Consider the following 56,102-nt stretch of genomic DNA (forward strand, 5'->3'; position numbering starts at 1 on the left):
GATGAACGCGCTGGCGACGCTGTTCATCACGGCGGTGACGATCGGTGTGATCGTCGTGAACCGGATGATGATCGCGCGCGAGCGGCGCCGCATCGCCGACATGAAGGCGGCGTTCGCGGTGGCGTGACGCCCCGCTTCCGGCTTCAAAGATAACAAGCACTGCAGACAAGCAACACACGCCGCCCCAGGGGGGGCGCGCGATTCGATTCCGATTTGACAGGCGCACGACAAGGAGAATCCGCAATGAAGAAGAAACTGATCTGCCTGCTGGTGGCCGGCGCGTTACCGGGCATCGCGCTGGCCGACTCGACATCCGCCGAGATCAAGGCGCTGCAGGCGCAGGTCGCGGCGCTGCAGAAACAGATGAAGGCGATGCAGGCGCAACTGTCGGCGAAGGGCGGCCCCGCGACCGCACAGGCCGGCACGAAGGCAGGGGCTGGCGCCGCGCCGGCCGCCGTGGCCATCGACCCGGGCTCGCCGGACTACGGCAAGGCGCAGGCGACGCTGACCAACGACGAGGTCGGCGAAATGAAGCAGCAGATCGCGAACCAGCAGCTGAAGGTCGACTCGCTGACGGACGCGGCCAACACGGGCCCGCTCGCAGGCCTGTCGGTCACCGGCTACATCGATCCGACCTACATCTACAACCGCGCGGCCGGCACGTCGTCGTTCCTGTTCGCGAACCACGAGAACGCGTACAACTACTTCAACAGCACGTTCGGCGATCTCTACCTCGACATCAAGAAGACGTTCGGCGTCGGCCCGATGGCGCCGTCGGCGGAAATCACGCTGATGCCGAACCGCGGCAACGGCATCACGCTGCTGCAGAATTCGCGCGGCTCGATCACCGACAACCTGCTGAACACCGCGGTCATCAACGTGCCGATCACCGCCGAAACGACGCTGGTCGCCGGCCTGATCCCGAGCTTCGGCGGCTACGAGGTGCAGCAGTCGAACCAGATGCTCACGCTCACGCACAACCTGCTGTACGATTTCTCGGATCCGGGCAGCTACGTCGGGATCGGCGCGAACTACACGAAGGGCAACTGGGCGTGGAAGTTCTTCCTCGGCAACGAGCAGTACCGCACGTACGGTTCGGTCACGACGACGGGCACCAACGCGCTCGGCGATCCGATCACCACCAGCAACAAGGTGCCGACCTTCACCGCACGCGCGGACTACACGTGGTCGAGCGCGCTCGATCTCGGCGGTTCGTTCAACATCGGCCGCCAGACGCTCGCGAGCGCGATCGACCCAACCACCGGCGCGGTCCACTACGGCCCGGGCGGAGCGGCACCGAGCGGCTACGGTTCGTTCTTCTTCGGTGAACTCGACGCGACCTACACGCTCGCCGATATTCAATACAACGCGGAAGTCGACTACGGCCGTCAGCAGCATGCGGCGTTCAACGGCGGCCTCGCGCAGTGGTACGGCCTGTCGCTGCTCGCGCATCGCAAGTTCAACGCGCCGGTGGTCGGCCGGATGGGCGTGACGCTGCGCTACGACCTGCTCGCGAACTCGAAGAACGGCGGTGGCGGCGGCGGTATCGCGCTGAACGGCAACGGGATGGATCCGAGCAACGGCTTCGGTGTCGACGCGGACTGCCTCGCGCAGTCGAAGGCCGGCGGCGGCCTGGGCTTCGAATGCAAGGGCGCGGTGCGCCAGGATGTCGCGCTCGACCTGCTGTTCTATCCGACCCAGCAGATCACCGTGAAGGTCGAATACCGCCACGACTGGGCGAACAACAAGGTGTTCCTGCGCAACGACGGATCGTACGGCAAGTCCAACGATCTGCTCGCGACGCAGTTCATCTATTCGTTCTGACGCAGCCCGCGCGGGACGCCGTGCCGCACGCACGGCGTCCCGCGCCGTTTTTACCGGCCGGATGACGGTGCGCGATGCACCGCCGCCGGCTGCAACGAGGGAGCCGGATTCATGACGCAGTCTTTCACCCGCCGCGCCGATGCGCTCGCGCGCGACTCGTACTACGAAGCGACGGCCGTGCGCCCCGCCGTGGACGACCCCGTGCTCGACGGGACGATCGACGTCGACGTCTGTGTGATCGGCGCCGGCTTCGCGGGCCTGTCGACGGCGCTCGACTGCCGCGCGCGCGGGCTGTCCGTCGCGGTGATCGACGCGCACCGGCCCGGCTGGGGTGCGTCGGGCCGCAACGGCGGCCAGGCGATCACCGGCTTCGCGAAGGACGAGGAGATCGAGCGGCAGCTCGGCGCCGACGGCGCGCGCGCCGCGTGGTCGCTGTCGCTCGACGGCGTCGCGCTGATCGCCGAGCGGATCGCGCGCTACGGGATCGACTGCGACTTCACGCGCGGCTATCTGACGGTCGCGACGAAACCGCGCCGCATCGACGACCTGCACGGGTGGATGGACGCCGCAACGCAGCGCTGGGGCCATCCGTCGCTGTCGTGGCTCGACACCGGCGAGATCCGCGCGCGCATCGCATCGACGCGCTATCTCGCAGGCGTCTACGATCCGCTGTCGGGCCACCTGCATCCGCTCAAGTACTGCCTCGGCCTGGCCGATGCCGCGCGCCGCGAAGGCGTCGCGCTGTACGCGCATACGCCCGCGCTCGACGTCGTGCGCGGCGAGCGGCCCGTCGTGCGCACGCCGTCGGGCGACGTGCGCTGCCGCTTCGTCGTGTCGTGCTGCAACGCGGGCCCCGGCGGCGTGCTGCCGGCCGCGACGGCCGCCCGCATCGCACCGATCGCGTCATACATCATCGCGACCGAGCCGCTCGGCCAGGCGCGCGCCGATGCGCTGATCGCCCAGCGCGAAGCCGTGTGCGACAACAACTTCTTCCTCGACTATTTCCGGCTGTCGGCCGACCACCGGATGCTGTTCGGCGGCCGCGCGAATTCGGCCGGCGCGTCGCCCGCCACGCTCGCCGAAACGATCCGGCGCCGCATGGCCGGCGTGTTCCCGCAGCTCGGCGACGTGCGCGTCGACCATGCGTGGGGCGGCTTCGTCGACGTCACGCGCAACCGCGCGCCGGATTTCGGCGCGCTCGATCCGAACTTCTTCTACGTCCAGGGCTTCAGCGGCCACGGCGTCGCGCTCACCGGCATCGCCGGGCGCGCGGTCGCCGGCGCGATCGCGGGCGACACGCGTGCGTTCGACCTGTTCGCGCGCATGCGTCACCGGCGCTTCCCCGGTGGCGACGCGTGGCGGCAACCCGCGCTCGAACTCGGGATGCTGTACCACCGCGTGCGCGAGCTATTCTGAGCCAAACTCCTCCGTTATCCTGACCATGCAGACATTCGCCAACCAGCCGCACGTCGCGTCCTACTACGCGGCGACCGCCAACGATACGACCCGCCACGCGCCGCTCGCCGGCACGATCGATGCCGACGTGTGCGTGATCGGCGCGGGCCTCACGGGCCTGTCCGCCGCGCTCAACCTCGCCGAGCGCGGCCATTCGGTAGCCGTGCTCGAAGCGTCGCGGGTCGGATGGGCGGCGAGCGGCCGCAACGGCGGCCAACTGATCGGCGGGTTCGCGTGCGACATCGACACGTTCGGGCAATTCATGCCGGAAGGCGACGTGAAGCGCATCTGGGACATGGGGCTCGAAACACTGTCGCTCGTGAAGTCGCGCATCGCGCAGCACGACATCGACTGCGCGCTGGTGCCCGGCTACCTGACCGCCGCGAACACCGAGCGCGACGCCGACGGCCTGAAGCGCTGGCGCGACGAAGCCGCGAAGCGCTTCGGCTACGACCGCTTCCACTTCGTCGAAGCCGACGAACTCGGCGACTACGTGCAGTCCGAGCGCTATTGCGGCGGCCTGTACGACCCGGACAGCGGCCACCTGCATCCGCTCAACTACACGCTCGGCCTCGCCCGCGCGGCGACCGACGCGGGCGTGCGCATCCACGAGGACAGCTGCGTGACCCGCGTGCGCGACGTCGCGGGCGGGCATGTCGTCGAGACGAGCGGCGGCAACGTGCGCGCGCGCTTCGTCGTGCTCGCGTGCAACACCTTCGTCGGCACGCTCGCGCCCGCGCTGTCGAAGAAGATCATGCCGGTCGGCACCTACGTGATCGCAACCGAGCCGCTCGGCGACGCGCGCGCCGCCGCGCTGATGCCCGCGCGCGCGGCGATCTGCGACAGCCGCTTCGTGCTCGACTATTTCCGGCCGGCGCCCGACACGCGGCTCGTGTGGGGCGGCAAGGTCAGCTATTCGACGCGGGAGCCGCGCGATCTCGCGGCGGCGATGCGCGCGGACATGCTGAAGACGTTCCCGCAGTTGGCGGACGTGAAGGTCGACTACGCGTGGGGCGGCTTCGTCGACATCACGATGAACCGCGCGCCGCACTTCGGCCGCATCGCGCCGACGATGTATTTCGCGCAGGGGTTCTCGGGGCACGGCGTGAACACGACCGCGCTCGCGGGCAAGCTGATCGCCGAGGCGATCAACGGGCAGGCGAGCCGCTTCGACCTGTTCGACAAGATCCGCCATCGCGACTTCCCCGGCGGCGAGGCATTGCGCACGCCGGCGCTGGTGCTCGCGATGAGCTGGTACCGGCTGCTCGACGCGTTCGGCGTGCATTGACCGGGTCACATCAACGAGAAACGGCCGCGTCGAAGCGCAGCCGTTCCGTTGCCGCCGTGCGCCGACGCGCCCCCGCTAATCCGCCACCTTCTGCCGCATCGTCACGAACTCCTCGGCCGCGGTCGGGTGAATGCCGATCGTGTCGTCGAACTGCGCCTTCGTCGCACCCGCGCGAATCGCGATCGCGATGCCCTGGATGATCTCGCCCGCATCGCGGCCGACCATGTGCGCGCCGACCACACGCTGGCTGTCGCGCGCGACGACCAGCTTCATCAGCGTGCGCTCGTCTCGGCCCGACAGCGTGTGACGCAGCGCCTTGAACGACGTGCGGTAGATATCGACGTCGCCGTCGTACAGGTCGCGCGCGGTCGCCTCGGTGAGCCCGACCGTCGCGACCTCGGGCTGGCTGAACACCGCCGACGGCACCCATTCGTGATCGGCCGCGACGCGCGCCCCGCCGAACAGCGTGCGGGCGAGCAACCCGCCGTCGCGCGTCGCGACCGGCGTGAGCTGCGGTCGCGACGTGACGTCGCCGATCGCGTGGATCGACGGCACCGACGTCGCCGAATACGCATCGACGGCGATCGCGCCACGCGCGTCGAGCATTACGCCCGCTTCCTCGAGCCCGAGGCCGTCGACGTTCGGCACGCGGCCGGTCGCATACAGCACCTGGTCGTACGGCCCGTGCCGCGCAGCGCCGACGCGCACGCTCAACGTGCCGTCGTCCGCGCGCTCGATCGACTCGATCACCGAGCGTGCATGGATCGTGACGCCCTGTTTCGTCATCTCGTCGGTCAGGAACTGGCGCACGTCGTCGTCGAAGCCGCGCAGGATCTTCTCGCCGCGATAGAACAGGTCGACGTGGCTGCCGAAGCCGTTGAAGATGCCCGCGAACTCGACCGCGATATAGCCGCCGCCGACCACCGCGATGCGCCTGGGGCACGCGGCAAGCGACAGCGCCTCGCGCGACGTGATCGCATGCTCGATGCCGGGCCGCGCCGGCATCGACGGGCGCGAGCCGGTCGCGATCGCGATGTGGCGCGCGCGGATCGTGCGTTCGCCGATCGCGACCGTATGCGCATCGACGAGCGTCGCGCGCCCCACGTGCATCTCGACGCCCGATTGCCGCAGCAGGTTGATGTAGATGTCGCTGAGCCGGTTGATCTCGCGATCCTTCGCGGCGATCAGCGCGGGCCAGTCGAGCGTGCCGGCGCCGAAGCGCCAGCCGAAGCCCTTCGCGTCCTCGACTTCATGCGGGTAGTGCGATGCGTAGACGAGCAGCTTCTTCGGAATGCAGCCGCGCAGCACGCAGGTGCCGCCGATCTGCTCTTCTTCCGCTATGCCGACACGCGCGCCGTATGACGCGGACATGCGTGCGAGCCGCACGCCGCCCGAGCCGGCGCCGATGACGAACAGGTCGTAGTCGAAATCCATCGCATTCCCTCATCGCAGTTCGGATGACGGCACGATAGCAAGAATCCGGGATGCTTGCGGCGCACGGTGCAGCCCGGCGCGCGCCCCATAAAAAACGGCGAGAGACGTTGCCTCTCGCCGGTCAAACCAGCTGCCGGGTGTGTCATGCGTCACCGATCGACCGCATGCCCGACCTGCCGGCTGCGCGGCACCGGTCCGCCCGGGCGCGCGAAGGGCGCGCCCACGGACGGACCAGCCGCCATGCTCATGCCTGCGACGTGTCGCTGCCGTCCGTCGCCTGCGTGTCGTCTGCAGCCTGTTCGGGCTGGTCTTCCTTTTTCTTCTCGAGCATGCCTTCGATCGCTTCCGCACCCTTGAAGCCGGCGACGGCGGCGGCCGCCTTGGTCAGCAGGCCCGCATCCGGATCCAGCTTTTCCGCGCCTTCGACAGCCGCGACCGCGCCAGCGATTTCACCCACGGTGTTCAGGATACCCATCGTCATCCCCTTTCAAGAAAATCGTGAGCGCATCGTCCCACGAAAAAAACCGGCGGACCGCGATTGTCATCACCGGATACACAAGTTACGCACCAGGCCGGCCGCACTCGCCGAGCGCAACCGGAACGACGCACGCGCGCGCCAGGCGGCACGCAACGGGCGATGCACGCAGCGTAGCGGAAAGCCTGCGCGCGCACTGTAAAAGTATGTTCTGGATTGCCGACGAAACCCTTACGGCGCGGGGGTCTCGTGATGAAGCATTCGCCGAATAGTCGTGCGCGCGTATGAAGCTCGCATGACGAAAAAAAAGAGGCGCCTCGCGGCGCCCCTTCGATGCAGGCCGGACGACTGCCGGCCGATGCGTTCCGACGTTCGTCAGAAGATATTGCGCAGGCCGATCGCGATGCCGGTCTGGTTGCTGCGACCCGGCAGCTCGACGTTCGCCGCGCCGTTCGTCTTGTTGAAGTCGACGGTGCCGTAGACTTCCGTGCGCTTGCTGAGCGCGTACTCGGCGATGCCGACGATCGCGTAGCGGTTGCCGCTCGCGAGCGTGCCATTGGTGGTCATCGCGTTGCGCATGTGGTCGTAGTAGAACGCGCCCGTCAGCGTCAGCGGCGCGCTGACCTGCCAGCTCACGCCCGCGAACGGGCCGTCGTCGATCCGGCCGGTGCCCTTCGCGACCGGAATCGTCTGCTGTGCGAGCAGGCTGTCGACGAAGCCCGTGTCGTCCTTCGAGCGCAGGTAGCCCGCGTAGATCTTCGCCTTGCTGAACGCATACACGACGTTCGCGTGGTAGATCGTCTGCTTGCGCGCCGAGTTGTCGCTGTTCTGCTGCGCGCCGGCCGCGATGCTGAGCGGGCCCATCACGTACGACAGCGACACGCCCCACGCATTGCCCTTGCCGAGCGAACCCGGGATCTGGCCCGAGAAGCCGCCCGCGCCGGTCGATTCGTAGTTGGTGCCGGTCGAGTACATCGCCTTCGCGGTCAGGCCGTCGAACTTGCCCGTGTACTTGATCTGGTTGTCCGCATACAGGCCGCCGCCGAGTGCGACCGGCAGCCATGCGTTTTCGAGGTAGTTGCCGACCGTCAGCGGATCGTAGGTATCCGACAGCAGGTCGAACAGCGGCGTCTTCTGGCGGCCGAGGGTCACCGTGCCGTACGGGCTCTGCAGGCCGACGTACGCTGCGCGGTTGAACAGGCGGCCGCTGTCGGCGAACGCGCCGTTCTGCAGGTTCACGCCGCTCTCGAGGTTGAACACGGCCTTCAGGCCGCCGCCGAGGTCTTCCGTGCCGTAGATGCCGAAGCGGCTGTTCGTGATCGCGCCGTTGGTCATCGACAGCAGGCCGTCGTTCTTGGCGTTGGCGTTGGTCAGGTAACGGATGCTGGCGTCGGCGACGCCCCAGAGCGTGACCGAGCTTTGTGCGGCCGCGTACTGGCTGGCAAATGCGAGCGCGGCGCCCCCTGCGATGGCTGCGAGTCGGGTGGTCTGCTTCATGAGCTTTCCCTTTTGTAGGTGTCTCCATTCATGGCCGGCCGCGTGCGCAACCGGGTGGCGATCGCTCACGTTCTTGGCGCGCGCGATGTGGGCTGAATCATATGACGAGTGCAATCGCTGAAAGAAATTGAAATGCGCGGCAATCGCGCGATTGTCGTCCGGGAACAACGGTTCGCGCGGCGGGCCCGCCCGCGCGGCGCGGCGCGGCGCGGCGCGGCGCGGCGCGGCAAGGTTCGGCAAGGTTCGGCGATGGTGCGGTGGTCACGCCGATAGTGGCGAAATGGTCGGCGCGATCGGTGCAGCGGGTTGCGGGTTGCGGGTTGCGGGTTGCGGGTTGCGGGTTACCGCCCGCCGTCAGGCCGTTTGCGTCGCCCCGTCGCTGCTGTCGCCCGCGTCGTCGTTACCGCCCTCGCCGCCCGCACCGCCGTTCCCCGCGCGGCGCCACGCGCGCCGCACGATCTCCGCGAACGCGCCGACGAGCAGCAGCACGGCGCCCCACAGCGCGACCTCCGGCGCGAGCCGCGTGACGAGGCCGCCGACCACCGCGCCGGCCAGGAAGCAGAAGCTGATCGTCGCGAGCAGCGCCGAGTCGTGCAGCGCCCCCGCGTCGTAGCGCGGGATCAGCCCGACGAACAGCTTCTGCGCGGCGCGCCGCAGGTTGCCGGTGGTCATCACCGACGTGTACGACAGTTCCTCGAGATGGGTGAACGACAGCGTCTGCAGCGTCGCGACGAACGAAATGCCCGGAATCAGCCACGCGCTCGACGCGCCGACGAGGCCGCTCGCGGCGACGCCGAGAAAAGCGATCTCGACGAGCAGGCTCGCGAACGCCGTGTGCTTCATCCAGCCGCGCTGCGCGGCAAGCCCGAGCAGGTGCGCGACGAACACCGCGAGCGTGAAGCCGACGAGCGGCGGCACGTGATGCAGCGCGGCGGCCCAATCGCCGGCCGACAGGTTGATGCCGAGCAGCGCGACGTTGCCGGTCATCGTGTTCGCGAACACGTGGCCGTGGCCGACATACGTGTACGCGTCGAGGTAGCCGCCGGACAGCGTCAGCAACGCGGCGACAGTGAGATTGCGGCTGGCGCCGTCGAGATCCATCGAGCCTCCCGTGAAGATTCGCGCCAGTATGGCGCACGGGCGGTCAAAGTGCGCCGGTCATTGCCCGATGCCCGTGAGCCCGATCAGCGCGCCGCCCGCGAGCAGCCACAGCGGATGAATGCGCGTGCGCCACGCGAGCACCGCGCACGCGGCCGTGATGCCCCACTGGATCGCGGTGCGGTTCGACGCCTCGGAGATCAGCACCGCGCTCGCCGCGACGAGCCCGGCGGTGACCGGCATCATCCCCTGCTGCACGTAGCGGCGCCACGGCCGGTCGCGAAAGCGCTCCCACGCGTGCAGCGCGAGCACGGTGACGATCGACGACGGCCCGAACTTCGCGAGCGACGCGACCAGCAGCCCGCTCCAGCCGGCCACGTGCCAGCCCACCAGCGACACGATCATCATGTTCGGCCCGGGCGCCGCCTGGGCCAGCGCGAACAGCGCGGTGAACTCGTGCGCGCTCATCCAGTGATGGACGTCGACGACCTGCCGCTGCATCTCCGGCAGGATCGTGTTGCCGCCGCCGAACGCAAGCAGCGACAACTGGCTGAAGATCGTCGCGATGGCGATCAGCGTGTCGGTCATGGCCGGCCTCCTCGCCGCGCGTCGCGCGCCGCGGCCGGCGCCGGCTGCGGCGTGCCCGCGTCGCGGCGGCGAGACGCGAACCACACGCTGACGGGCGTCAGCACGAGCATCGTGGTCAACAGCGGAATGCGCAGCACCGCGATCGCGACGAACGCGAGCACCGCGATGCCGGCTGCCGCACGTGCATGCCGCAGCGGCTTCAAGACCTTCACGGCCATCGCGACGAGCAGCCCGGCCGCCGCCGCGGCCAGCCCCGCGAACAGGTGCTGCACGCGCGGATCGTTCTGCGTCTTCGCGTACAGCACGCCGAGCGCGACGACGACGAGCGTCGGGCCCGCGATCAGCCCGAGAATGCCGGCGAACGCGCCGGCGACGCCGCGAAAGCGCATGCCGACGGCCACCGACAGGTTGATCACGTTGCCGCCCGGCAGGAACTGGCACAGCCCGAGCAGATCGGTGAATTCGTCGGCGGAGAGCCACTTGCGCTCTTCGACGATGGTGCGCCGCGCGAACGGCAGCGCGCCGCCGAACGACATGAGGCCCAGCGACAGGAAACCGGTGAACAGCTCGGCGAGGCCGACGCCGCGGGGCGAGGCGGCCGGCGGCGGCGCGGCCGGCGGAGAAGCGGATTGCATGGGGTTCCTTATCAAACGGTGAACCGAGGTTACCGCCGTTCGGCATGCCGGCAAAACGATTTTATCGGCGCGCCCTTGTGATCTAGAATCACAAGCATGGCACGCGATCTCCCGCCCTTTTCCGCGCTTCGGGCCTTTGAAGCCGCGGCACGACATGAAAGCTTCAGCGCCGCCGGCGACGAGCTGCATGTGACTCACGGTGCCATCAGCCGGCAGATCGCCGGGTTCGAGGCCTGGCTCGGCAAGCCGGTGTTCCACCGCTACGGCAAGCGCGTGAAGCTCACCGACGAAGGCCGCCGCTACCTCGACACCGTGCGCGCGGCGTTCGACAGCATCGCGCTCGCGACCGAGCAGTTGCGCAACACGGGCGCGGCACGCGTGCTGCGCATCAATGCGCTACCCACCTTCGCGATGAAATGGCTGCTGCCGCGCCTGTCGCGATTCCAGCGCGACGTGCCGAACGTCGAGCTGAAGCTGTCGACGTCGAATGCGCCGCTCGATACGCTCGACGGTTTCGACGTCGCGATCCGCCGCGGCCCCGGCCACTGGCCGAACTGCACGAGCGGCCACTTCCTCGACGAAAGCGTGATTCCCGTCTGCAGCCCCGCGCTGCTCAAGCGCGTGCCGATCGCGCGCGCGGACGATCTCGCGCGCCATGTGCTGCTGCATTCGGATACGCGGCCGGAAGGCTGGCGCGACTGGTTCGCGGCGGCCGGCGTGGCGATGAAGGGGCGCAAGCGGCAGTCGTTCGACCACTTCTACCTGGCGCTGCAGGCGGCCGTCGACGGCCTGGGCGTCGCGCTCGGCCCGTTGCCGCTGATCGACGATGAGCTCGCGAGCGGCCGGCTGGTGATGCCGCTGGAGGGGCCGCGCATCGCGACGCGCAGCTACTGGTGGATCGCGCCGCGCGCACCGGCGGACGATCCGCTCGTCGCGCAGTTCTGCGCGTGGCTGCAGACGCAGTCGAACGTCGGCGCGTAGCGCGTCGACGGTCGACGCACAAGATGACGCGGGCGGCGGCACACCGCCCGCCGAACGCTCAGACCACCGGGCCCGGTTCCTTTTCCTTGCGCAGGATCGCGTACAGGATGATCGCGCCGAACGTCGCGGTGCCGATCCCGCCGAGCCCGAAGCCGCCGATCTTCAGCGAGAAATCGCCGGCACCGAGCACCAGCGTGACGGCCGCGACGATCAGGTTGCGGTTGTCGGAGAAGTCGACCTTGTTGACGACCCAGATCCGCGCGCCCGTCACCGCGATCAGCCCGAACACGACGATCGACACGCCGCCGAGCACCGGGCCCGGAATCGTCTGGATCACCGCGCCGAACTTCGGCGAGAAGCCGAGCACGATCGCGATCACTGCGGCGACCGCGAACACGAGCGTCGAGTAGATCCGCGTGACGGCCATCACGCCGATGTTCTCCGCGTAGGTCGTCACGCCCGTGCCGCCGACGCTGCCCGACACGATCGTCGCGAGCCCGTCGCCGATGAATGCACGGCCCACGTAGCGATCGAGGCTCGCGCCCGTCATCGCGCTGACGGCCTTGATGTGGCCGAGGTTTTCCGCGACCAGGATCACCGCGATCGGCGCGAGCATCAGCATCGCGTGCGGATCGAACACCGGCGCGCGAAAGCTCGGCACCCCGAACCAGGCCGCCTGCCCGACGATCGAGAAATCGATCGGCTTGCCGAGCCCCATCCCGTTGGTCGCGACCGCGTAGATCGCGTAGGCGATCACCAGCCCGACGAGGATCAGCAGGCGCTGCACCATGCCGCGCGAGAACACCGCGACGCCGCCGACGCACAGCACGGTGACGAGCGCCATCACCGATTCGAAGGTCGATGCGGACACGCCCTTGACCGCGATCGGCGCGAGGTTCAGCCCGATCACCGCGACCACCGCGCCGGTCACGACGGGCGGCATCAGCGTCTCGATCCAGCGCGTGCCGATCGCCTGCACCAGCAGGCCGAGCGCGACGTACACGACGCCGCACGCGACGATCCCGCCGAGCGCGACCGGGATGCTCGGGTTCGGGCCGCTGCCGCCGTAGCCGGTCACCGCGATCACCAGGCCGATGAACGCGAAGCTCGAGCCGAGGTAGCTCGGCACGCGGCCGCCGACCAGCACGAAGAACAGCAGCGTGCCGACGCCCGACATGAAGATGCACAGGTTCGGGTCGAAGCCCATCAGCAGCGGCGCGAGCACGGTCGAGCCGAACATCGCGACGACGTGCTGCACGCCCATCGCGACCATCTGCGGCCACGCGAGGCGCTCGTCGGGGCCGACCACGCGCGAGGCCGCGCCGGTCGATTGCACCCGCCAGCGCGGGAAGTAGGAATCGGACATGGGGAAAAGGGCTCCTGTCGATCGCCGGCTGCGGAGGATGCGCCGGTCTGGAATCTGGCGCGAGTTTACGGAGCGGAAATGGGGCTGGCAAGCGGCGGACGCGCACGCGGCAGCCGAACGGCAGCCCTGCAGATTCGAACTCGTCCAATTCACGGCAGGGGTCGCCCGCCCTAGAGTATCTGGACTGCCTCGCTGTGAGCGTGGCGGCACGGATCCATCGAGTTCAAACAGTAGCTCAACACGAGAAAGCCTGCATCACAGCGTGCGGCCCGCTTGTTCCGGAACAGCGGAGAGCGGACGCGTCCGAATGCCAATAAAAACTGGAGAGACGGGAATTGATAATCGAGGAAATATCGCGATGGGACGAAATCGAACAATCGATTTCCGCGCTGAGAAAGCGCGTCGTAATCGACTGCGGCCACGTTTCAGTGCGCCGCGACCACCAGGGTTTCTCGTTCGGCGGTCGCGGAGGGCCCAGCGCGTCGACCTTGCAGACATTTGAACTCGGCGTAGCACTGCGCCGCCGACTGGCGGCCGAGGGCCGCGAGGCGACACTCAGCCTGTGCCTGTCCGATACCTCGCGTCTACTCGGCGACAGCATGGGACGTGCGGATCTGGTGTCGGCCATTGCAGAACGGCGCTGGTCCGCGATTTTGCCCTCCGAATATCTGCATCGGCTTTCGCAGGACGAATTCGATCAGACAACCGTGTCCCTGCAGACGAGAAACAGCAATCGTTTTTCCGGAGCATTGAAGAAATTCAAGACCGCGGCATCACGCAGCGGGTCGTCCGAAGTCTTTTACCGGGAATCCGGAAGCCTGCTGCTGTCGAGTTTCGACGGCGACCGCCTGGCCGTCAGCACACCGTTTCTGACCGAATGCGCGAACGAAGACGCCTATTACGAAAATTCCGACTGGAGAAACCCGGGCTATTTCGATCGCGAAGAAGACATCATCGCGAGACCCATGACCCGTCTCCTGAGAAGCGGCTTTATCAGCCTGTACGAAAAGAGCTCCGGCATTCTCTGCCCGGCCACCTATGGTGGATTGCTGCTCAATTTCGATGAATCCAGCGACCACATCTGCATCTATTCGCGCCGTGATGATCCGCATATCGGCGAAAAAATCCTGCGCGGCGTCATCGCGGCCAATGCGGTCAGCCGCGACATGTCGCGGACCTTCCTGCAGATCGTATTTCCTGAAATCTCGCGGATGCCGGAAACCTCGCTGCTCGACTCGTCCCGCTTGAAACGATCGGACATGTCATGGGCCCGGTTTGCGAGCGCACTGGAGTTACGGGACGTCTTCAGCCGCATGGAGCCGTATGTGGAACGGAAAAACTCGGAGGACACGCCAGCATGAACAAATACTTCGATCATGCTGCATCAATGGAGGTCTCCGCCAAGGCCTGGCTCGATACGCTGTCCAGCTATGGGCCCGGCAATCCGTCCAGCGCGCACGGCGCGGGTGAGCAGGCGCGCCGCATCATCAGCGACACCCGTCACCGGATCGCCGCCTGCCTCGGATGTCGCGCCGAACGCATCTATTTCACGTCAGGCGCCACTGAATCCGCCAACCTTCTGATCCAGGGATATCTGTCGACGCTGCGCCGCAAGGAAAGCACCCGTTCGGAGATCGTCGTGTCGGCGGTCGAGCATCCTGCCGTGTATCAGACGGTCATGTCCATGAAGAAGCAGGGGTACACCATCCGCGAACTGCCGGTGAACCGTCACGGCGTCGTCACGAGCGCGCATGTCGATGCGGCGGTCAACGAGCACACGGCGATGCTCTGCCTGATGGCCGTCAACAACGAAACGGGCGCCATCCAGCCCATCAATGAAGTCGCGCGCGCCGTCAAACTCGCCGATCCCGACATCCTGGTCGTGTGCGACGCAGTGCAGCATTTCGCCAAGTTGAACTGGCAGATCGACCTGGACGTCGTCGACGCCCTGTTCATGTCCGGCCACAAAATCGGCGCCGACAAGGGAGTCGGCTGCTTCTACCTGAATGGTCAATTCAAGCTCACGCCGCTCATGTACGGGGGCGCCCAGGAACAAACTTACCGCCCCGGCACCGAGAATGTATTCGGCATCGGCCTGCTCGGCGCCGCACTCCGGGAGGCAACGCGCGCGTCCGCAGACAAGCTCGCGCACGTCGGCGCGCTTGGCGAACGCCTGACTAACGGATTGACCCAGGCCCGCATCGCCTTCAAGCGGTTGGTCCCCGCGGCAGACGCATCGGCCTACATCCTGGCGCTGGCCTTTCCTGGCGTGCCGTCACGGCAAATGGTCGCGGATCTGGCTGCGTCGGGATATTGCGTTTCGCAAGGGTCCGCATGCAGCAGCCATTCACTGGAGCCGTCCCGGGTGCTGTCGGCGATGCGCGTGCCGCCCGAGCACCTCAACTCACTGATTCGCATTTCCTTTTCGCCGAACCACACCATGCAGGACATCGACGAGCTCGCGAGGCACATCGTCGAAATCTGCTACGCGCGCAGCGACGCCTGACCGCCGGTAATCCACAGCGTGCGTGAACGGCAACGGGCGCGCGCGCCACGAGAGGAGCAAACCCATGAAGGTTCTCATCATCGAGCCGTGCTTCTTCGGCCTCGGTTACATTCAGGCGGCCCGTGCGTTAGGCCTGGAATGCTGGGCGGTAACCAGCGACGCCACGTATCCCGATCAGTACGACTATCGCGATCAGGTGCGTGGTGTGCTGGTGTGCCCGGTAAACGACGCGCACGCCGTCAAGCACGCGCTGGACGAAGCGGACCTGCTGTCCACCATCGCGGCCGTGGTCGCCGGCAATCAGTTCGTCACCGTGACAGCCGCGAAACTGGTCGCCTTGCTGGGACTGCGCGGCGTCCCCGCGCTCGCGGCCGAATGCGGCGTCCACAAGGATCTCGCACGGCACGCGTATCGGGAGGCGGGGGCGCCGTCGCTCGACTATGCACTGGTCGCGACCCTGGACGACGCGCAAGCCGCGGCAGCCCGAATCGGCTACCCGCTCGTGATCAAGCCGACCAGCAGCGCGTCGAGCAAGGGGGTCACGCTGCTGCAAGACGAGACCGCGCTCGAACCGGCGTATCGGCAGTTGCAGCAAACGGACTTCGGCATGTTCGGCCTGGCACGCCGTACCGAGTACCTGCTCGAAGCGTTCGCGGACGGTCGTGAGTTCAGCGTCGAGCTGGCGCTGGTCGACGGAACCGTTCGGTTTGCCGGCGTAACGGAGAAATGGGTGACGTCACCGCCGTCCTTTGTCGAGATCGGTCACGTATTCCCCGCGCGCCTCCCCGCGCGGCAACGCCAGGCACTGCTCGACGCAGCCCGCTCCGCGACGCAGGCGCTCGGCCTGGATACCGGCGTATTTCACATCGAGTTGCGCTGGACTTCGACTGGCCCCCGCATTATCGAGACCAACCCGCGCCCCGGTGGCGATCACATCACAACCCACCTGGTCCCGCTCGCAACCGGCATCGATCTGTTCAAGCTCCACCTGCGAGCGCTGCTGGGTGATGCCGAAACAACGCCCACCGCTCGAAACGCGGCGGCGGCCGTGGGGTTCGTCGTTGCCCCGCGCGAAGGCGTGCTGGAAGCGCTCGACGGTTGGGACGACGTCACTCGGCGCGACTACGTCGTCCATTGCGGGCTGGAAAAGAAACCGGGGGACCGCATTCGTCCACCCGAAAGCTCCGCTGACCGGATCGCATTCGTTATCGTGACCGGTGACACGGCCGATATCGCGGCCGACCGGGTACAGGCGGTGCTGGGCGATGTCGTCGTCAGGATCGCGCGATGAATCGACCGCTGCTTACGCTGCTCGCCTTTCACGCGCTCGACAAGCTCCTGTTCTTCTCGATTGCGCCGAACAAACCCATTTCCGCCTGGCAGGCAGGCTGGCTGGATGATTCGGGGCTCGCGCTGTTCTTCGTGATCCAGATCTTCTGCTACCGGCTCTTCCCTTTACTGGGTGGATTCCTCGCGGACCGGTATTCGAAACGCTCGACGCTCGCCTTCGGCTCGCTGCTACAGGCGCTCGGACTGGCGGCACTGTGTCAGGCCACCTCGTCGCAAGCGCTGTTCTTCGCGGGCGGACTGGTCGGAATCGGTGGAGGGCTCCTGAATCCGGTCATTTATTCGATGCTGAGCCAGGTATCAGGCCCGGCCGGCAGCCGCGCTTTTTCCACGCACTATTTGTTGATCAACGTCGGGGCGCTGGCCGGCCCGCTTGTCCTGTGGCCTGCTTTCGGCAACGCATGCCTGTGGCTCCTGCTCCCGGCTGGCGTCGCACTGGTGACCGTACTCGCGTCCTCGGCAGAATCGCGCGCGATACCGGCACCGCATCGATCCGCGTCCTGGTTCGCACCGCTGCACGACCCGATCTTCCTGAGGGTGTTCATCCTGTTCAGCGCGATCTGGGCGTGCTACACGATGATCTTTTCCAGCGCCCCCCTGATTGCAGCCGAACTCGGGTTACGCACGCAAGGCAACGTCTGGCTGGGCGTGAATTCGGCCACGGTCCTGCTCGCGTACCTGTGGACGCTGCGCCGCCCGGCAAGGGCCGGTATCTCCTGGTCCAGTGTGACGGCCGGACTCGCGCTGACCACCGTCGGCGTCACGCTGGTGGGAACAGCACCCGCCGGCTGGATCGTCGGCGTGGGCATTGTCGTGTTGAGCATCGGCGAACTCCTGTCGATCCCGGTGCTCTACCACCTGGTTTCCGAACACGCACCCGCGCATGCACGCAGCCGCTACTTTGGCTTTATCTGGGTCGCGGGCGCGTTCGGGGAGGCCGGCGCGCAAGCGCTGCTTTGGGCGTTTCCGCAGCCGCGCGCCGTCTGTATCGTGGCGGCCGCGATGCTGGCGATCGCCACCCTGACGACGACGCGCAAGGTCAAGGTTCGTGCGGCCGAAATCAATGCCACTGATAGTCGCGAGCTGTCGACGTCCCAGCGCGCGACCTGATGCAGCCGCCGCCCGGGCAGACACTCGACCGGCCGGCACGCCGGCCGCGACGCAAGCGGGCGCTCACATCGCAGCCGGCGCGGCGGACATCAGGGGTTGATGTACTGGAACAGCGACAGGTTCTGCAACTGCGCATACGCCTTCTGCGAGCCCGTCAGCGCGTTCTGCACCTGCAGGAACTGGCTGATCGTCGTCACCATGTTGGTGCTCGTCAGGTCGGACAGGTTGCTGGTGACCTGCAGCGACGCGGTCTGGTTGACGGCCTGCATCGCCTTGACTTCCTGCTCGCGGCCACCGACCGATGCCTGGATCGTCGTGACGTTGCGCATCGTGTTGCCCAGCTTGGTCGAGCCGGTCATCAGCGCGTTCTTCAGCGCCGCGCCCGCCACCGCGTTGCCCGTCACGGGCGTCTTCAGCGCCGCGATCATCGCGTCGAGCGTCGAGAACACGTCCGAGCCGCCGCTCGCCTGAGGCGCCGGCGCAACGGCAAACGTGTCGCCGGCGGCCGGCGTGCCCGACACCGCCACCGTCATTCCGCCGCCGAGCGAGATCGCCGAGCCCGACGAATAGGCCTGCGCCGGCGTGGTGGTGGGCGGGGTGACCGAGTTGTCGGTCACGGTGTAGGTCGGCGCGGCGGCCGTGCCGCCAAATTTGATCGAGAACTGATGGCCGTTCGTCGCGATCGACGGGTTCGTCACCGTGACCGCGCCGATCGTGCCGGTGCCCGTGTTGCCCGCGCCGGCCGACGGCACCGGCGAGCTGCCGATCGCCGGCACCGACATGAAGACGGCCGCGCCCGTGTCGCCCTGCGACACGGTGCTCGAATCGGCGATCTGCACCTGGCGCGTACCGGTGTCGCCGACATAGACGACGCTGCCGCTCGCCGTCGTCGAAAACGGCGCCGCCGAATTTTTCGTGCCGGCGAACAGGTAGTTGCCCGCGCCGTCGTTGGTGTTCGCGAGCGTCATCAACTGGTCGCGGTAACCCTGCAGCTGCGTGGCGAGCGCCGAGCGGTCGCTGTCGGACATCGAACCGTCGCCGGCGCGCACGAGCAGCGACTGCGTGTTCGTCAGCACGGTGCTCACGTTCTGCAGCGTCTGGTCCTCGGCCTGCAGCGACGCGAGCGCCGCGCTCTGGTTGGTCGCGTACTGCGACAGCGTCGCCGACGTCATCGACAGCTGCACGGCCTGCGCCGCGCCGGCAGGATTGTCCGCCGCGGTCTGCAGGCTCACACCGCTCGAGATCTGCTGATACAGCTGCGCAAGCTGGGCCTGCTGATCGTTCATTTGTGAAACGTTCAGCTGGAAGAACTGGGCGCTGGAAATCCGCATCGCTTCTATCCCTCGAATCCGGTCAATTGAACAGGCCGAGCACGGTCTGGAACAGCGTCGCCGCCGTCTGGATCACCTTCGCGTTCGCCTGGTAGAACTGTTGGTACTGCATCAGGTTGGCCGCTTCCTCGTTCGTGCTCACGCCCGACACCGACTGCTGCGCCTGGGTGATCTGGCCGATCAGCCCGGTCTGCGCGGCGCTCGACGATTTCAGCTGGGTCGTCGTGTTGCCGATGCCGTTCACGTAGCTCGCATACGCGCCCGTGAGCGTCGTCGTGCCGTTGCCGAACGCCTTCGCGTTGACCAGCTTCGACAGCGCGAGCGCGTTGGAGCCGTCGCTGGTGCCGCCCGCATACGGCCCGATCGTGAACGAGTCGCCGGTCGCCGGGGCGCCGGACAGCGTGACGCTCACGCCGTTGAGCGCGCCCGCGGCCGTTCCCGACATCGTCATCGTCGCGCCGGCCGCCGGGTCGTACGGGACGGTGTCCGTCGGGTTGTTGATCGTGACCGACGTCGGCGGCGTGGTGCCGATCGTCACCGTGGTGCCGACCGGGAAACCCGTCAGCGTCTTCGCCGTCGCGTCATAGGTCAGCTTGGTCGTCGGCACTTGATAGCCCGCGGTGACGCCGCCCAGCGTGATCTTGCCCGTGCCGGTGTTGGTGCTCGCCGCCGACGTGACGGCCGGCGAGGCTGCCGCGATCGCCAACGCGCTCGTCGTGGCGAGGCCGAAGCCGTTCAGCGCGCCGCGCGTCGGCAGCACGGTGAACTTGTCACCGGCACTCATCGAGCCCGACGGGATCGAGAAATTCAGGCCGCCGAGCGAAACCGGCATCGGCCCCGCCTTCTGGTCGACCACCGCGCCGCTCGCGCGGTCGGTCAGCGTGTAGTTCGCGCCGTCGAAGGACAACATGTAGTCGCTCGTCGTCGGCTGCGACGCGTTCGCGAACGACACGGACAGCGACGCGTTGCCGGTATTGCCCTGGTTCGCGTACACGGTCGGCGACGGCGTCGTGAACAGGTTGCCGCCCTTGTTGCCCGACAGGTCGATGCCGAGCGCGTTCTGCGCGTTGACCTGCGCGGCGAAGCTGGTCGCGATCGCGCCGAGCTGGGCCTGCGCGGGGTCGAGCGTCTGGCTGCGGAACGCAAGCAGGCCGCCGAGCGTGCCGCCCGACAGCGACGAATCGGGCAACGGCTGGTTCGGCCCCTGCGGCTTCGCGCCGGCGATCCCCTGCGACACGACGGTCAGTTCGCTCGGATCCGACGGCGACGTGACGGCCGCCAGCTGGTAGCTCTTGTCGGCGACGACGAGCGGTTGGCCACCCGACATGAACACGCTGTAACCGCTGTCGTTGCGCACGACCTGGATACCGGCGAGGCCCGACAGGTTCGACACCGCGAGGTCGCGCTGGTCCAGCAGCTGGTTCGGCGGCTGCCCCTGGCTGCTCGCCGCCGCGATCTGCTGGTTCAGCTGCGCGATCTGCGCGGTGTACGTGTTGATCTGCGACACGGTGCTGGTGAGCTGCGTGTTCACGCTCTGGCGCAGCGCGTCGTACTGCTGGCCGGCCGCGTTGAGCTGGTTGGCCAGCGTCTGCGCGTTGCTGATCGCGGTCTGCCGCACCGACGGGTCGGACGCGTTGTTCGCGACGTTCTGCAGCCCGGTGAAGTAGTTCGTGATCCCGGTCGAGACCCCCGCCGTCGGGCTGCCGATGTAGTTGTTCAGCTGCGCGACGAGCGTGTACCACGTCGACAGCGCGCCGCCCTGCGTCTGCGCGGTGTTCAGCTGGTCGCTCAGGTACTGGCTGTACTGCCGCTGCACGGTGACGGTGTTCACGCCTTGCGGCATGTAACCGCTGCCCGAGTATTGGCTGCTCGCTTCCGCATACACGGGCCGCTGGACCGAATAGCCGGGCGTCGCCGCGTTGCTGATGTTGTTGCTGGTCGTCGTGAGGCCCCAGAGCGCGGCATTCAGGCCGCTGACGCCGAGGTTCATGAGTGTGTTGGACATGCGCGATCCTGATGAGCCGGCCGCGCGTCGCGGCCGCCGGGTTGCGTGACTCCCGGTATAACGGCCGCCGATCGAAAAAATTGAGGAAAAAATGCACGCGCGACGCGCACGTGCGCGTCGCCGGTCCAGGCGTGCGGCCGAGGGTGCCGCAAACGCCGTGCGGGCCGCCCCGGGCGGGGCCGGCCGCCGCTAGCGCGTCAGGCCCGCGCGAGCGAGCGGCGCTTCATCTCGAGCTGCGTGATCAGCCGCTGCAGCGTGTTCTCCGCGCTGCCCGGCAGCGACATGTAGCGGAAGCCGAGCTGGTAGCGCCGCGACCCGTTCGGCATCTGCGTCGAACGCTGCGACACGAGCTGCAGGTCGAGCGACAGCTTGCCGTGCCCGGTCAGCTCGAGCTCGACGTCGGGCAGCAGCGTGCCGACCTCGAGCGCCTCGACGCGTTCGTCGGCCGTGCGCAGCCCCACGCCGCCGAGCGACAGGTTATGCACCTCGAACAGGAAGCTTTCGCCGTCCGGCAGCTTGCCGCGGCACAGGAACGGATCGACGATCGGCGCATCGACGCGGAAATATTCGCGGCGCTGGATGCACATCAGCACGTCGGGGAAATCGGCGACGAACGCGGGCAGCCCCTCGTAGCGCGTCTCGCGCGGCGTGCCCGTGGAGAATTCGACGCGCACGCCTTCCGGCGCGGCCGCGAACGTGCAGTGCGACGCGCCGAGGATGCTGGCGTTCTGCTCCGCCAGCGCACCCCAGTCGAACGTAAACGTCCGCGCGCCGACATCCACCTCGAGCAGGCGCGTGACGAGCTGGCCGCCCGGGTACTGGACGGTCAGGAAATCGCCGCGATTGACGAGGTTGCGCAGCTGCACGCCGATTTCCAGCGGATTGCGGCGGGCATAGTCGGGCCCGGAGTGGCCTGCATCCAGGCTGGGGTCCGTCGACGTTTCGATATTCATGGCTAGCCGGTCATTCTTGTCATGGGCGCCCGGGCAACCGGTGCGCAATAAAACCGGGCCAGAACGGGGGCCCGGTCGCAGGTCTCTCACACTTAGCGGCAGTGCTGACCGAAAGTTTAGATCGAATTGGGGATTTTTTTCGCGCAAACGTTGAAACCGCGCGCGGCGGGCTGCCGGGCGCGGTCCAGAGGGTGCAACAGGCGGGCGCCGACGGGGGCCGTCAGCCGATCTGCTGCATGATCGAGATCAGCTTTTTCGCGTAGTTCGGGTCGGTCGCGTAGCCGGCCTTCTGCATCCCGTGCGCGAAGCCTTCGACGCTGCGGCTCGCGCTCAGCACGCCCGAGTAGCGCGGGTTGTTCTTCAGCAGGTTCGCGTAATCGGTCATCGCGTGCTCGTACGAATCGTACGCGCGGAATTTCGCGACCACGCGGCGCGGCGTGCCGTTCACGTATTCCGTGGTCAGCGCCGACACCGTGCGCCCTGTCCAGCCCTTGGTCGCCTTGATGCCGAACACGTTGTAGCTCGTCGAGCCGTCGGTCGCGCGGATCTCGCGCTTGCCCCAGCCCGATTCGAGCGCGGCCTGGCCGACGATGAAGCGCGCCGGGATGCCGGTCGACGCGCTGGCCGCCTGCGCGGGGCCCGCGAGCCGGTCGACGAACGCGTCGGCGTCCTGCACGCCGCTCGCGCCCTTCAGCGGCGGCGTCAGCGCGCTGCCGGCCGAATAGCCGCGCGTGCCGGCGAGCCCGCCGTTGTTGGCCGAGTTCGCGTAGGCCTTCGCCATCGCGTTCATCGCGGCGAGGCCACCTTCGTTGCCGGACGCGCCGAAGCCGGCCGCGCCCAGCCCGGCCGCGCCGACGTCGGCCGCCGAATCGCTGCCCGCGCCCTGCCCCGCATTGCGCAGCAGCTGCTTCATCAGCGCGTCGGCCACGCCGATCCCGCGCGTCGACATCTGCTGCGCGAGCTGCTGGTCGAGCATCGACGTGTACATCTTCGACGTATGCGAATCGAACAGCCCGCCGTCGGGCGATGCGTCGCGCATGCTCTTGAGCATCATCTGCGTGAACATCGCGTCGAACTGGCCGGCGACCGCCTTCGCGCCGGCCCGCGGCGATTGCTTCGCCTGCTCGCGCAGGGCGTCGAAACCCTGCACGTCGAGCGCAAAGCGCTGCGTGAGGTCGTTCGCGTTCGGGAGACTGGCTGCCATTTAGATAATCTCCAGGTCGGCGCGCAGCGCGCCGGCGGCCTTCATCGCCTGCAGGATCGACATCAGGTCCGCGGGCGTCGCGCCGAGCGTGTTCAGCGCCTTCACGACGTCGGCGAGATTCGCGCCGGCCGTCACCATTTTCAGCGCGCCGTTGTCCTGCTTCAGCTGGATCTGCGACTGCTGCGCCACCACCGTCTGACCGTTCGAGAACGGCCCCGGCTGCGACACGACCGGCTGCGTGTTGACGACGACCGACAGGTTGCCGTGCGCAACCGCGCAGCTCTGCAGCGTGACCATCTGGTTCATCACGATCGAGCCGGTGCGCGCGTTCAGGATCACCTTCGCCGCGGCCTTGTCCGGGCTGACGTCGAGGTTCTGCAGCCGCGCCATGAACGCGACCTGCTGCGCCGAATCGGCCGGCGCGGCGAGCTGGATCGTGCGGCCGTCGAGCGCCGTCGCGGTGCCCGGGCCGAAGCTCGAGTTGACCGCGGACACGATCCGCTGCGCGGTGCCGTAGTCCATGTCGTTCAGTTGCAGCTGCAGCACGCCGTTCATCTGCGCAATCGCGTTCGGCACCGAACGCTCGACGATCGCGCCGCCGACGATCCGGCCGGCCGCGAGCTGGTTCACCTGCACGCGGCTGCCGTTCGCGCTGGCGCCGGCGCCGCCGACCGCCATGTTGCCCTGCGCGAGCGCGTAGACCTGGCCGTCCGCGCCTTTCAGCGGCGTCAGCAGCAGCGTGCCGCCGCGCAGGCTCTTCGCGTTGCCGAGCGACGACACGGTGACGTCGAGCGCCTCGCCCGGCCGCGCGAACGGCGGCAGCGTGGCGGTCACCATCACGGCCGCGACGTTCTTCAGCTGCATGTTGCTCAGCTGCGACGCGCCGCCGTTGGCCGACCCGTTGTTGATCGAGATGCCGAGGTTCGCGAGCATGTTCGCGAGCGTCTGCGTGGTGAACGGCGTCTGCATCGTCTGGTCGCCCGTGCCGTCGAGGCCGACGACGAGGCCATAGCCGATCAGCGGGTTGTCGCGCACGCCCTGGATCTGCGCGAGATCCTTCAGGCGTTCCGCGTGCGCGGGCGCCGCGCCGAAACCACACGCCGCGGCCACGGCCACGAACGCGACGGCGAGCCGCGCGGCGGCGTGCACGCGGGCAGACAGGCGGTCGAGAAGCGTCTTCTGCATCGTCATCACCACGGCGCGATGTTGAGGAAGAAGCGCTGCAGCCAGCCCATCGTCTCGGCTTCGTTGATGTAGCCCTTCGCCGAGTATTCGATCTTCGCGTCGGCGACCTGCGTCGAGTAGACCGAGTTCGCGCCCGATATCGTGTTCGGGTTGACGACCCCCGAGAAGCGCACGAATTCGTTGCCCTGGTTGATCAGCATCTGCTTCTCGCCGCTGACCACGAGGTTGCCGTTCGGCAGCACGTTGGTGACGGTCACCGTGATCGTGCCGTTGAACGTGTTCGCCGCGCTGGCGCCGCCGGTCGCCGCGAACTTGTTGTTGCCGGCCGCCGACAGGTTCGCCTTCGCGAACAGCCCGCCGAGGAAGCCGGCCGTCGGCACGTTGAAGTCGGTGTTGCCCTGCCGGTTCGTGTTCGCGCCCGACGACTTGGTCGCGTTGATGTTCTCCGCGATCATGATCGTCAGGATGTCGCCGACGTTGCGCGGACGCTGATCCTCGAAGAGCGGCCGCCCCGCGTAGCCGGGGTTGTAGATCGAGCCGGGCGCCTGCATCGACATCGGCGTCGGCGGCTGCGCCGTCATCGGCTGCTGGATGATCGGATCGCGCGGAATTTGCGCGCAACCGGCGGCGAACGCCGCCACCGCGACCGCGCATGCGGCGCGGACGGTGGCTGACGGGAGGAGGCGAACCTGCTTCATGGCGACGGCGGGTGTTCCGGTTAGCTCTTCATCTGCGTGACGGTCTGCAGCATCTGGTCGGACGTCGTCACGGCCTTGCTGTTGATCTCGTAGGCACGCTGCGTCTGGATCATGTTGACGAGCTCCTGTACGACGTTCACGTTCGACGCTTCGACGTAGTTCTGGTTGAGCGTGCCCGCGCCGTTCAGCCCCGGTTGCGACACGTTCGGCGCGCCCGACGACGTCGTCTCGGAGAACAGGTTCTCGCCGCGCGCCTCGAGGCCGGCCGGGTTGATGAAGGTCGCGACCTGCAGCGAGCCGATCTGCACCGAATTGGTCGAGCCCGCCTGCGTGACCGTCACGACGCCGTCCTTGCCGATGGTCAGCGACGTCGCGTTCTGCGGGATCGTGATCGCCGGCAGGACCTGGTAGCCGCTCGACGTGACGAGCTGGCCCTGCGCGTTGGTCTGGAACGCGCCGTCGCGCGTGTACGCGTTCGTGCCGTCCGGCATCAGCACCTGGAAGAAGCCCGCGCCGTTGATCGCGACGTCCTTCGCGTTGCCGGTCTGCGTGAGGCCGCCCTGCGTGTACCGGCGCTCGGTCGCGACCTGCTGCACGCCGGTGCCGAGCTGCAGGCCCGACGGCAGCTCCGTCTGCTGCGTCGAGTTCGCGCCCGGCTGGCGGATGGTCTGGTACAGCAGATCCTCGAACACCGCGCGCGACGCCTTGAAGCCGTTCGTGCTGGTGTTCGCGAGGTTGTTCGAAATCACGTCCATCTGCGCTTGCTGCGCATTCATGCCGGTGGCGGCGATGTAGAGCGAACGGTTCATTTATCAGGTCTCCTGCGTAGGCTGGCGCGGGCGCTCAGCTGAAATTGAGCAGCTGGTTCGCCGTCTGCTCGTTCTGGTCGGCCGTCTGGATCAGCTTCGACTGCAGCTGGAACGCGCGCGCGTTGTCGATCATCGCGACCATCGCGGTCACCGGGTTCACATTGCTGCCTTCGAGCGAATTCGGCGTGACGACCACGTTCGGGTCGGCGTCGGCCGGATTGCCGTCGGCGGTGCGGAACAGCCCGTCGTTGCCGCGCGTGAGCGTGGCCGGGTCGGGATTCACGAGCTTCATCTGGTCGACGATCGCGACCGCCGTCGGCGGGTCGCCCGGCATCAGCGCGGAAATCGTGCCGTCCTTGCCAATCGTCACTTCCGCGTTCGGCGGCACCGAGATCGGGCCGCCGTTGCCGACCACCGGCAGGTTGCTCGCGTTGACGAGCTGGCCGTTCTCGTCGACGTGCAGGTTGCCGGCGCGCGTGTACGCCTCGCTGCCGTCGGCCGCCTGCACCGCCAGCCAGCCCGCGCCCTGCACGGCGACGTCGAGCGGGTTGCCGGTGCGCGTGATCGGACCCGGCGTGTAGTCGGCGCCGGGCGTCGACGCGAGCACGTAGGTGCGCGTCGTCGTCGGGTCGCTCGTGCTGCCGTCGCCGAAATTCATCGGCACCGCGCGATACGTCGCGAGCTGCGCGCGAAAGCCCGTCGTCGACGCGTTCGCGAGGTTGTTCGCGACCACCGCCTGCTGGTCGAGCGACTGCGACGCACCCGTCATCGCCGTGTAGATCAGTCGGTCCATGGCTGCCCGTTATCCGCGCTTACAGGTTGATGATCGTCTGGTCGACGGCCTGCTGCGTCTTGATCGTCTGCGCGTTCGCCTGGTAGTTGCGCTGCGCGGTGATCAGGTTGACGAGCTGCGACGTGAGGTCGACGTTCGAGTTTTCCAGCGCGCTGCCCTGCAGCTTGCCGTGGTTCGTGCTGCCCGGCGCCGAGATCTGCGGCACGCCCGACGCGGAGCTTTCCGCGTACTGGTTGCCGCCGAGGCTCACCAGCCCGTTCGGGTTGTTGAAGTTCGCGAGCGCGATCTGGCCGAGCACGGCGGTCTGGCCGTTCGAGTAGTTGCCGGTCAGCTTGCCGTCGGTGCCGATCGTGTAGGTCGTCAGCGTGCCGCTCGCGTAGCCGTCCTGCGCGAGGTTGTTCACCCCGTTCTTGCCGCCGTACTGCGTCGTGCCGGTCAGGTCGAGCGTGAGGCTCTGCGGCGTCGCCGAGCCGTCGGTGTTCGGCACCGTGAACTGGAACTGGCCGACCGACGTGGTCGGCGTGGGCGGCGTGCCCGTGGTCGTGCTCTTGATCGCGCCCGACGCGTCGAACGTGACCGTGCCGAGATCCGTCGTGGCGCCGCCCTGCACGCCCGCGTACGCTTCCCACGTGCCGGCCGCGGACTTCACGAAGTACATGTTGACCGCCTGCGAACCGCCGAGCGAGTCGTACACCTGGATCGACGTCGAGTAGTTGTAGGTCGTGTTGTCGGTCGCGCTGAACGGCGTCTTGGCCGGCACCGCGTCCTGCGAATTCAGGTTGAACTGCGCGCCGATCTTGGTCGTCGCGGTCGGCGCGATGTTGGTCGTCGGCGCCTGCAGCGGCACGGTCTGCGCGGTGTTGATCACGCCGCCCCCGTTGGCCGCATAGCCCATCAGGTTACGGCCTTGCGAGTCGACGATGAAGCCGTTCTTGTCGCGCTGGAACGTGCCGTCGCGCGAGTAGGTCGTCACGCCGTTGTTCGACATCTGGAAGAAGCCGTTGCCGTTGATCGCGACGTCGAGCGACGAGCTCGTCGTGTTGATCGTGCCCTGGCCGAAGTTCTGCTGCACCGCGTTCAGCGACGTGCCGATACCGATCTGCGTGTTGGTCGACGTCGCGACCGAGTTCGCATACATGTCGGCGAACTGCGCGGTGCTCGACTTGAAGCCGACCGTGTTCGCGTTCGCGATGTTGTTGCCGATCACGTCGAGCGCGTTCGATGCACCCGCGAGGCCGCTCAGACCCTGTTGATAACCCATTTCGGTCTCCGTTTCGAGATTGCTCGATCAGTATCAGTTGGAGGTGGTGCCGCTGCCCGATGGCGGCGACGCGGTGGTGTTCGGGAAAATCGACGCAACCTGGGTCAGCCCCACGGTCGTGCCGTTCGACAGCACGAGACCCGCCGTGCCGTCCGCCTGCTTGATCACACTCTGCACGGTCGACGCCGCGAGCGTCGTGGCCGGCTGCGGCGTGCCGTTGCTGTCGGTGTACGACGCGCTGACGGTGTACTTGCCGTCCGGCAGGGCGTTGCCCGCCGCGTCGGTCGGCGTCCAGTTGAACGGCACCGTGCCGGCCGACTGCGCGCCCGCGTTGATCGTGTTCACCACGGTGCCCGCCGCGTTCTTCACGGTGATCGTCAGGTTCGACACCGAATTCGCGAGCGACACGCCGAACGGCGACGCCGCGCCGCTCTTCACCGCGACCGCGTTGCCCGGCGCGAGCACGTTCGTGCCGATCAGCAGCGCGGCCTGCGTCTGCTGGCCGGCCGTGAGCTGCGAGGACAGCGACGTGAGCGACGTGTTCAGCTGCGCGATGCCGCTCACCGTGTTGATCTGCGCGAGCTGCGACGTCATCTGCGAGCTGTCGACCGGGCTGGTCGGATCCTGGTTCTGCAGCTGCGTGACGAGCAGCTTCAGGAACGTCGCCTGCAGGTCGCTCGCCGACGTGCCGTTGGTCGACACTTTGTTGGTGTTCATCGTGTCGGTCGGCAGGTTCGACACGTTGGTGCCGTTGCTGCCGATCGTCGTGCTGGAGGAAGTCATCCTGGGTGGCCTTCTGTCGGGTCGGTAAGGTCGGTCGGCGCGGCTTACGAGCCGATCGTCAGCGTCTTGAGCATCAGCGTCTTCGCGGTGTTCAGCGTCTCGACGTTGGCCTGGTACGAGCGCGAGGCCGAGATCATGTTCACCATCTCCTGCACCGGATCGACGTTCGGCATCTGCACGTAGCCGTTCGAATCGGCGGCCGGGTTCGACGGGTCGTAGGTCGACTTCATCGGCGACGGGTCGTCCATCACCTTCGTCACGCGCACGCCGCCCACGCCCTGGCCGGACGCGGTGCGCGCGCCGCCGATCGGGTCGGTCGCGAACACGACCTGCTTGGCCTTGTACGGCTTGCCGTCGGGGCCGGTCGCGCTGTCGGCGTTCGCGAGGTTCGACGCGGTGACGTTCAGGCGCTGCGACTGCGCGGACAGCGCCGAGCCGGCGACGCCGAAGATGTTCATCAACGAGGGCATGGAAGCTCCTTTTGCTCGGATTCGGCGGCGGTGCGCGCCGTCACTGGTTCGACGTGATCGCGGCGATCATCGCCTTGATCTGCTGGGTCATCACGGTCATCCCGGTCTGGTAGTGCAGCGCGTTGTTCGCGAACTGCACGCGCTCGACGTCGAGATCGACCGTGTTGCCGTCGAGCGCCGGCTGCAGCGGCATCCGGTACTGCGCACGGCCGTAGTCGTCCGACGGGCCGCCCGTCGGGATCAGCTTCGCGGTGCCGGCCATGTGGCCCGCCGCCGTCGACACCATCGACATCCCGTTCGTCACGCCGGCCGGCTGCGCCATCGGCAGTTGCGCCGCGTTGCTCGGCGCGAGGCCGCCGCCCGCCTGCTTCAGCGAGCGCGCGAGCGTCGACGCGAAATCGACGTCGCGGGCCTGGTAGCCGGGCGTGTCGGAGTTCGCGATGTTCGACGACAGCAGTTCCTGCCGGTAGGCGCGCACGTCCAGCGCCTGTCGGCCGAACGCGAATTCCGCATCGAGTTTGTCCAGCATGTGTGCGTCTCTCCGTATGAAGCGCTGCACGCCCCTCGCGCCGGATGGCGACTCGAGAGGCTTTTTTCCATGACAGCGATGGTAGGCGCCGGACGCAACCGGCAATCGGGCGAATAACGCGGCAAAGGCCCCCTCTATTCATCGTTTGCGCGACCGCCCCGCTCCCTAGAATGCGAAGCGGAGCAACGGATCGGGGATACGGCGATGACTGGCAGCGCACTTCGCGGAAGGAACGGGCGGCTCACGCACGTCCGGCGTGCGCTTGCGCTCGCCGCGGCGCTGTGGATCGCCGCCCCGGCCGCGCACGCGGACGACGCGATGATCGTGATTCCGGGGCGCGGCGAGACGGCCGAAACCGCGCTCGCGCACGCCAATGCGGCGAGCGGCGGGCAGTTCGGCGGGAATGCGGCGACGGCGCCGGGTTCGGGCCTGGCGCCGGACACGGGTCGTGCCGCGAGCGGCGCGGGTGCAGGTGCCGCCGCCGGCGCGTCCGGCGCCGGCTACGCGGCGCAACCGGCTGGCACGATGGTCGTGACGACCGTCCCGGCGCCTGCGCCAGCCCCGGTGCCGCGCCCTGTCTACGCAGCCGCCCGCATGAACGCCGGAACCGGATATGGCGCGCCGCGCGCCGCCGATCCGAACGCGATCGCGACGGTCGTCGCCGGCACGGCCGAACCCGCATCGAATCCCGTACGGCCGGCCCCGCAGCCGGCCATGGCCGCGCGCCTGGCGGCGGCCCGCGCCGCGTCCGCCGCGCCGGCGCCGCGCGCCGTCCCGGTTTCCGCGAACCCGGCCCCGGTGGCCAATGTCGCCAACGCGGCCAATGCGGCGAATGCAGCCCAGCCCGCGACGCCGCCCGGCCAGCAGGATCCCGAGTCGATCCGCCGCACGGCCCTCGCGTTCCTGCAGCAGCAGGTCGCGGGCCTGCCCGGCAAGACCACCACGACGGTCACGACCGCGTTTCCGCGCGGGCTCGCCGCGTGCACGACGCTCGAGCCGTTCATGCCGACCGGCGCGCGCCTGTGGGGCCGCACGACGGTCGGCGTGCGCTGCGCGGGTGAGCGGCCGTGGACCGTCTACCTGCAGGCGAAAGTCACCGTGCAGGCCACCTACTACGTCGCCGCGCGCCAGATCGCGCCCGGCGAGCCGCTTTCCGCGGCCGACCTGGTCGCCCGCGACGGCGACCTGACCGTGCTGCCGCTCGCGGTGATCACCGATCCGGCGCAGGCGATCGGCGCGACCGCGCTAGCGCGCATCTCGGCCGGGCTGCCGCTGCGGCAGGACCTGCTGAAGAGCGCGGCGTCGGTGTCGGCCGGCCAGACGGTGCGGGTGGTCGCGGCCGGGCCCGGTTTCACGATTTCGGCCGAGGGCAGCGCGCTGGCGAATGCGGCGCCCGGCCAGTCGGTACGGGTGCGGATGGCGGCGGGCCAGATCGTCACGGCGATCGTCAAGGACGCCGGCACCGTGGAAATTCCGCTATAGGGACGGATCTCGCGGCAAGAATGTAAAGAATTGTTTATTCGGGGCATTTCGGGCTCGCGATGCTAAAGTTCGGGCCGACCCGGCCGTTATCTGGGTCAAACCGAACAGGAAACCCATCGTGAAGATCGATTCCACTCCGAACCCGAGCCCCCTGGCGCCGACCGGCAACGGCGCGACCCGTGCGCAATCCGGCACGGCCTCGTCTTCGTCCGCGCAGGCGGCCGATGCGGGGTCGACCGGCGGCGACCGGAGCGTGAACCTGTCGGGTCTGTCCGGCCAGTTGCGCTCGGTATCCGCGTCCGGCAACGGCGATATCGACACGGGCCTGGTCCAGTCGATCAAGGACGCGCTGAACAACGGCACGCTGACGATCGACGCGAACAAGATCGCCGACGGCGTATTGAATACCGCCCGAGAGCTGCTGCAGCAGCAGCGCCCGGGCAACTGAAGCGGGCCTCGCGAGGCCCGCCCCCCCCGGTTTGCCGGCGCTCCCCGCGCCGGCGCGACGAGCACGACGCGATGAGAGAAGAGCTGCTGGCCACGGTCAATGACGAACATGCGACGGTCGAGGCGTTCGCGTCCCTGCTCGCGTACGAGGAAAAGGCGCTGACGATGGCGCAGCCGCTCGAGATGCTGCCCGGGATCGTCGAGAAGAAAAGCGAGCTGATCGACCGGCTCGCGCAGCTCGAACGCACGCGCGACACGCAGCTTTCCGCACTCGGCTTTCCGGCCGGCAAGAAGGGCATGGACCAGGCCGCCGAGCGCGATGCCCGCCTCGCCGGCCGCTGGCAGTTGCTGCAGCAGTCCGCCGAACGCGCGCGCCAGGCCAACGCGAACAACGGGATGCTGATCCGGATCCGGATGGACTACAACGAGCGCGCGCTCGCGGTACTGCGCTCGGCGCCCGCACCGGCCGGCATCTACGGCGCCGACGGCCGCGTGTCGGCTCTCACGCGCTGAAGCACTGACTGATCGGCGGCAGCGCCGCCACCACCGTACTTTCCCCGCCGTTCGCGGCACGTCACGTTTCGACAGACCGGGCCCGAGCCCGGCACCCACGGTCCCTTCCGATACACGGTCGCGCAGCCGCGCGCCGTCCCGTCACAACAATCAGAAGAGGGCCGCATGCCAACTTTCCGCATTCCGTTTTCATCCCGCGTCGCCGCCGTGTCCGCTGTCGCCACGCTGGGCGCCGCCTTGACGCTCCCCGCCGCACAGGCCGCCGGCCCCGCGCCGCTGCCCACGCCGACGGGCGACATGTCGCTGTCGCCGGCCGGCCCCGACATCGTGCCGCCGGCCGCCTCGAGTCCGCCCGGCGCCACGCCGCGCGCGTCCCGCCGCGGCTCCGACACCTACACGTACCTGCGCTGCTGGTACCGGCTCGACGCGGACCCGCTGAAGCCGGCCGCGACCTACGAATGGGCGCGCAACCCGGCCGGCGGCGACTGGTATCGCGTGTCCGGCTACTGGTGGGCGGACGGCATCACGCAGTGGAAGAACATGTTCTACAGCACGACGCCGCAGGACACGCTCGCCGACGTGTGCCGCAAGACGCTGGCCGCGAAAGGCATCAAGACCGACCTCGTGCAGGCGGTCGCGGCGAACAACGCGCTGTCGTTCAATTACACGGTGTGGACCATCGACGCCGCGCAGCAGGACGCGCGCGTCAACAAGCTGATCGTGTTCGGCGACAGCCTGTCCGACACGCAGAACATGTTCAACGCGAGCCAGTGGAAGCTGCCGAACGGCACGAGCTGGAATGCGGGGCGCTTCAGCAACGGCCCGGTGTGGGCCGAATATCTCGCCAATACGCTGCGGCTGCCGTTCTACAACTGGGCGATCGGCGGCGCGGCGACCGACCAGTACCTCGTCGTGCCGGGCCTCGTGCAGCAGATCGACTCGTGGCGCGAATACATGGATCGCGCGCCGGACTACCGGCCCGCCAACACGCTGTTCGCGGTGTTCGCGGGCGGCAACGACCTGGTGAACTACGGGCGCTCGCCCGAGCAGGCGGCGAATGCGGTGCGCGACAGCCTCGAGCGGCTTGCCGCGGCCGGCGCGACGCGGATCATGCTCGTCACGCTGCCGGACGTGTCGCGCGCGCCGGTGTTCGCGACCCGCAGCGACACCGCGAGCGTCGCCGCGCAGGTGAAGGACTACAACCAGCGCGTCGCGGACGCGGCCGCCGCGCTGCGCGCCCACTACGGCGCGACGCTGCGGCTCGAGGTATTCGACGCGTATGCGCTGTTCGACGACCTGCTGAGCCACCCGGCCCAGTACGGCTTCGACGATGCGAAGCGTTCATGCCTCGACATCCCGAAACCGTCGTCGCTCACCTACCTGAGCGCGCAGACGCCGCGTGCGGACTGCCGCGATCCGGCGCGCTTCGTGTTCTGGGACACGCTGCACCCGACCACGCGCACGCACGCGTGGCTCGCCGAGCGGATCGCGCCGTTCGTGCGGGCACGCCTGCTGAACTGAGCGGCGCGCCCGGCCGTGCCTACAGCAGCGGACACGCGGTGACCTGCGTGCCGCGCTCCACGCACAGCCGCTCGTAGTCGCGCAGGTACGCGCGCTCGCCGTCGTCCAGCAGGTCGAGATCGATCAGGTCCCAGTCGTAGCCGACCGTCACGATGTTCTCGAACGTGACGGTGTCCGGCTGCGCGTCGTCCCGGTGGATGATCACGATGTTCTCGATCCGCACGCCGCCCTTGCCCGGCACGTAGATGCCCGGCTCGACCGAGATCACCGCATTCGGCACGAGCCCGTACTGCGCGCCCGGCGCGAACCGCACGCCGCCCTCGTGCACGTGAATTCCGACGCCGTGCCCGGTGCCGTGGCCGAAGTCGTGGCCGTGGTCGCGGCACACCTGCCGCACGAGCGCATCGACGTCGCCGCCCTTCGCGGTGCTCGGGAAGCGTGCGACGAGCCCCTTGATGCAGGCCTTCAGCGCGACCGTGTAGATCTCGCGCTGCCACGGCTGCGCGACCGTTTCCGGCCGGGTCCGGCGCAGCACCACACGGGTGCAGTCCGTCGCGAAGCCGGCTTCGTAATACGCGCCGCTGTCGAGCAGCACGAGTTCGCCCTCCGTCAGCTCGACGTCGGCGCTCGCCGCCGTGTAATGCGCGAACGCGCTGTTCGCGCCGTTCGCCGCGATCGACGGAAACGTCAGCGCCACCGCCGAGCGTGCGCCGTACGCGTCGTTGATCGTGCGCGCCAGGTCGTATTCGGTGTGGCACGCGCCCGGCTCGCCGGCCTTCGCCCAGCGCATCGTCTCGGCGATCGCCGCGGAGCTGCGCGCGAACGCGTCGCGGAACTGGTCGAGCACCGCCGGCGTCTTGCTGGCCCGCATCGCCTCGACCGGGTTGAAGTCGGCCTGCCGCGCGTGCGGCCACACCCGCTTCACCGCGTCGACGAGCGCGCAGTTCACCGATTCGAAGCCGTAGCACACGTGCTCGACGTCGAACTGCGCGACAAAGCGTTCGAGCGCCGCGACATCGCGCCGGATCACGTGCAGCGCCGGATACGACGCGAGCGTGACCTCGCAGCGCTCGCAGCCTTCCGGCAGGAACAACGCCACCTCGCCGCCGACCACGAACAGGAAGCCGAGGTGCGACGACGCATTCGGAATGTGATAGCCGCGGCTGTTCAGCAGATAGGCGAGATCGTCCGACGCGCAGGTGAAGAACGCGGTCTTGCCGTCCGGCGCGCCGGTATGCGCGGCGAGCTGGCGGTTCAGCGTGTCGAGGTTCTGCGCGACGCTCAGGCCGGTCGCCGATTCCGGCACGTCGAAGATCGGCCGCTCGACGACCCAGCCCGGCAGCGCGATCGCGCGATCGATCTCCCGGTCGACGAGGCTCGTCCAGTCGAGCGACGCGGCCTGCGTCCGTTCGAACAGACGATCGCGCTGCGCGACGCTGATCCGCCGCGCGTCGTAGCCGACCCGCGCGAGCCGGCTGCCATGCGCGACCAGCCAGTCGGCCATCGCCTGCCAGATCGTCACGTTCATCCCGAGCTTCTCGATGCGCACGCGCGCCGGATCGCATTGCTGCTCGGCCTGCAGGTGATAGCGGCCGTCGACGAACAGCACGAACGGGGGCAGATCGAGCGCCTGCGCGGTCGCCGCGCTCAGGAAGATCCCGCAGCCGGCCGAGCCGTCGAAACCCGACACCGCATAGCGCGGATTGTTGGCAAGCGGCAGGTACTCGGTCACGTATTCGTCCTGCGACGTGACCAGCACCGCGTCGAGCCGCGCCGCATCGAGCAGGCGCGACAGGCCCGCCTGCGTGTCGACGACGGATGCGTCGTACGGGGGAAGGCCGGAGAAGCTGTATTTCAGTCGATCGATCATCGGAAGCCCGTTATGCATTGTTGTCGGCGGCCGGCGGTGACGCAGCGGGGTGCAGGCCCGAGGCAGGCCTGATGCGGCACGGCGCCGCTGCAGGTGGACGTTCGGCCCGGCGCGGCACGGCGCCGGACCGCCGTGCGGTTCCGGCAGCAGTCCTTGAAAAAATTTTCGTCCCACTTAACTTTTTTTGATACGCGCGACAGAATCTAGAACACGCCGAAATTGAGGTCAAGCTAAAATTTTCGTAGGGCTAAAATCGGCGCGGCGCCTGCGCATCCCGGCACAACGCCACATGAATTCGCCCGGCGACACGGCGCGGTACAATGCGCCGGCATCGCCGCCCCGACGGCCGTGCTTCGTGCGAGGCGCGGAAATCACCGTCCGGCGACTGCACCGCCCGTCCGCTCGCCTCCCGACTCGTTGTCACGAAAGAGATTCATGGATTCAGACATCATGCGTATCGGCCAGCGCATTCGCCGCCTGCGCCGGGAAGCGAAGAAGACGCTGCTGGAAGTCGCGACCGAGGCGAAGCTGTCGGTCGGGTTCCTGTCCCAGGTCGAGCGCCACCTCACGGGCATCTCGCTGTCGTCGCTCGTCAACGTCGCGAAGGCACTCGGCGTGCCGCTCGGCGCGCTGATCGACCAGCCGCGCCAGGCCCAGCCCGATTCGTACGAGGGCCGCCGCAAGCCGTACGCGCTCGACGCCAGGTCGCAGTGGTACGAACGCCTTTCCACCACGTTCGACGGCAGCCAGATCAATGCGCTCAAGGTACAGATGATGGAAGGCTACCGCTCGGAATGGGTCGCGCACGGCGGCGACGAATTCGTGTACGTGCTGGCCGGCCGGATCTGCTACACGGTCGGCAAGAAGGATTACCCGCTGTCGCCCGGCGACTCGCTGCACTTCGACGCGCGCAAGCGGCATCGGGTCGCCAACGTGGGCGATGGGCCCGCCGAGGTGATCGCGGTCGGCACGCTGCCGCTGTTCGACGACCGTGGCGCCGGGTTCGTGTCGGCGACGATGGACGTCGGGAAAGCGTCGCCCGCCGCACGTGCGACACCGGGCGAGCCGCGCGCGAGCCGCCGTGGGCCGGCGCCCAAGCGGGCGGAGCGCGAGCGCGACGCCGGCGCGGCGGGAAAGGACAAGAAGGCCGCGGCCAAGCCGCGCGCATCCGCCGGCAAACGCCCGGCGGCCGCGAAGCCGGCACGCAAGAAGAAGTCGTAACGGTTGCCGGGCGGCGGACGCAAGGCGTGCGCCCATCCCGCCGCCCTATTCGCCGGCCCTATTCGCCGATCTCGAGCGCCTGCGCGACGGCCGCGATCCGTGCGCGATGCACGGCGTCCTTGATCTTCTCCGTATCGTTGCCGATGCCGCGCGCGATTGCGCCGGCATCGACGCTGCGCGCGGCCGCGAGCGCGACGCGCAGCCGCTCGGCCTGCGGATACGGCTGGGTGTCGAGCCCGAGCCGCCCGCGCGCATCCGATTCGCACGCCTGCAGCATCTCGGCGAAACGCGCCGGCTTGCGCAGCGCGTCGCTGCGCTCGAACAGCCGCACCAGCGCGGCCGCGCCCATCTCCATCACGCGATGCAGGTTGCCGTGCTCGCGCGCGACGACCAGCGCGAGATCGCGGCATTCGTTCGGCACGCGCAACCGCTCGCACAACGGCTTGAGCAGGTCGACGCTGCGGCCTTCATGGCCAACGTGGCGCGGCAGCACGTCGGCGGGCGTCGTCGCCTTGCCGAGATCGTGCGTGAGCGCCGCGAAGCGCACCGGCAGCGAATACCCCTGCTTCGCCGCATAGTCGACGACCATCATCACGTGCACGCCCGTGTCGACCTCCGGGTGGTAGTCGGCGCGCTGCGGCACGCCCCACAACGCATCGACCTCGGGCAGGATGCGCGCGAGCGCACCGCACTCGCGCAGCACCGCGAACATTCGCGACGGCTTCGCTTCCATCAGCCCGCGCGCGATTTCCTGCCACACGCGTTCGGGCACGAGCGCGTCGACCTCGCCCGCGTCGACCATCCGCCGCATCAGCGCGAGTGTTTCGTCCGCGACCGTGAAATCCGCGAACCGCGCGGCGAAGCGCGCGATGCGCAGGATCCGCACCGGATCCTCGACGAACGCGTCGCTCACGTGCCGGAACACGCGCGCGCGCAGGTCGGCCTGACCGTCGAACGGATCGATCACGGGCCCGACCAGGTCGCCCTCGGGGCTCACCTCGCGCGCCATCGCGTTGATCGTCAGGTCGCGCCGCGCGAGATCCTCGTCGAGCGTCACGTCCGGCGCGTAGTGGAACTGGAAGCCGTGATAGCCGGCCGCCGTCTTGCGCTCGGTGCGCGCGAGCGCGTACTCCTCCTGCGTGCGCGGATGCAGGAATACCGGGAAATCCTTGCCGACCGGCCGGAACCCCTGCGCGGCCATCTGCTCCGGGGTCGCGCCCACCACCACGTAGTCGCGGTCCTGCACGGGCACGCCGAGCAGTTCGTCGCGGATGGCGCCGCCTACTGCGTAGATGTTCATGGCTGCGGCTCGTATTCGGCGATCACGTTCGTTTCGCGGCGCGCGGCATCGATCCAGCGCTGCACGGCCGGCAGCGCCGTCACGCGCGCCGCATAGCCGGCCGCTTCCGGCGACAGGCCCGGCGCGTACGTGTTGAAGCGCATCACGACGGGCGCGTACATCGCATCGGCAATGCCGAATTCGCCGAACAGGAACGGGCCGCCCGACGCCTCGAGACACGCGCTCCACAGCGCATCGATGCGCGCGACATCGGCGAGCGCGTCGGGCGTCGCGCCGCGCCCCGGCATCGACGCGCGCACGTTCATGCCCATCTGCGTGCGCAGCGCCGCGAAGCCCGAATGCATCTCGGCCGCGACGCAGCGCGCATGCGCGCGCTCGAGCGGATCGGCCGGCCACATCGGAAACTGCGGATAGCGTTCGGCGAGCGTCTCGGCGATCGCGAGCGAATCCCAGATCGCGACGCCGTGGTCGTCGATCAGGCACGGCACCTTGCCGGACGGCGAATACTCGCGGATGCGCGCGGCCGTGTCATCGTGGCGCAGCTCGATCGCGATCTCGTCGAACGGGATGCCGAAATGCGCGAGCAGCAGCCACGGGCGCATCGACCACGACGAGTAGTTCTTGTCTCCAACGACGAGTTTCATGACGGTGTTCCGGAAAACGAGAAGGGGAAAAGGAGGACGCTGCCGGCCTAGCGGCGCGAGCGGAACCAGTCGAACCGGGAGCGCTGCGCGGCCTGGCCGAGATACGCGGGCGCGATGCTTTCGAGACTCGCGGGCGAGATCCCGAGCTCCGGCGCGAGCGGCCCCGCCAGCACGTTCGGCACCGACATCGTCGCGAGATTGTCGCGCGTGAGCACCGGCTCGCCGGGCAGGCATTCGAACACGCTCGCCTGCAGCCGCGCGAGCGCGTCGGGCAGCCGCACGATGCGTGCCTGGCGGCCGACCAGCGTGCCGCAATAGCGCACCAGCTGCTCGAGCGTATAGACGGTCGGGCCGCCGAGTTCGTAGGTCTTGCCGTGTGCGGCCGCGAGATCAAGCGTGTTGACGAACGCGCGCACGACATCGCCGACGAACACCGGCTGGAAGCGCGCGTCGGGCATCGCGAGCGGCAGCACGGGCACCGAGCGCTGCAGGTTCGCGAAGGTGTTGAGGAACGCATCGCCGGGGCCGAACACGACCGACGGGCGGAAGATCGTCAGCGCGAGCGAATCGGTCGCCGCGATCGCATGCAGCGCGGCCTCGCCATCGCCCTTCGAGCGCTGGTACATGCTCGGGCCGTGCGAATCGGCGCCGAGCGCGCTCATGTGCAGCACGCGCTGCACGCCCACCTCGGTGCAGGCGGTCGCGAGCGCGGCCGGCAGCGCGACGTGCGCGCGCTCGAAGCCGGGCCCGTACGGCGTGCCGCGGCCGCCGTGCAGCACGCCGACCAGGTTGATCGCCGCGTACGCACCGGCGACGAAGCGCGCGAGCGTGCGCGTGTCGAGCGCGTCGAGCTCGACGATTTCGACCGGCAGCATCTGCAGATGGCGCGCGTGGTCGCGCCGGCGCGTGCCGATCCGTACCTGCTTGCCGGATTCGATCAGCGCATTGACGAGCCGGCTGCCGATGAAGCCGGTGCCGCCCAGCAGCGCAACGGTCTGGCGATCCATGTCGTGAGCCTCAAAAGAACACTGCCGCGTCTCGCGCGGCAGTGTGAAGATTGCGTATCAGGGCGAGATCATGCCTAGACGTTTCTTCAACGACTGCGGTTTGCCCTCGAAGAGCGCCGCGTAATAGACGGTGTTCGACAGCACGTTCTTCACGTAGTCGCGCGTCTCGTTGAACGGAATCGTTTCTGCGAAGATCGCGCCTTCGATCGGCTGCGTCAACACCTGGCGCCACTGGCGCGGCCGGCCCGGGCCCGCGTTGTAGCCGGCCGTGGCGAGCACCGGCGAGCTGTCGAAGTTGTTGTAGATGTCCGCCAGATACCAGGTGCCGAGCTGGATGTTGGTATCGATGTCGTGCATCTGCGCGCGCGAGATCGTGCCCATGCCGAGCTTCTTCGCGACCATCTGCGCGGTGGCCGGCATCAGCTGCATCAGGCCGCCCGCGCCCACCGACGAACGTGCGCTGATGATGAAGCGCGATTCCTGGCGAATCAGCCCGTACGCCCATTCGATGTCGAGGCCCGTCGATTGCGCATAGCGCTCGACGATGTTGCGGTACGGCGACGGGTAGCGCAGCGTGAAGTCGTGCTCGGCCTTCGTGCGGTCGGCCGTGTTGACCGTGCGGTCGAGCAGCTCGACGCGCTTGCCGTATTCGGCCGCGGCCAGCAGCTGGCGATCGGTCATCCCGCGCAGCGGCCAGTTCCATTCGCGGTTGCCTTCGAGGCGCAGGTTCAGCGCGTAGAAACGCTGCGCGAGCGCGAAGCCCGGAATCTTGCTCATCGCGTCGATCTCGGCGTCGCTCACCTTCGTGCGCGGCGGGATCGTCGTGCGCTGGCCGAGCTCTTCGCCGGCGAGCTGCCCGTAGAAGTTGAACTGGCCCGCGACCTGCTCGAATTCCTGGTTCGCCTGCAGCGTGTCGCCGCTTTGCTTGAGCGCGCGCGCATGCCAGTAGATCCACGCCGGATCGTCGCGCAGCGACGGCGGCATCTGCTCGATCGACCAGCGCACCATCGGCCAGTTGCCGGCGAGCAGCGCGGCGCGCGTGCGCCATTCGTAGCCCGGGTTCGACAGCGGCGCATTCGTCGATTTCGCGTACCAGACCGACGCGAGCGGCGAGCGCTTGATCGCGCCCTGGTAGCCGATCGCGCCCCACGCGATCGCCTGCTCCTGCTTGGTCAGCGACGGCGCGACCGTGGTCAGCATCCCGGCTGCCGCGTCCGGATCGTTGCGCGCCATGCGGCTGAGCGCGATCAGTGCGAGCTGGTGCGAGGTTGCATCGGGGCCGACGCCGCGCGCGAGGTACAGCGGCGGCGCGCTCGTCGCCTGGTCGAAGCCGACCGGGCGCGGGCCGAGCGCATCGACGATCTTGCCGCCGAGCGTCGTGTAATTCTGCTCGTACGCGAGGCGCGCCTGCTGCCACACGTCGTCGCTCGTGAACTGCTGGTTGACCGTGAGCGCGGTGATCAGGTCGACGCACGCGTCGCCGTAGTTCTTCGGCTCGACGAGCAGCGCACGCGCCGCTTCGGCGACGTTCTCGCCGCGCGCCGCGCGCGATTCGAGCGCATAGCACTTGACCTGCGTGTCGTCGTCGAGCACGAAGCGCTTGTATTGCTCGTCGAAGTTGCGCCAGTCGTGGCGCGCGCCGAGCACGAGCAGGTAGTCGTTGCGCAGGCGGTCGGCGATCGCCTGGCCGTCGTAGCGCTGCAGGAACGACTGCACGGGCGCGTCCGGCGCGTCCACGCGCGCGCGGCCCGTCGAATCGAACAGCTGCGGCTTGATCTGGAAATACTCGACGTAGGACGGCACCGGATAGTTCGGGATCATCGACGCGAGCTGCGCGGCTTTCGCGGCGTCGTTGCGACGCGCGGCTTCACGAAGCTGCACGAAGGTCTGGTCGTCCCCGGCGACCGTATCGTCGTTCGGTGCGGCGCACGCAGCCGTACCGGCGACGAGCGCGGCGGCCGAAAGTGTGAGCGCGACCGCGCGATATACTCGGAAAAGGCTGTTCGACATCGTTTTGAATGGAGCACGAAGTGAGCGAAAGCATAGCACGCAACCCTGTGCCGAACCCGAAGGTTGCGCTACGCAAAACGCTGTCCGGCGCGCGTCGCGACGCCGCGTCGCAACCCGCCGCGAACGCCGCGCTCGACGCGCGGCTGCGCACGCTGCTCGACCGGCTCGCGCCGCGCACGGTCGGGTTCTACTGGCCGCTGCCGGGTGAGTTCGATGCGCGCGAGGCCGTGCTCGCGTGGTGCGCGGCCGGCGCCGGCAGGCGGGCTGCACTGCCCGTGATCGACGAACGGCACACGCCGCTCGAGTTCCATGCGTGGGACGCGCACACGCCGATGCGCGAAGGTCATCACCGGATTCCGGAACCGGCGTCGGGAATCGTCGTCGTGCCCGACCTGTTGCTGATTCCCTGTGTGGGATTCGATCTGCAGCGCTACCGGCTCGGCTACGGCGGCGGCTACTACGACCGCACGCTCGCCGCGTGGCCGGGCAGCGCGCTGCCCGTGACGGTCGGCATCGCATACGAAGCGTGCCGCGTCGATGCGCTGCCGGCCGAAGCGCACGATCTCGCGCTGCACTGGATCGTGACCGACGGCGCGCTGTACCCGGCCGCCTGATGAGGCGGCGGGCGGTGCCGCATCCGGCGTCGCACGCCCGTCAGCGCACCGCCGCGCGCCACCCGCGGCGCAACCGTTTACAGCGACGCCGCCGCGCGCGCGGCCGTGTCGTACAGGCCCGATGCGTTGCGCAGCAACTGCGCCGCGTCGCCGATCTGCTCGTTGGTGAGCCCGCTGTCCTTCAGCGTCTCGATCAGGCAGTGCTCGCGCACCTCGCGGTACTTCAGGCACAGGTCGCGGCCCGCGTCGGTCGCGAAAAAGAACACTTCCTTGCCGTTCTTCTCGCTCTTCACATAGCCGCGGGCGATCAGTTTTTTCAGCGCATAGGTCGCGACGTGCGTATCCTCGATATTGAGCACGAAGCAGATGTCGGCGAGCTTCTTCTTGCGTTCGCGATGGCTGACGTGATGCAGCAGCGACACCTCGACCGCCGTCATGTCCTTCGCGCCGGCCGCCGACATGCAGCGCACCATCCACCGATTGAAAGCATTGCCTGCCATGATGAGGCCGTATTCGAGCTCCGACAGCTCCGCGCTCGAATCGGAAACGAGGTGTTCGGATGACACGATCTTGGTCGCAGGACGCTTCATGGAAAGGCGGAGCAAGCCGGATGACAGGGTGTGCCGAGTGTACGCCAGAAGCCCCGACATACGGGCTAGGCGAAAACGCTTATTGGGAAGTTGTCGATATTTTATTGACAATGTGCGCTAACATTGCCGTCCGAACCGTGCCAGTCCGATGACGCAACCCCGCTTTTATCCGCTCGGCGATGCCGCCCTCGTCTGCGAGGTGCCGCCGCCCGCCACGCTCGATTGCCAGCGCCGCGTCTGGGCCGTTGCCGAGGCCGCGCGCGCGTGGCCCGACGTGATCGACGTCGTGCCCGGCATGAACAACCTGACGATCGTATTCGACGCGCTCGCCACGACGGCCGAGTCGCTCACGCCGGCGCTGCGCGACGCGTGGGAGACGGCCGACGTCGAGCACGCGGACGGCCGCGAGGTCGAGATCCCGGTCGAATACGGCGGCGCCGCCGGCCCCGATCTGCCGGCCGTCGCCGCGCATACCGGCCTGTCGGCCGACGAAGTCGTCGCGCGCCACGCGGCCGGCGCGTACGTCGTGTTCTTCGTCGGCTTCCAGCCGGGCTTCGCGTATCTCGGCGGGCTCGACGCCGCGCTGCACATGCCGCGCCGCGCGGCGCCGCGCCTCGAGGTGCCGGCCGGCTCGGTCGGCATCGGCGGCGCGCAGACGGGCATCTACCCGGCCACGTCGCCCGGCGGCTGGCAACTGATCGGCCGTACGTCGCACGTGCTGTTCGACCCGGCGCGGCCGCAGCCGACGCTGCTGCTGCCCGGCGACCGCGTGCGCTTCACCATTGCCGGAGTCGACGCACGATGACCCAGAGCACCGTACCGGGCACCATCGAAGTGGTGCGGGCCGGCCCGCTGTCCACCGTGCAGGATCTCGGGCGCCGCGGCGCGCGCCATCTCGGCGTCGCACAGGGCGGCGCGCTCGACGGCCTCGCGCTCGAAGTCGGCAACCGGCTGGTCGGCAACCGCCCCGATGCGGCGGCCGTCGAGATCACGATCGGCCCGGCCGCTTTCCGCTTCACGCGCGCGACCCGCATCGCGATCACCGGCACCGAGTTCGGTGCGACGCTCGACGGCCAGCGCGTATATTCATGGTGGAGCCTGCCGGTCGAGGCCGGGCAGACGCTCGTGCTGCCCGCCGCGAAACGCGGGATGCGCGGCTACCTGTGCATCGCCGGCGGCATCGACGTGCTGCCGATGCTCGGCTCGCGCAGCACCGATCTCGCGTCGCGCTTCGGCGGCCTCGGCGGCCGCGCGCTGCGCGACGGCGATCGCCTTCCGGTCGGCGTGCTTCCGGCCGGGATGGGTTGCCTCGCGGCCGACGCGCCCGAATTCGGCGTCAAGGCGCCGGCGTGGTGCGCGTTCGTGCGCGTCGACGAGCCGCCGCGCCGTCACCGCCCCGCGCATGCGCCGTGGGCGATGCCGGTGCGCGTGCTGCCGGGCCCCGACTACGCGTCGTTCGCCGCCGATTCGCAGCAGGCGTTCTGGGATGAGGAATGGCTGGTCACGGCGAACAGCAACCGCATGGGCTACCGGCTGGCCGGTGTCGAACTCGTGCGCGAGCGGCCGGCCGAGCTGCTGTCGCACGCGGTGCTGCCCGGCACGATCCAGGTGCCGCCGAACGGCCAGCCGATCGTGCTGATGCACGACGCGCAGACCACCGGCGGCTACCCGAAGATCGGCACGGTGATCCGTGCGGACCTGTGGAAACTCGCGCAGGCGCGGCTCAACCTGCCGATCCGCTTCGTGCGCACGACACCCGACGCCGCGCGCGCCGCGCTGGCCGCGGAACGTGCGTATCTGCGGCAGATCGACGTGGCGATCGACCTGCGCGAGGAAGCGCGCCGCCGCGCCGAGTCGCGTGCGGCGTGACAATGGCGGTAGCGGTACCGAAGGCAGTCGTCGTAGAGAAAACGGGCCACGCAACCAGTGGACGAGGAACATCATGCAAATCGATCTGAATGCCGATCTCGGCGAAGGATGCGGTTCGGACGAGGCGCTGCTCGACCTCGTGACGTCCGCGAACATCGCATGCGGGTGGCATGCGGGCGGTGCGAACGCGATGCGCGACTGCGTACGCTGGGCCGTGCAGAAAGGCGTGGCGATCGGCGCGCACCCGAGCTTTCACGATCCGGAGAATTTCGGCCGCAAGGAAATGCAGCTGCCGGCCAGCGACATCTACGCGGGCGTGCTGTACCAGCTCGGCGCGCTGTCGGCGATCGCGCAGGCCGAGGGCGGCCGCATCGCGCACGTGAAACCGCACGGCGCGCTGTACAACCAGGCCGCGCGCGACCCGATGATCGCCGATGCGGTGGTGTCCGCGATCCGCGATTTCGACCCGTCGCTCGCGGTGTTCGGGCTCGCGAACAGCGTGTTCGTCGCGGCCGCGCGGCACGCGGGGCTCGCCGCGGTGGAGGAAGTGTTCGCCGATCGCGGCTACCGCGCCGATGGCTCGCTCGTGCCGCGCAACCAGCCCGGCGCGCTGATCGACGACGAGGACACGATGATCGCGCGCACGCTGGACATGGTGCGCAGCCGGCAGGTGCGGGCGATCGGCGGCGAATGGGTGATGCTCAATGCGCAGACCGTCTGCCTGCACGGCGACGGGCCGCACGCGCTGGTCTTCGCGAAACGGATTCGCGCCGCGCTCGAGGCGGTGGGTGTCGACGTGGTCGCGCCCGGCATGCTGCAGGCCGACGAACGCGCCTGATCCGGCCGATCGCGCCGGCGCACGCACGATCCGTCGCACCAAAGAAAAAAGCGCCCTCGTGGCGCTTTTCCGTTGGCACAATCGCTGCGGCTTCGCCGTCTGTCGATTCGCCCCCCGAAACCGTCTTGCGACGGTGACCGGAAAACTATTCCGGATTAAAAAACGTCCGCCGCCGCCCGATTACTGCCTTTCCCCGGTGGGACGACGGAACGTCGCTTATCCCGCAAGTCGGCCTGCATGCCTGGTTGTTGTCCGACGATGATTGGCCCCGCCGTACATGCAGACACTTCCGCGGCCGGCACGTGCACCACGTGCCGGCAACGCGCTAACCCCGCGCTTTATTTTCTGCTACCCCGTAGAACTTTTTCTATTCTTTTCATTTTTTCAACTTGTGGATCGAAGAATAGATATTGGCAGATCGGGATGTCAATCGTTTGAAACGCTATTTTCTGATGATTCGAGGGTTTTCCTTATCGAATCGCGTGCCCAACCAGGCGTTTGAGCCGCTCGCGCGGCGTCGATCAAACAGGGGAGGATCGGTTCGGGCGCGGTGACGGCGATCAGTTCGCGTCGACGCTGTAACCTTGTTGACGCAACAATTCGAGCACGCCGCGTGGGCCGCCCAAGTGCAGCGCGCCGATTGCGACGAACAGCGGCCGGTTCGGGGCGGCGATTGCCGTCATCCGTGCAACGAAGCGCCGGTTGCGCTCGTACACGATCTTGTTGTCGATCGCGTCCGACAACGCCTTCGAACGCGCGAGCCGTTCGCTCTTCGCGACCGCCCATGCCGAGATCGCGTCGGCGTCGCCAATTCGCCACAGTCGGTGCAGCGCCTTGATGTCGTCGGCGTTCTGCGCGGGCGTCTGCACCATGTCCTGCGCGAGCATCTCGCGCTGCTCGGCGAGCGTCAGCCCGGTGAACGCGCGCATCTGTTCGGCGAGCGTCTCGAGCCCGATCACGCGGCCGCCCTTCTTCTTCAGGAACACGTTCTGCAGCTGCGCCTCGGTGCCGTATTCCGTCTGCAGGCCGGCCGACAGCGAATCGTAGGTCTCGACGACGAGCGCCGCGAGCCACGGCCGCATCTTGCGGATCTCGACGAGCGCCGCCGGGTTGCCGCGCAGGCGCGCCGCGAGCCGCTGCCACAGCGGCTCGGGCAGCAGGCGCTGCAGGCACGGGTAGCGGCAGACGCCGTACTTCGACACGTCGTCCTGCGATTCGAGCAGATCGTCGGGCGACAGTTCGAGCGCCAGGGTGGGCGACGCGGCGAGCGCCGCGAGGATGCGCGGCCGGAACGGCTGCGCGCTCGGGTAGTCGGACGGGTCGCCGGTGTGCAGCGTGCCGAGCACGTAGAGCGTGACCTTGCCCTTGGTTGCGACGTAGAACGGCATGCGGGCGGGCTGCACCCGCACGGAGCCGCTTGAAACCGTGCCGTTCGACACGGCGGGCGCGTGGAAGCCCGGCAGGCTCATGCCGGGCGGCGGGACTTGCGACGGATGGATCGGTGAAGTGGCCGGCGCGCGCCCTTCGGCGCGCGCGGATTCGACGGGAACCACGAGGCTGGCCGCCACGCACGCGCCGGCCAGCGCCGCGCCCGTGACGGTACGCACGCTCCAGCGCCGCGCGTAGCGGTACGCGCGCATCACGCGCGCGCTGCTTGCCCCCGCACGGCGCACGCCGGACGCGCGCGCCGCCAACACCTCAGGCATTCTCCTCCCCGACTTCCTCGGCCCGATGGCAGGCCACGCGCCGGCCGTCGACCTCGCGCAGCTGCGGCTCCTCCACCCGGCAGCGCTCGACCGCATACGGGCAGCGCTGATGGAACGCGCAGCCCGACGGCGGATTGAGCGGCGACGGCAGTTCGCCCTGCAGCTTGATCTGCACGCGGCGGTCTTCCTCGAAGATCGCCGGCGTCGCCGACATCAGCGCGCGCGTGTACGGATGGCGCGGCCGTGCGTAGATCGTCGCCTTGTCGCCCAGCTCCGCGACGCTGCCGAAGTACATCACCATCACGTCGTCCGCGACGTGCTCGACCACCGACAGGTTGTGCGAGATGAACACGTAGCTCGTCTTGAACTGCTCCTGCAGATCCATGAACAGGTTCAGGATCTGCGCCTGGATCGACACGTCGAGCGCGGACACCGGCTCGTCGGCCACGACGATGCGCGGATCGAGGATCATCGCGCGCGCGATCGCGACACGCTGGCGCTGGCCGCCCGAGAACATGTGCGGATAACGCTTCGCGTGCTCGGGGCGCAGGCCGACCGTGCGCATGATCTGCGCGATGCGCTGCGCGCGTTCGGCGGCGGTCAGGTTCGCGTTGATCTCGAGCGGCTCGGAAAGCGTCTGCTCGACGGTCTTGCGCGGATTCAGCGACGCGAACGGGTTCTGGAACACCATCTGCACGCGGCGGCGCAGGTCGGCAACCGTCTCGCGGCTGGCGCCGGCCACGTTCTTGCCATCGATCGTCAGGCTGCCCGAGGTAGGCGTCTCGATCATCGTCAGCTGGCGGGCGAGCGTCGACTTCCCGCAGCCCGATTCGCCGACGACGGCGAGCGTCTTGCCGCGCTTCAGCGAGAACGACACGCCGTTCAGTGCCTTCACCGTGCCCTGCCCGAACATCCCGCGCTTCACCGAATAGTGTTTCGCGAGGCCGTCGGCCACCAGCACGGCTTCCTCGTCGTGCGACACGCGAGGCGTTTGATTGACTGCATTCATCGTGCACCTCCCGTCAGGTCGAGGTTGGAAACATTGAGCGGCTTGATGCAGCGTGCGCGCATCGCATCGTTGGCCGGCACCAGCGTGTCGAGCGCCGGCCGCGCCTTGCGGCAATCGTCGACGACGTACTTGCAGCGCGGCGCGAACAGGCACCCGGACGGGCGATCATCGCGGCCCGGCACCATGCCGGGCAATGCGGCAAGGCGACGCGCCCCCTGATTGTGCTCGGGAATCGCCGCGAGCAGCGCTTCGGTGTACGGATGATGCGGCGCGCGGAAGATGTCGGGCACGCGGTTGGTCTCGATCACCTCGCCCGCGTACATCACCGCCACGCGCTGCGCGACTTCCGACACGACGGCCAGGTCGTGCGAGATCAGCACGAGCGCCATGCCGCGCTCCTTCTGCAGCTTCACGAGCAGGTCCATGATCTGCGCCTGGATCGTCACGTCGAGCGCGGTGGTCGGTTCGTCGGCGATCAGCAGCTTCGGGTTGCACGCCACCGCCATCGCGATCATCACGCGCTGGTTCATCCCGCCCGACATCTGGTGCGGGAACGACGCGATGCGGTTCTTCGCATCGGGAATGCCGACCTGGTCGAGCAGTTCGAGCGCGCGCCGGTGCAGCGCGTCGCCGCGCAAGCCCTCGTGCAGCTTCAGCACTTCCTTGATCTGGTAGCCGACCGTATAGCTCGGGTTCAGGCTCGTCAGCGCATCCTGGAACACCATCGCGATGTCCTTGCCGACGATCTTGCGGCGCGCCTTCGGCGACGCCTTCAGCAGGTCGACGCCGTTGAACGTGACTTCATCCGCCGTCACCTTGCCCGGCGCGTCGATCAGGCCCATCAGCGCCATCATCGTCACGCTCTTGCCCGAGCCCGATTCGCCGACGACGCCCACCACCTCGCCCGGCGCGATCGACAGGTTGATCCGGTCGACCGCGGGCAGGCCGTTGAAATTCACCGCGAGATTGCGGATGGTCAGAAGATCTTGGCTCATGTCGTCCTCCGCCGGGCCGCCCCAAGGAGGACGACCGCCCCCTCGGGGGGCAGCGAACAAAGTGAGTGTGGGGGTTGTTTCATCTCACGCCATCCGTTTCAGTTTGGGATCGAGCGCGTCGCGCAGCCCGTCGCCGAGCAGGTTGATCGCGAGCACCGAAATCAGGATCGACAGGCCCGGCATCGTCACGATCCACCACGCATTGTCGATGTAGTCGCGCGCGGAGGCCAGCATCGCGCCCCACTCGGCGGTCGGCGGTTGCACGCCGAGGCCGAGGAAGCCGAGCGCGGCCGCGTCGAGGATGGCCGACGAGAAGCCGAGCGTCGCCTGCACGATCAGTGGCGCCGTACAGTTCGGCAGCACCTGCGAGAACATCAGGCGCAGCGTGCCGGCACCGGCCACGCGCGACGCCGTCACGTACTCCTTCTGCAGCTCGCCGAGCGCCGATGCGCGCGTGAGGCGCACGTAGGCCGGCAGCGCGACGATCGCGATCGCGAACATCGTGTTGGTGAGGCCCGGGCCGATGATCGCGACGACCGCGACCGCGAGCAGCAGCGACGGCAGCGCGAGCAGCACGTCCATGATGCGCATTACGGGCGTGTCGGCCCACTTCTGGAAGAACGCGGCGACGAGCCCGAGCACGATGCCGGGGATCAGCGCGAGCACGACCGACACGAAGCCGATCCAGAACGACATCCGCGCGCCGTACATCAGGCGCGAAAGAATGTCGCGGCCCGCTTCGTCGGTGCCGAGGATGAATTTCCAGTTGCCGCCTTCAAGCCATGCGGGCGGGATCTTCACGAAGTCGCGGTATTGCTCGACCGGGCTGTGCGGCGCGAGCAGCGGCGCGAGCAGCGCGACCAGGATCAGCACGATCACGACGATGCCGGCGCCGACGGCGCCCCGGTTGCGCGAGAAGTTGGCCCAGAACTCGCGCAGCGCGAGCGCACGGCCGCCGGCCGGCGCGGATTCGGTCGGCAGGGTGTTTTGCAGATTGCTCATGGGATTACCTCGTGTGGCGGATGCGCGGATTCAGCACGCCGTACAGCAGGTCGACGACCAGGTTCACGACGATCACGAGCGTCGCGATCAGCAGGATGCCGCCCTGGACGACCGGATAGTCGCGGCGGCCGATCGCATCGATCAGCCACTTGCCGACACCGGGCCACGAAAAGAGCGTCTCGGTCAGCACGGCGCCCGCAAGCAGCGTGCCGATCTGCAGGCCGATCACGGTGACGACCGGGATCAGCGCATTGCGCAGCGCATGCACGACGACCACGCGCGCGGGCGACAGCCCCTTCGCGCGGGCGGTGCGGATGTAATCCTCGCGCAGCACTTCGAGCATCGACGAGCGCGTCATCCGCGCGATCACCGCGAGCGGGATCGTGCCGAGCACGATCGCGGGCAGGATCAGGTGGCTGACCGCCGACTTGAACGCGCCTTCATCCGGCGCGAGCAGCGCGTCGATCAGCATGAAGCCCGTCGGGTGCGGGAAATCGTATTCGACGGCGATGCGCCCCGACACGGGCGTCCAGCCGAGATATGACGAAAACACCATGATGAGGATCAGCCCCCACCAGAAGATCGGCATCGAATAGCCGGTGAGCGCGGTGCCCATCACGCCATGGTCGACGACCGAGCCGCGCCGCAATGCGGCGATCACGCCGGCCGGCAGCCCGACCGCGAGCGCGAACACGAGCGCGCACAGCGACAGCTCGACGGTCGCCGGGAAGCGCGCGAAGAACTCACCCGCGACGCTCGTGTTGGTGATGATCGACGTGCCGAGGTCGCCATGCAGCGCCCGGCCGATGTAGTGGATGTACTGCATGGGCAGCGGCTGGTCGAGCCCGAGGCGTTTCATCGCCTCCGCATGCATCGCGGGATCGACGCCGCGCTCGCCCATCATCACTTCGATGGGGTCGCCCGGTATCAGGTGAATCAGCGCAAACGCCAGGATGGTGATGCCGATGAAAGTCGGGATCACCATCCCCACGCGGCGCAACACGAATGTGAACATGATGCGTCTCGTATTTTCTTGTGGGAAATGTGCGACCGGCGACGGGAAGCTTTTGGCCTCCCGCCGCCGGATGAATTAGCCGGTCTCGGTCTTCGTAGACAGCTTACGCCGGGCGCGTCACTTCACGCTCACACCGTCGAAGCGGGCATAGCCGAGCGGCTCGATACGCATGTCGACCACGGTCTTGCGCACCGGCTGGTAGACCGTCGAGTTCGCGATCGGCGAGAACGGCAGCTGTTGCGCGAAGATCTGCTGAGCCTGCATGTAGAGCTTGGTCCGCGCGTCCTGGCCCGTCGTCGTGCGGCCCTTCTGGACCAGCTCGTCGAACGGCTTGTAGCACCAGTGCGAGAAGTTGTTGCCCTTGATCGCTTCGCAGCCGAGCAGCGTGCCGAGCCAGTTGTCCGGATCGCCGTTGTCGCCCGTCCAGCCGATCAGCATCGTGTCCTGCTCACCCGAGTGCGCGCGCTTGATGTACTCGCCCCACTCGTACGTGACGATCTTCGCCTTCACGCCGATCTTCGCCCAGTCGGCCTGAATCATCTCGGCCATCAGACGGGCGTTCGGGTTGTACGCGCGCTGCACCGGCATCGCCCACAGCGTGATCTCGAAACCGTTCGGGAAGCCGGCCTTCGCGAGCAGCGCCTTCGCCTTCGCGGTGTCGTTCGGCGCCATCTTCAGGTTCTTGTCGTACGACCATTGGGTCGGCGGCATCGGCGCGTTGGCGGCCTGGCCTGCGCCCTGATAGACGGACTCGAGGATCGCCTTCTTGTTGATCGCCATGTCGAGCGCCTGACGCACCTCGAGCTTGTCGACCGGCTTGTGCTCGACGTTGTACGCGAGATAGCCGAGGTTGAAGCCTGCCTGCGACGGCATGTCGACGTTCGAATCGGCCTTCAGCGTCGCGATGTCGGCCGGACGCGGATAGCTCATCACCTGGCATTCGTTGCGCTTGATCTTCTGCACGCGCACGCCCGGATCCGGCGTGATCGAGAAGATCAGCTTCGAGATCTTCACTTCGCCCTTCTTCCAGTAATCAGGATTGCCGTCGAATCGGATCGTCGCGTCCTTCGTGTAGCTGCGGAAGATGAACGGGCCCGTACCGACCGGCTTCTGGTTGATGTCGGCGGCCTTGCCTGCCTTCATCAGCTGGTCGCCGTATTCGGCCGACAGGATCGACGCGAATTCCATCGCCATGTTCTGGATGAACGGCGCATTCGGTTCGGCGAGCGTGAACTTCACGGTGTACGGATCGACCTTCTCGACCTTCGTGATCAGCTTGTCGAGGCCCATGTCGGTGAAATACGGGAACGACACCGGGTACGCCTTGCGGAACGCCTGGTTCGGGTCGAGCATGCGCTGGAACGAGAACAGCACGTCGTCCGCGTTGAATTCACGCGTCGGCTTGAAGAAGTCGGTCGTGTGGAACTTCACGCCGTGGCGCAGGTGGAACGTGTACACCTTGCCGTCCGGCGACACGTCCCACTTCTCGGCGAGGCCCGGCTCGACCTTCGTGCCGCCGCGCTCGAATTCGACGAGGCGGTTGTAGACGGTGAACGTGGCGGCGGTGAAATCGACGCCGGTCGTAAATTGCGCGGAATCGAAACCCGCCGGGCTGCCTTCTGAGCAGTAGACGAGCGTTTTGTTCGGAATCTGTGCGAATGCAGAGCCCGCGACGCCGAGCGATGCCGCTGCCACGCCTGCAATGGCGGTAACACGCAGGGTGTGCAACAGACGGTTGTATTCCATGTTTCCTCCAGGTCTCCAGATCGGAACCGGCCCGCCAGGGGCCGGCGTACGCGGATATTACTTGAGCTAACGATGTGGCAACAAGCTGGAGAAAAAACTCTTCTAGATGTCCCGCCGGGTTTTTGCCGATGTTTAGTGGGAGTAAAAAATGCGACAACGCGCGCGAGCGCCCATTTCGTTCATTTCGCGCAAGTTTCGTTCGACGACTAAACAATTCGGGCGCGACCGCGAAGGATCGACCCACCGCTTTCCCGTGTTCTGCAGCACATCATTGCGTTTTGCGAAACGATCGGGTGATCGTCGTCAAATCGTCATGTTGTCGCGTCGCCGCGTCGTCACGCCGGCGCGTCGAGGTCGGCACTGCGCGCGGGCACGAACGCGACCGCGACGATCGACAGCGCGATCCCGGCCATCACGTAGTAGGTCGGCGCGAGCGGCGTGCCCGTGACCTTGATCAGCCACGTGACGATGAACTGCCCGAAGCCGCCGAACAGCATCACCGCGACGTTGTACGCGATCGACAGCCCGGTCGAGCGCACGTTGGCCGGGAACAGCTCGGCGATCATCGCGCCGAACGGCCCGTAGTAGCCCGCGAGCGTGACCGACAGCACGGCCTGCACCGCGATCAGCCGCGCGATGCTCGGCGCCGCGTCGAGCCACGCGAACAGCGGATACATCAGCACGAGCGTGAGCGCGAGCGACCACAGCGACAGCCCTTTTCGGCCGATGCGATCCGACCACGCGCCCGCGATCGGCGACAGCACCATCAGCAGCAGGTTGCCGACGATCACCGCATAGAACGATTCCGCGTACGGCAGCTTCAGCTGCTTCACCGCGAAGGTCGGCAGATAGCTGATCAGCACGTAGATCGTCACCGTCAGCGCGATCACCGAGCCGAGCCCGCACAGCACCTCGCGCGGGTAGCGCGTGAACACTTCGCCGAGCGTCACGCGGCGCGCGCTTTGCTGCGCATGCAGGAACGCCTCGGAATCGGCGAGATGGCGGCGGATGTAGAAACCGATCGGGCCGATCACGAGCCCGAGGATGAACGGCACGCGCCAGCCCCAGCTGCGCAGCGCTTCGTGCGACAGCCCGCGCGTGACGGCCGCGCCGACGAGCGCGCCGATCAGCAGCGCGGCCGCCTGGCTCGCCATCTGCCAGCTGCCGTAGAAGCCGCGTTTCGAGAACGGCGCGGCCTCGATCAGCAGCGCCGTCGCGCTGCCGAATTCGCCGCCCGCGGAGAAGCCCTGCAGCAGACGGCCGAGCACGATCAGGAGCGGGCCCCCGATGCCGATCGCCGCATACGGCGGCGCGACCGCGAGCAGGAAGATGCCGGCCGTCATCAGGAGGATCACGAGCGACAGCGCGGCCTTGCGGCCCGCGCGATCCGCGTACAGCCCGAACACGATGCCGCCGATCGGACGCATGAAGAACGCGACGCCGAACGTCGCGGTGGTCAGCAGCAGCGACGAGTATTCGCTGGAGGTCGGGAAGAACAGCTCGGCGATCACGACCGTCATGAAGCCGAACACCGTGAAGTCGTACCACTCGAGCGCATTGCCGATCACGGCGGCCGCGACCGCACGCCGGTTCAGTGCACGCTCGGGCCGGCTCGTTTTCGTTGAATTCGCAATCGTCGCCATGCGTGCCTCGTCCTCGTCGGTTCGCCGTGTCGGGCTGCGCGGCGCGTGGAGTGCCCGCGGCGCGCCGGTGTGCAGCGAGTGTAGAAAGCGACGGAACCGTTTTCAAGCAATAAAAAACGCCCGCCATCTTTCGACGGCGGGCGTTGTGCGGTTTTCGCCACAATGCGGCATCGCACGATGCCGCACGGGCCTCAACCCATCTTCGAGAAGGCGCTGCACCAGCCCTTCGCCGACACCTGCTTGCCGGGGAAGGCGCCGCACGGGCCCGAGGCCGAGCCCTTCTTGCCCTGGTACAGCATGCAGGCCGCGCAATCCTGGCCTGCCGCGTATTTCGGGTACTTCGTCTTGTCGACCTTCGTCGCATCGGCCTTGTAGCCGAGTGCCGTCGCGGTCGGGTCGCTTTCCGCGAGCATCGGCGCATCGGCCAGCGCTTCACGCGACAGCGCCAGCGCGGACACGGCACCAATGCTCGTAATCAGGAAACTCCGACGGGATGTTTTCATGGGGGACTCGCTCCAACGTTATCGGTTTGAAAGCTGTTCTGGCGACAGCCGTTCGACAGAATAACGCTCAAGCGAATAAATGTGCGCGCCGAAATTCCAGAGATAAGGAATTTCACACGGCCGCCATAGGGCCGATACGCATTCGCCACTTCCCCGCCATATACGTGCCGCGTCAGCGGTAAGCCGTCATGTCGCCCACCCGCTGCGCGAGCGCGAGCGACGCGGTGAGCCCCGGCGACTCGATGCCGAACAGGTTCACGAGCCCGCGCACGCCATGTTGCGCGGCGCCCTGCACGATGAAATCGGCCGGCGGCTCGCCGGGGCCCGCGAGCTTGGGCCGGATGCCCGCATACGCCGGCTGCAGCGCGCCATCCGGCAGGCCCGGCCAGAACGCGCGGATCGACGCGTAGAACGCGGTCGCGCGCGCCGGATCGACTTCATAGCGCAGCGCATCGATCCATTCGACGTCGGGGCCGAAGCGCGCCTGCCCGCCGAGGTCGAGCGTCAGGTGCACGCCGAGCCCCGCGCGGTCGGGCATCGGGTAGATCAGGTGGGAAAACGGTGCGCGCCCCGACAGGCTGAAGTAGTTGCCGCGCGCGAGATAGAGCGGCGGCACCCAGCGCGGGTCGAGGCCGCGCGTGCGGCGCGCCAGCGCCTGCGCGCCGAGGCCCGCGCTGTTGATCACGCAGGCGGCCTCGATCTCGGTCGGCGCGTCGCCGCCCGTGCGCACGACGAAGCGCCCGCCGCGCAGCACGTCGATCGATTCGACCGGGGATTTCAGCGCGCACACGGCGCCTCCGCGCTCCGCGTCGCCGAGCAACGCGAGCATCAGCTGGTGGCTGTCGACGATGCCGGTGGACGGCGAGAACAGCGCCTCGACGCATTCGAGCGCGGGCTCGAGCGTCTGCGCCTCGGCGCGCGTGAGCGGCATC

Annotated in this window: 51 protein-coding genes and 1 pseudogene (1 of these 52 running past the window's edge); 18 read left to right on the top strand and 34 right to left on the bottom strand. The window is 68.0% G+C overall.

From position 1 onward, the window contains the following. From LGM56_RS34355 to LGM56_RS34370, 4 genes and pseudogenes are all read left to right on the top strand, one after another. Nucleotides 1-127: pseudogene (locus LGM56_RS34355) on the top strand (putrescine ABC transporter permease PotI); the annotation flags it as partial. Nucleotides 128-243: 116 nt separating this feature from the next. Next, complete coding sequence (locus LGM56_RS34360; RefSeq protein WP_226208004.1) at nt 244-1,824, top strand: DUF3138 family protein; 1,581 nt, start codon at nt 244-246, stop codon at nt 1,822-1,824. A gap of 111 nt (nt 1,825-1,935) precedes the next feature. Next, complete coding sequence (locus LGM56_RS34365) at nt 1,936-3,240, top strand: NAD(P)/FAD-dependent oxidoreductase (protein WP_226208005.1); 1,305 nt, start codon at nt 1,936-1,938, stop codon at nt 3,238-3,240. Between the two features lie 25 nt (nt 3,241-3,265). Further along, nucleotides 3,266-4,567 carry an NAD(P)/FAD-dependent oxidoreductase gene (locus LGM56_RS34370; RefSeq protein ID WP_175236866.1) on the top strand — a complete coding sequence of 434 codons (1,302 nt, stop codon included), beginning with the start codon at nt 3,266-3,268 and terminating at the stop codon, nt 4,565-4,567. A gap of 75 nt (nt 4,568-4,642) precedes the next feature. Here LGM56_RS34370 and gor read toward each other — a convergent pair whose 3' ends face one another. From gor to LGM56_RS34400, 6 genes are all read right to left on the bottom strand, one after another. Then, nucleotides 4,643-6,001, bottom strand: a complete 1,359-nt coding sequence (gene gor / locus LGM56_RS34375; RefSeq protein WP_226208006.1) for a glutathione-disulfide reductase — start codon at nt 5,999-6,001, stop codon at nt 4,643-4,645. Between the two features lie 244 nt (nt 6,002-6,245). Continuing rightward, the gene (locus LGM56_RS34380) at nt 6,246-6,476 is read right to left on the bottom strand and encodes a hypothetical protein (RefSeq protein WP_069249385.1); all 231 of its coding nucleotides are present in this window, start codon (nt 6,474-6,476) and stop codon (nt 6,246-6,248) included. A gap of 375 nt (nt 6,477-6,851) precedes the next feature. Next, on the bottom strand, nt 6,852-7,973 hold the full coding sequence (locus LGM56_RS34385) for a porin (protein WP_034190325.1): 1,122 nt from the start codon (nt 7,971-7,973) through the stop codon (nt 6,852-6,854). Nucleotides 7,974-8,327: 354 nt separating this feature from the next. Continuing rightward, nucleotides 8,328-9,074: a YoaK family protein gene (locus tag LGM56_RS34390; RefSeq protein WP_226208007.1), complete on the bottom strand. Its 747-nt coding sequence runs from the start codon at nt 9,072-9,074 to the stop codon at nt 8,328-8,330. A gap of 57 nt (nt 9,075-9,131) precedes the next feature. Then, a complete protein-coding gene (locus tag LGM56_RS34395; protein ID WP_089495784.1) occupies nt 9,132-9,659 on the bottom strand; it encodes a chromate transporter in 528 nt (175 codons plus the stop codon). Next, complete coding sequence (locus LGM56_RS34400; RefSeq protein WP_226208008.1) at nt 9,656-10,294, bottom strand: chromate transporter; 639 nt, start codon at nt 10,292-10,294, stop codon at nt 9,656-9,658. Before LGM56_RS34400 ends, LGM56_RS34395 begins: the two co-directional genes overlap by 4 nt. 96 nt (nt 10,295-10,390) lie before the next feature. Between LGM56_RS34400 and LGM56_RS34405 the strand changes: the two genes are divergently transcribed. Next, nucleotides 10,391-11,275 carry a transcriptional regulator GcvA gene (locus LGM56_RS34405; RefSeq protein ID WP_089457063.1) on the top strand — a complete coding sequence of 295 codons (885 nt, stop codon included), beginning with the start codon at nt 10,391-10,393 and terminating at the stop codon, nt 11,273-11,275. Between the two features lie 58 nt (nt 11,276-11,333). Here the strand turns inward: LGM56_RS34405 and LGM56_RS34410 are convergent, their stop codons facing one another. After that, nucleotides 11,334-12,641, bottom strand: coding sequence for a solute carrier family 23 protein (locus LGM56_RS34410; RefSeq protein ID WP_226208009.1), 1,308 nt, complete (start codon nt 12,639-12,641; stop codon nt 11,334-11,336). Between the two features lie 335 nt (nt 12,642-12,976). Between LGM56_RS34410 and LGM56_RS34415 the strand changes: the two genes are divergently transcribed. From LGM56_RS34415 to LGM56_RS34430, 4 genes are all read left to right on the top strand, one after another. After that, nucleotides 12,977-14,002, top strand: coding sequence for a hypothetical protein (locus LGM56_RS34415; RefSeq protein ID WP_226208010.1), 1,026 nt, complete (start codon nt 12,977-12,979; stop codon nt 14,000-14,002). Then, nucleotides 13,999-15,147, top strand: a complete 1,149-nt coding sequence (locus tag LGM56_RS34420) for a cysteine desulfurase family protein (protein WP_226208011.1) — start codon at nt 13,999-14,001, stop codon at nt 15,145-15,147. Before LGM56_RS34415 ends, LGM56_RS34420 begins: the two co-directional genes overlap by 4 nt. Nucleotides 15,148-15,211: 64 nt before the next feature. After that, a complete protein-coding gene (locus LGM56_RS34425; protein WP_226208012.1) occupies nt 15,212-16,438 on the top strand; it encodes an ATP-grasp domain-containing protein in 1,227 nt (408 codons plus the stop codon). Next, on the top strand, nt 16,435-17,604 hold the full coding sequence (locus LGM56_RS34430; RefSeq protein WP_226208013.1) for an MFS transporter: 1,170 nt from the start codon (nt 16,435-16,437) through the stop codon (nt 17,602-17,604). The genes LGM56_RS34425 and LGM56_RS34430 overlap by 4 nt, the downstream gene beginning before the upstream one ends. A gap of 89 nt (nt 17,605-17,693) precedes the next feature. On the opposite strand, the gene flgL is transcribed toward LGM56_RS34430, so the two are convergent. From flgL to flgB, 12 genes are all read right to left on the bottom strand, one after another. Next, nucleotides 17,694-18,935, bottom strand: coding sequence for a flagellar hook-associated protein FlgL (flgL, locus tag LGM56_RS34435; RefSeq protein WP_089495790.1), 1,242 nt, complete (start codon nt 18,933-18,935; stop codon nt 17,694-17,696). A 22-nt stretch (nt 18,936-18,957) separates the two neighbouring features. Then, the gene (flgK, locus tag LGM56_RS34440) at nt 18,958-20,940 is read right to left on the bottom strand and encodes a flagellar hook-associated protein FlgK (RefSeq protein WP_226208014.1); all 1,983 of its coding nucleotides are present in this window, start codon (nt 20,938-20,940) and stop codon (nt 18,958-18,960) included. 197 nt (nt 20,941-21,137) lie between these two features. Beyond that, the gene (locus tag LGM56_RS34445) at nt 21,138-21,893 is read right to left on the bottom strand and encodes a flagellar brake protein (RefSeq protein ID WP_089431814.1); all 756 of its coding nucleotides are present in this window, start codon (nt 21,891-21,893) and stop codon (nt 21,138-21,140) included. 220 nt (nt 21,894-22,113) lie between these two features. After that, nucleotides 22,114-23,097: a flagellar assembly peptidoglycan hydrolase FlgJ gene (gene flgJ, locus LGM56_RS34450; RefSeq protein ID WP_089495792.1), complete on the bottom strand. Its 984-nt coding sequence runs from the start codon at nt 23,095-23,097 to the stop codon at nt 22,114-22,116. Next, the gene (locus LGM56_RS34455) at nt 23,098-24,282 is read right to left on the bottom strand and encodes a flagellar basal body P-ring protein FlgI (protein ID WP_089495903.1); all 1,185 of its coding nucleotides are present in this window, start codon (nt 24,280-24,282) and stop codon (nt 23,098-23,100) included. Between the two features lie 5 nt (nt 24,283-24,287). Then, nucleotides 24,288-24,980: a flagellar basal body L-ring protein FlgH gene (gene flgH, locus LGM56_RS34460; RefSeq protein ID WP_089495793.1), complete on the bottom strand. Its 693-nt coding sequence runs from the start codon at nt 24,978-24,980 to the stop codon at nt 24,288-24,290. 20 nt (nt 24,981-25,000) lie between these two features. Beyond that, on the bottom strand, nt 25,001-25,789 hold the full coding sequence (gene flgG, locus LGM56_RS34465) for a flagellar basal-body rod protein FlgG (RefSeq protein ID WP_069249069.1): 789 nt from the start codon (nt 25,787-25,789) through the stop codon (nt 25,001-25,003). A 34-nt stretch (nt 25,790-25,823) separates the two neighbouring features. Next, nucleotides 25,824-26,582 (bottom strand): flagellar basal-body rod protein FlgF, encoded by a 759-nt coding sequence (flgF, locus tag LGM56_RS34470; protein ID WP_089426515.1) that lies wholly within the window; start codon nt 26,580-26,582, stop codon nt 25,824-25,826. Between the two features lie 19 nt (nt 26,583-26,601). After that, nucleotides 26,602-27,843 carry a flagellar hook protein FlgE gene (gene flgE / locus LGM56_RS34475; protein ID WP_089495794.1) on the bottom strand — a complete coding sequence of 414 codons (1,242 nt, stop codon included), beginning with the start codon at nt 27,841-27,843 and terminating at the stop codon, nt 26,602-26,604. A 33-nt stretch (nt 27,844-27,876) separates the two neighbouring features. Continuing rightward, nucleotides 27,877-28,626, bottom strand: a complete 750-nt coding sequence (locus LGM56_RS34480; RefSeq protein ID WP_089495795.1) for a flagellar hook assembly protein FlgD — start codon at nt 28,624-28,626, stop codon at nt 27,877-27,879. A gap of 44 nt (nt 28,627-28,670) precedes the next feature. Then, nucleotides 28,671-29,096 carry a flagellar basal body rod protein FlgC gene (gene flgC / locus LGM56_RS34485; protein WP_011353470.1) on the bottom strand — a complete coding sequence of 142 codons (426 nt, stop codon included), beginning with the start codon at nt 29,094-29,096 and terminating at the stop codon, nt 28,671-28,673. A gap of 40 nt (nt 29,097-29,136) precedes the next feature. Next, nucleotides 29,137-29,625, bottom strand: coding sequence for a flagellar basal body rod protein FlgB (gene flgB, locus LGM56_RS34490; protein ID WP_039369170.1), 489 nt, complete (start codon nt 29,623-29,625; stop codon nt 29,137-29,139). 204 nt (nt 29,626-29,829) lie between these two features. Here flgB and flgA point away from each other — a divergent pair, with 204 nt between their 5' ends. The 4 genes from flgA (at nt 29,830) to LGM56_RS34510 (ending at nt 33,588) form a co-directional block, all read left to right on the top strand. Further along, entirely contained in the window at nt 29,830-31,107 is a 1,278-nt protein-coding gene (gene flgA / locus LGM56_RS34495; RefSeq protein WP_226208016.1) for a flagellar basal body P-ring formation chaperone FlgA, read from the top strand. Between the two features lie 118 nt (nt 31,108-31,225). Then, a complete protein-coding gene (gene flgM / locus LGM56_RS34500; RefSeq protein WP_089426519.1) occupies nt 31,226-31,555 on the top strand; it encodes a flagellar biosynthesis anti-sigma factor FlgM in 330 nt (109 codons plus the stop codon). Between the two features lie 71 nt (nt 31,556-31,626). Further along, a complete protein-coding gene (locus LGM56_RS34505) occupies nt 31,627-32,067 on the top strand; it encodes a flagella synthesis protein FlgN (protein WP_089431819.1) in 441 nt (146 codons plus the stop codon). A 165-nt stretch (nt 32,068-32,232) separates the two neighbouring features. Continuing rightward, entirely contained in the window at nt 32,233-33,588 is a 1,356-nt protein-coding gene (locus LGM56_RS34510; protein ID WP_226208017.1) for an SGNH/GDSL hydrolase family protein, read from the top strand. A gap of 19 nt (nt 33,589-33,607) precedes the next feature. Here the strand turns inward: LGM56_RS34510 and LGM56_RS34515 are convergent, their stop codons facing one another. After that, entirely contained in the window at nt 33,608-35,458 is a 1,851-nt protein-coding gene (locus LGM56_RS34515) for a M24 family metallopeptidase (RefSeq protein WP_226208018.1), read from the bottom strand. 435 nt (nt 35,459-35,893) lie between these two features. On the opposite strand from LGM56_RS34515, the gene LGM56_RS34520 reads away from it, so the two are divergent. Then, complete coding sequence (locus tag LGM56_RS34520; protein ID WP_226208019.1) at nt 35,894-36,679, top strand: helix-turn-helix domain-containing protein; 786 nt, start codon at nt 35,894-35,896, stop codon at nt 36,677-36,679. Between the two features lie 58 nt (nt 36,680-36,737). Here the strand turns inward: LGM56_RS34520 and LGM56_RS34525 are convergent, their stop codons facing one another. Genes LGM56_RS34525 through LGM56_RS34540 form a run of 4 tightly spaced genes read right to left on the bottom strand, consistent with a single transcriptional unit; the run spans nt 36,738 to nt 41,640 of the window. Then, complete coding sequence (locus LGM56_RS34525) at nt 36,738-37,979, bottom strand: multifunctional CCA addition/repair protein (protein WP_089441216.1); 1,242 nt, start codon at nt 37,977-37,979, stop codon at nt 36,738-36,740. Further along, nucleotides 37,976-38,623 (bottom strand): glutathione S-transferase family protein, encoded by a 648-nt coding sequence (locus LGM56_RS34530; protein WP_226208020.1) that lies wholly within the window; start codon nt 38,621-38,623, stop codon nt 37,976-37,978. Before LGM56_RS34530 ends, LGM56_RS34525 begins: the two co-directional genes overlap by 4 nt. Before the next feature lie 47 nt (nt 38,624-38,670). Further along, a complete protein-coding gene (locus tag LGM56_RS34535) occupies nt 38,671-39,630 on the bottom strand; it encodes a complex I NDUFA9 subunit family protein (RefSeq protein WP_226208021.1) in 960 nt (319 codons plus the stop codon). A gap of 57 nt (nt 39,631-39,687) precedes the next feature. Further along, complete coding sequence (locus tag LGM56_RS34540; protein ID WP_226208022.1) at nt 39,688-41,640, bottom strand: lytic transglycosylase domain-containing protein; 1,953 nt, start codon at nt 41,638-41,640, stop codon at nt 39,688-39,690. Nucleotides 41,641-41,648: 8 nt separating this feature from the next. Between LGM56_RS34540 and LGM56_RS34545 the strand changes: the two genes are divergently transcribed. Further along, nucleotides 41,649-42,254 carry a 5-formyltetrahydrofolate cyclo-ligase gene (locus LGM56_RS34545; RefSeq protein ID WP_089495803.1) on the top strand — a complete coding sequence of 202 codons (606 nt, stop codon included), beginning with the start codon at nt 41,649-41,651 and terminating at the stop codon, nt 42,252-42,254. Nucleotides 42,255-42,331: 77 nt separating this feature from the next. On the opposite strand, the gene LGM56_RS34550 is transcribed toward LGM56_RS34545, so the two are convergent. Next, nucleotides 42,332-42,844, bottom strand: a complete 513-nt coding sequence (locus tag LGM56_RS34550) for a winged helix DNA-binding protein (protein ID WP_027788908.1) — start codon at nt 42,842-42,844, stop codon at nt 42,332-42,334. A gap of 148 nt (nt 42,845-42,992) precedes the next feature. Between LGM56_RS34550 and pxpB the strand changes: the two genes are divergently transcribed. The 3 genes from pxpB to pxpA all read left to right on the top strand — a co-directional run bounded on the left by pxpB (nt 42,993) and on the right by pxpA (nt 45,551). Further along, the gene (gene pxpB / locus LGM56_RS34555) at nt 42,993-43,649 is read left to right on the top strand and encodes a 5-oxoprolinase subunit PxpB (RefSeq protein WP_089426529.1); all 657 of its coding nucleotides are present in this window, start codon (nt 42,993-42,995) and stop codon (nt 43,647-43,649) included. Next, entirely contained in the window at nt 43,646-44,713 is a 1,068-nt protein-coding gene (locus LGM56_RS34560) for a biotin-dependent carboxyltransferase family protein (protein ID WP_089495805.1), read from the top strand. Before pxpB ends, LGM56_RS34560 begins: the two co-directional genes overlap by 4 nt. 73 nt (nt 44,714-44,786) lie before the next feature. Further along, on the top strand, nt 44,787-45,551 hold the full coding sequence (gene pxpA / locus LGM56_RS34565; protein ID WP_011353486.1) for a 5-oxoprolinase subunit PxpA: 765 nt from the start codon (nt 44,787-44,789) through the stop codon (nt 45,549-45,551). 560 nt (nt 45,552-46,111) lie between these two features. On the opposite strand, the gene LGM56_RS34570 is transcribed toward pxpA, so the two are convergent. The 9 genes from LGM56_RS34570 to LGM56_RS34610 form a co-directional block, all read right to left on the bottom strand. Next, on the bottom strand, nt 46,112-47,257 hold the full coding sequence (locus LGM56_RS34570; protein ID WP_089495807.1) for a TraB/GumN family protein: 1,146 nt from the start codon (nt 47,255-47,257) through the stop codon (nt 46,112-46,114). Next, nucleotides 47,250-48,266, bottom strand: a complete 1,017-nt coding sequence (locus LGM56_RS34575) for a peptide ABC transporter ATP-binding protein (RefSeq protein WP_039354810.1) — start codon at nt 48,264-48,266, stop codon at nt 47,250-47,252. Before LGM56_RS34575 ends, LGM56_RS34570 begins: the two co-directional genes overlap by 8 nt. Next, entirely contained in the window at nt 48,263-49,261 is a 999-nt protein-coding gene (locus LGM56_RS34580; protein WP_089426533.1) for an ABC transporter ATP-binding protein, read from the bottom strand. Before LGM56_RS34580 ends, LGM56_RS34575 begins: the two co-directional genes overlap by 4 nt. A gap of 84 nt (nt 49,262-49,345) precedes the next feature. After that, a complete protein-coding gene (locus LGM56_RS34585; RefSeq protein WP_089441227.1) occupies nt 49,346-50,263 on the bottom strand; it encodes an ABC transporter permease subunit in 918 nt (305 codons plus the stop codon). Nucleotides 50,264-50,267: 4 nt separating this feature from the next. Then, nucleotides 50,268-51,278 (bottom strand): ABC transporter permease subunit, encoded by a 1,011-nt coding sequence (locus LGM56_RS34590; RefSeq protein WP_089461761.1) that lies wholly within the window; start codon nt 51,276-51,278, stop codon nt 50,268-50,270. Between the two features lie 117 nt (nt 51,279-51,395). After that, complete coding sequence (locus LGM56_RS34595; protein WP_089495808.1) at nt 51,396-53,024, bottom strand: ABC transporter substrate-binding protein; 1,629 nt, start codon at nt 53,022-53,024, stop codon at nt 51,396-51,398. Between the two features lie 335 nt (nt 53,025-53,359). Next, the gene (locus tag LGM56_RS34600; protein ID WP_089495809.1) at nt 53,360-54,667 is read right to left on the bottom strand and encodes an MFS transporter; all 1,308 of its coding nucleotides are present in this window, start codon (nt 54,665-54,667) and stop codon (nt 53,360-53,362) included. Nucleotides 54,668-54,858: 191 nt separating this feature from the next. After that, on the bottom strand, nt 54,859-55,170 hold the full coding sequence (locus tag LGM56_RS34605; RefSeq protein WP_039354792.1) for a high-potential iron-sulfur protein: 312 nt from the start codon (nt 55,168-55,170) through the stop codon (nt 54,859-54,861). 172 nt (nt 55,171-55,342) lie between these two features. Beyond that, a protein-coding gene (locus LGM56_RS34610) for an NAD(P)/FAD-dependent oxidoreductase (RefSeq protein ID WP_226208023.1) crosses the window boundary here: on the bottom strand, nt 55,343-56,102 show its 3' portion. 350 nt of this gene lie beyond the right edge of the window; only the last 760 of its 1,110 coding nucleotides appear in the window; its start codon lies off the right edge, out of view; the stop codon is at nt 55,343-55,345.

Origin of the sequence: Burkholderia sp. AU38729 (assembly GCF_020419725.1) — a bacterium.
Taxonomy (GTDB): Bacteria; Pseudomonadota; Gammaproteobacteria; order Burkholderiales; family Burkholderiaceae; genus Burkholderia.

Excerpts from the sequence above, each read along its gene's own strand:
- LGM56_RS34430 (WP_226208013.1), top strand. The coding sequence starts at position 16,435 with ATGAATCGACCGCTGCTTACGCTGCTCGCCTTTCACGCGCTCGACAAG.
- flgF (WP_089426515.1), bottom strand. The coding sequence starts at position 26,582 with ATGGACCGACTGATCTACACGGCGATGACGGGTGCGTCGCAGTCGCTC.
- LGM56_RS34530 (WP_226208020.1), bottom strand. The coding sequence starts at position 38,623 with ATGAAACTCGTCGTTGGAGACAAGAACTACTCGTCGTGGTCGATGCGC.
- LGM56_RS34585 (WP_089441227.1), bottom strand. The coding sequence starts at position 50,263 with ATGAGCAATCTGCAAAACACCCTGCCGACCGAATCCGCGCCGGCCGGC.
- LGM56_RS34380 (WP_069249385.1), bottom strand. The coding sequence starts at position 6,476 with ATGGGTATCCTGAACACCGTGGGTGAAATCGCTGGCGCGGTCGCGGCT.
- LGM56_RS34540 (WP_226208022.1), bottom strand. The coding sequence starts at position 41,640 with ATGTCGAACAGCCTTTTCCGAGTATATCGCGCGGTCGCGCTCACACTT.
- LGM56_RS34370 (WP_175236866.1), top strand. The coding sequence starts at position 3,266 with ATGCAGACATTCGCCAACCAGCCGCACGTCGCGTCCTACTACGCGGCG.
- LGM56_RS34455 (WP_089495903.1), bottom strand. The coding sequence starts at position 24,282 with ATGCAGAAGACGCTTCTCGACCGCCTGTCTGCCCGCGTGCACGCCGCC.
- LGM56_RS34360 (WP_226208004.1), top strand. The coding sequence starts at position 244 with ATGAAGAAGAAACTGATCTGCCTGCTGGTGGCCGGCGCGTTACCGGGC.
- LGM56_RS34520 (WP_226208019.1), top strand. The coding sequence starts at position 35,894 with ATGGATTCAGACATCATGCGTATCGGCCAGCGCATTCGCCGCCTGCGC.
- LGM56_RS34405 (WP_089457063.1), top strand. The coding sequence starts at position 10,391 with ATGGCACGCGATCTCCCGCCCTTTTCCGCGCTTCGGGCCTTTGAAGCC.
- LGM56_RS34560 (WP_089495805.1), top strand. The coding sequence starts at position 43,646 with ATGACCCAGAGCACCGTACCGGGCACCATCGAAGTGGTGCGGGCCGGC.
- LGM56_RS34570 (WP_089495807.1), bottom strand. The coding sequence starts at position 47,257 with ATGCCTGAGGTGTTGGCGGCGCGCGCGTCCGGCGTGCGCCGTGCGGGG.
- LGM56_RS34535 (WP_226208021.1), bottom strand. The coding sequence starts at position 39,630 with ATGGATCGCCAGACCGTTGCGCTGCTGGGCGGCACCGGCTTCATCGGC.
- flgG (WP_069249069.1), bottom strand. The coding sequence starts at position 25,789 with ATGAACCGTTCGCTCTACATCGCCGCCACCGGCATGAATGCGCAGCAA.
- LGM56_RS34420 (WP_226208011.1), top strand. The coding sequence starts at position 13,999 with ATGAACAAATACTTCGATCATGCTGCATCAATGGAGGTCTCCGCCAAG.
- LGM56_RS34385 (WP_034190325.1), bottom strand. The coding sequence starts at position 7,973 with ATGAAGCAGACCACCCGACTCGCAGCCATCGCAGGGGGCGCCGCGCTC.
- LGM56_RS34515 (WP_226208018.1), bottom strand. The coding sequence starts at position 35,458 with ATGATCGATCGACTGAAATACAGCTTCTCCGGCCTTCCCCCGTACGAC.
- LGM56_RS34510 (WP_226208017.1), top strand. The coding sequence starts at position 32,233 with ATGCCAACTTTCCGCATTCCGTTTTCATCCCGCGTCGCCGCCGTGTCC.
- LGM56_RS34590 (WP_089461761.1), bottom strand. The coding sequence starts at position 51,278 with ATGTTCACATTCGTGTTGCGCCGCGTGGGGATGGTGATCCCGACTTTC.
- LGM56_RS34575 (WP_039354810.1), bottom strand. The coding sequence starts at position 48,266 with ATGAATGCAGTCAATCAAACGCCTCGCGTGTCGCACGACGAGGAAGCC.
- LGM56_RS34550 (WP_027788908.1), bottom strand. The coding sequence starts at position 42,844 with ATGAAGCGTCCTGCGACCAAGATCGTGTCATCCGAACACCTCGTTTCC.
- LGM56_RS34410 (WP_226208009.1), bottom strand. The coding sequence starts at position 12,641 with ATGTCCGATTCCTACTTCCCGCGCTGGCGGGTGCAATCGACCGGCGCG.
- flgJ (WP_089495792.1), bottom strand. The coding sequence starts at position 23,097 with ATGGCAGCCAGTCTCCCGAACGCGAACGACCTCACGCAGCGCTTTGCG.
- flgK (WP_226208014.1), bottom strand. The coding sequence starts at position 20,940 with ATGTCCAACACACTCATGAACCTCGGCGTCAGCGGCCTGAATGCCGCG.
- gor (WP_226208006.1), bottom strand. The coding sequence starts at position 6,001 with ATGGATTTCGACTACGACCTGTTCGTCATCGGCGCCGGCTCGGGCGGC.
- LGM56_RS34525 (WP_089441216.1), bottom strand. The coding sequence starts at position 37,979 with ATGAACATCTACGCAGTAGGCGGCGCCATCCGCGACGAACTGCTCGGC.
- LGM56_RS34390 (WP_226208007.1), bottom strand. The coding sequence starts at position 9,074 with ATGGATCTCGACGGCGCCAGCCGCAATCTCACTGTCGCCGCGTTGCTG.
- LGM56_RS34545 (WP_089495803.1), top strand. The coding sequence starts at position 41,649 with ATGGAGCACGAAGTGAGCGAAAGCATAGCACGCAACCCTGTGCCGAAC.
- LGM56_RS34425 (WP_226208012.1), top strand. The coding sequence starts at position 15,212 with ATGAAGGTTCTCATCATCGAGCCGTGCTTCTTCGGCCTCGGTTACATT.
- flgB (WP_039369170.1), bottom strand. The coding sequence starts at position 29,625 with ATGCTGGACAAACTCGATGCGGAATTCGCGTTCGGCCGACAGGCGCTG.
- LGM56_RS34505 (WP_089431819.1), top strand. The coding sequence starts at position 31,627 with ATGAGAGAAGAGCTGCTGGCCACGGTCAATGACGAACATGCGACGGTC.
- LGM56_RS34480 (WP_089495795.1), bottom strand. The coding sequence starts at position 28,626 with ATGACTTCCTCCAGCACGACGATCGGCAGCAACGGCACCAACGTGTCG.
- LGM56_RS34580 (WP_089426533.1), bottom strand. The coding sequence starts at position 49,261 with ATGAGCCAAGATCTTCTGACCATCCGCAATCTCGCGGTGAATTTCAAC.
- pxpB (WP_089426529.1), top strand. The coding sequence starts at position 42,993 with ATGACGCAACCCCGCTTTTATCCGCTCGGCGATGCCGCCCTCGTCTGC.
- LGM56_RS34605 (WP_039354792.1), bottom strand. The coding sequence starts at position 55,170 with ATGAAAACATCCCGTCGGAGTTTCCTGATTACGAGCATTGGTGCCGTG.
- LGM56_RS34365 (WP_226208005.1), top strand. The coding sequence starts at position 1,936 with ATGACGCAGTCTTTCACCCGCCGCGCCGATGCGCTCGCGCGCGACTCG.
- LGM56_RS34600 (WP_089495809.1), bottom strand. The coding sequence starts at position 54,667 with ATGGCGACGATTGCGAATTCAACGAAAACGAGCCGGCCCGAGCGTGCA.
- flgL (WP_089495790.1), bottom strand. The coding sequence starts at position 18,935 with ATGCGGATTTCCAGCGCCCAGTTCTTCCAGCTGAACGTTTCACAAATG.
- flgE (WP_089495794.1), bottom strand. The coding sequence starts at position 27,843 with ATGGGTTATCAACAGGGTCTGAGCGGCCTCGCGGGTGCATCGAACGCG.
- flgH (WP_089495793.1), bottom strand. The coding sequence starts at position 24,980 with ATGAAGCAGGTTCGCCTCCTCCCGTCAGCCACCGTCCGCGCCGCATGC.
- LGM56_RS34445 (WP_089431814.1), bottom strand. The coding sequence starts at position 21,893 with ATGAATATCGAAACGTCGACGGACCCCAGCCTGGATGCAGGCCACTCC.
- flgA (WP_226208016.1), top strand. The coding sequence starts at position 29,830 with ATGACTGGCAGCGCACTTCGCGGAAGGAACGGGCGGCTCACGCACGTC.
- LGM56_RS34395 (WP_089495784.1), bottom strand. The coding sequence starts at position 9,659 with ATGACCGACACGCTGATCGCCATCGCGACGATCTTCAGCCAGTTGTCG.
- flgC (WP_011353470.1), bottom strand. The coding sequence starts at position 29,096 with ATGCCCTCGTTGATGAACATCTTCGGCGTCGCCGGCTCGGCGCTGTCC.
- LGM56_RS34400 (WP_226208008.1), bottom strand. The coding sequence starts at position 10,294 with ATGCAATCCGCTTCTCCGCCGGCCGCGCCGCCGCCGGCCGCCTCGCCC.
- pxpA (WP_011353486.1), top strand. The coding sequence starts at position 44,787 with ATGCAAATCGATCTGAATGCCGATCTCGGCGAAGGATGCGGTTCGGAC.
- LGM56_RS34595 (WP_089495808.1), bottom strand. The coding sequence starts at position 53,024 with ATGGAATACAACCGTCTGTTGCACACCCTGCGTGTTACCGCCATTGCA.